Here is a 55,755-nt window from a genome sequence, read left to right on the forward strand (position 1 = left end):
CTGGGCTACATGATCCAGTTCGCATCGAGCCAGATGGAAAACGGCGCTGGTGTTTTGCCGCGCTGGTCCAGATCTCGGTGCTCGGCGTCTTCTTCTACTACCTCATCGAATTGATAGAAAACAGGTTTCTTGGCTGGGCAACTCACTAATCCGAACCAATAAGGGGAAAAACATGAGATCGAGTTGGAGATTCAGCGCGCTCTTCGGAGTGCTGGCATTATTCGGCGCCGCCGCGCATGCCGCCGATGACGTGACCGTGCAACTGGACTGGGTCGTGCGCGGCAATCACGCGCCCTTCTTCGTTGCCAAGGAAAAGGGCTATTTCAACGACCAGGGCATCAACGTCACGGCGATCCGCAAGGGCACCGGATCGACCGACGCCCTGCGGCTGGTGGCCAACGGCAACGCGGACTTCGGCTTTGCCGATCTGCCGACCTTGATGGTCGGGCGATCCCAGGGCGTGGCGAACTCGGCGCTGCTGGCGGTAAACCAGAAGACCCCGCTGGCGATCATTTCGCTGAAGAAGCACTTCGACCTGAAAAACGCGGCGCAGCTGAAAGACGCCAACATCGGCGTGCATCCCAGCGGCTCGACCTACATCTTCCTGAAGGCCGCGCTGGCCAAGAACGGCCTGTCGCTGGCGAACATCAAACAATCGACCGTTTCTCCGCCCTACGAAAACCTGCTGTTGCTGAACCGCGTGAACGTGGTTCCGGGCTACATCGACGCCGAGGTTCCCGAGCTTGAGCACAAGGCCGGGGGACCGGGTTCCCTGTCGATCCTCCACGGCGAGGACCTGGGCATCCAGAGCTACGGCTCGGGCGTCTTCACATCGGACAAGAACATTGCCCAGCGCGCGGACCTCGTCCAGCGGTTCGTGGCGGCCTATTCCAAGGCCTTCGCCGACGTGGTCCAGAACCCGGAAGCGGCCGCGGACACCCTGATCAAGAGCAACCCGGAGTACAAGGGCAAGAAGGAAATGCTGGTGGCGCAATTGCGCGCCGACCTGGATTTCACCTTCTTCAGCGACCAGACCAAGACGCACGGCATCGGCTGGATCGACCCGGCCCTGTGGCGCTCTTCGGCGGCGATCTTCAAGGAGCAAGGCGCGCTGGCGGGTTCCTTCGACGATACCCAGGGATTCGACACGCGCTTCCTGGAAAAAGCGCAACCTCTGAAGCGGTGAGACGACATCATGGCCGGAAGAACACATAAGACCGCCTCGGGCGATCTCCAACTGCCCGCCAACAACGGCGTCTTCTACGACGGCGGCTGGCATGCCCCCTTAAGCGACCGCTGGACCGACGTGGTGGCGCCGGGAACGGGCGAACGGCTGATGCGCGTGGCGGACGCAGGCGCGGAGGACGTGGCGCGCGCCGCCAGCGCCGCGCGCGCCGGCGCCCGGGCATGGCGCCGGACGGCGCCGCTGGCGCGGGCCGCGACGCTGCGCAAGATGGCCCAGCGCCTGCGGGAAAACGCAAGGGAACTGGCGCTTCTGGATGCGCTGGACTGCGGCAACCCGGTGTCCGAGATGGGCTCCGACGTCATGGTCGCCGCCGCGCTGCTGGAGTTCTTCGCCGGCCTCGTGACGGAACTCAAGGGCGACACCATACCCATGGGGCACGCCGCGCTCGATTACACCGAACGAGAGCCGGTGGGCGTGGTGGCGCGCATCGTCGCCTACAACCATCCGCTGCTGTTCGCCATGGGCAAGCTGGCCGCCCCGCTGGCGGCGGGCAACGCGGTAATCATCAAGCCGCCGGTACAGGCGCCGCTCTCGGCTCTGCGCTGCGCGGAGCTGATCGGAGATCTGTTGCCGCCCGGTGTCTTTTCGCTCGTCCCGGGCGGCGCCGACGCGGGGGCCGCGCTTGCCGCGAGCCCGGATGTCGACATGGTCGGGCTGGTGGGCAGCATCCCCACCGGCCGCCGCGTCATGCAGGCCGCGGCGGCGCGGCTCAAGCCGGTGGCCCTGGAACTGGGCGGCAAGAATCCGTTCATCGCATGCCCGGATGTCGACGCCGCGCTGGTTGCCAGCGCGATCGTGGACGGCATGAACTTCACCTGGTGCGGGCAATCCTGCGGATCCACCAGCCGCGCCTTCGTCCATCGCTCCATCTACGACACGGTCTGCGCCAAGGTGGCCCAGGCCTGCGCCGCGTTCGTGCCCGGAGACCCCACCGATCCCGCCACCACCATGGGCGCGATGATCAGCCGCGAACACCGCGACCGGGTCAAGCAGGCCATCGATGCCGGCGTGGCGGAAGGCGCCCGCCTGATCGCCGGCGGCCGGATTCCCCAGGCCGGCGTTCCCGCCGGGGGCTTCTACCTGGAGCCCACCGTCTTTGCGGACGTATCCCCCACGTCGACCCTGGCCACCGAGGAGTTCTTCGGTCCGGTGCTGGCGATCATCCCCTGGGACGACGAAGAAGAGATGCTCTCGGCGGTGCATGCCCTGGACGTCGGCCTGACCGCCGCGATCTGGACGGCGGACCTCGCGCGCGCCCACCGCCTGGCCCGTGAAATCGATGCCGGGTTCGTCTGGGTCAACGAAGTCGGCAAGCATTTTCTCGGCGCTCCCTATGGCGGGGTCAAGCAATCCGGCATCGGCCGCGACGAGTGCATCGGCGAGATGATCTCCTTCACCCGAGAAAAAAATGTCCACATCAACTTCAGGCCGGTGAGCGCAACATGAAGCGGGAATACGACTACATCATCGTCGGCGCCGGCTCCGCCGGCTGCGTCCTGGCCAATCGCCTGAGCAAGGATTCCGCGGTCTCGGTGCTGGTCATCGAAGCGGGCCCCTGGGACCGCGATCCGCTCATCCACATCCCGTTGGGATGGGGCAAGATTCTCCAGCAACGCCTGCACGACTGGGGCTACGATGCCGAACCCGCCCCGCACGCCGACGGGCGGGCCATCGAATGCGCGCGCGGCAAGGTCGTCGGCGGCAGCTCGTCGACGAACGCCATGGCGTTCGTGCGCGGTCATCCCGCGGACTACGCGCGCTGGGCGCAGCACTACGGCCTGCCGGAGTGGAGCTTCGACGAGGTCTTGCCCTATTTCCGCCGCCTGGAAGATTGGGAAGGCGGGCACACCGGCGACCGGGGCGAGGGCGGCCCCCTGCGGGTGCAGCGCTGCCGCTACCAGGATCCCCTGCTCGACGCGTTTTCCACGGCCGCCCGCCAGGCCGGCCATCCCTGGCTCGACGATTACAACGCCTCGCCGGCGGGCGGCTTTTCGCGCCTGCAGATGTCGATCCGGCGCGGGCGGCGGTGCAGCGCCGCCACGGCCTATCTACGCCCGGCGCTCCGACGCCCCAACCTGACGGTGCTGACGCAGGCGCACGTGCTCGGCCTGGACTTCGACGGCGACCGCGCGATCGGCCTGCGCTATGCCAAACAGGGCCGCATCACCGCGGTCAGGGCCCGCCACGAGGTGATTCTGGCGGCCGGGGCCATCAACACGCCGGCCATCCTGATGCATTCGGGCATCGGCCCGAGGCAAACGCTGGACGACGCCGGCCTAGCCCTCAGGCTGGACCGCGCCGGCGTGGGCGAGAACCTGCAGGACCACATCTCCGTCATCGTCACCGCGCGCCGCCGCGAGCCGGGACCTTTCGTGCGCGGCATGCGTCTGGACCGCATCGGCGTCTCCATGGCGCGCGCCTATCTCGGCGGCGAAGGCTTCGCCGGCGACGTGCCGGGCGGCATCGTGGGGTTCGTGCAGCCGGAAGGCCTGGACACTCCCGATCTGCAGTTTCTCCTGACCGCGGCCCCCTTCAACGCCCATCCTTGGCTGAAGCCGCTGCGCAAGCCCTTTGCCGACGGCTTCGCCGTCCGGACCGTGCTGCTGCATCCGCGCAGCCGCGGAAAAATCACGGTTACCGGCAAGGATCCGTTGGCGGCGCCCCGCATCGACCAGAACTTCCTTGCCTGCGACGAAGACCGGGCCAGGGTGCGCGATTCCGTGCGCATCGCGCGCGCCCTGCTGGATCAGCCCGCGCTTGGCGACTACGTCGCCAATGAGCTGGCGCCCGGCGGCGGCGTCACCGACGACGACGCGATCGACGCCTTCGTCCGCAAGACCGCCATCACGGTCCACCATCCCGGCGGCACGTGCCGGATGGGGCGCCACGACGATCCGATGGCCGTGGTCGATGGCCGGATGCGCTGCATCGGCGTTCCCGGCTTGCGCGTCGTCGATGCCTCGGTCATGCCGGACCTGACCTCGGGCAACATCAACGCGCCCGTGCTCATGCTCGCGGAACGGGCATCCGACTGGATACTTGAGGAAGCCCGATGATGCGACTCTCGCTGCAGCGCCATCGCTGCGTCAGCCTGCTGCCACTGGCGCACATGGCCCATCAACGGCTCAACGACTTCTTTTCCGTGGAGTACTGCGACCGCGCAGACGAGCTCCCCGCCGACACGGCGGCCGTGATCATCGGCGGCGATACCCTGTCGTCGCTGCGAACGGGGCTGCCAGCGCGGATCCAGTCGGTGACCGTAGTGGGCAGCGACTCGGTGCCGCCGCAATTCGTGGAGCAGATGAAGGCCAGGCGCGTCCTGGTGACCTGGCCCCAGGTCGCCGGCGCCGAGGACGAGCAAGAGGCCATGGAAATCTGCCACGACGTCATGGCGGCATTCGGATTCGGCCGGATGGGCTCGCGACCGCGCAACGTGGTCAACGACGTGCTGCTTTGCGATTGCTGCTGATTTCTCGACCGTCGTGCGCGGACGAAAAGGATGCTGCTGACGCGCTTGCGGTTCGGTTACTCCAGGCGAAACAACGCCTGGCCATATCCCACCAGTTCACCGTCGCCCACCAAGATCTCCGCCACGGTGCCGGCATCAGCGCTGTAGAGAGCCCGCAGCCCCTCGCCCACCTGCAGAAATCCGACGACATCAGCCTGCGCGACCTGGCTGCCCAGGCTGATTGCTTCGGCGGCCCGATCCAGGAAAGGATGACGACTTCGATAGATCCCCATTCCATCCGATACCAGCGTCCGGCCGCGCGGCGCCAAGGGCGCCTGCGCAGTATCAGAGGAAGCGACCTCGCCCCCCAGCCTCAGGAGCAACCGCTCGCCGCCCGGTTGACGGACCTCGCAGGCGTCGATTCCGCTGGCCCGCAAGCCCAGGATCAAGGTCTCGACCTCTTCGATTTGCATCACGACGCCCCACCTTGTTTCAATTCGCCGGCGGCCAACAGCCGCTCCAGGCAATGGATATCAGTACCACCGGCCTGGAAGGCCTCGTGTGCCAGCAATGCCGAGAACAGCGGAGCATTGGTATGCAGCCCATCCGCGGACAGTTCCGACAGGACCACGCGCATGCGCGCGATGGCCTGCTCACGGCTCGCGCCATGCACTATCAGCTTGGCGATCAGAGAGTCGTAGTGGGCGGGAACCTCATAGCCCGGGTAGAGATGCGAATCCACCCGCACGCCCGGCCCGCCTGGCGCGACCCAGGTCTCGACCCGACCCGGCATCGGCACGAAATTCCAAGGATCCTCGGCATTGATGCGGCACTCGATCGCATGGCCGACTTGCCGTACATCCTTCTGCCCGAAGCCTAGCCCTTGGCCCATTGCCACCCTGATTTGCTGCTCCACGAGATCCACCCCCGTCAGCATCTCGGTCACGGGATGCTCCACCTGGATTCGAGTGTTCATCTCCATGAAATAGAAGGCTTCCTTCTCGTAGAGAAACTCGAACGTCCCGACGCCCTGATAACCGATGTCGATGCAGGCTCTCGCGCACATTTCCCCAAGCTCGACGATACGCGGGCGAGCAATGCCGACCGCCGGCGCCTCCTCGAGCAGTTTCTGGTTGCGCCGCTGGATGGAACAGTCGCGTTCGCCCAACCATACCGCCTGGCCATGCGCATCGGCGAGGACCTGGATTTCGATATGCCTGGGATGCTCCAGGAACTTCTCTAGGTAGATATCTTCTTTGCCAAAGAAGCGTCCAGCCTCTTCGCGAGTCAGCTGAGCGGCCTGCCCGAGTTCGCCGGGCGCCCGCACTACCCGCATGCCTCGGCCGCCGCCGCCCGCAGCCGCCTTGAGGATGAGCGGATAACCAATGGCCTGCGCGATACGCTCCAGCTCGGCCGGATCTTGAGGCAGGGCCTGATCAAAGCCGGGCACGCAGGGAATGCCGGATTTCATCATCGCCGCCTTAGCCGATATCTTGTCGCCCATCAAAGCCATCACCTCGGGAGACGGGCCGATGAAATGCAGCCCGGCCTCCCGTACCGCGGCCGCGAAGCCGGCGTTTTCCGAGAGAAAGCCGTATCCCGGATGGATGGCCTGCGCCCCCGTCAGACGAGCCGCCGTAAGCAGGCGGTCGATGTCCAGATAACTGTCCCTGGAGGTCGCGGGCCCGATGCACAGAGCCTGATCTGCCAGAGCCACATGGCGCAGGCCGGAATCCGCCTCCGAATGAACCGCGACTGTCCGCAAGCCCAACGCCTTGCAGGCCCGCAATATACGCAAGGCGATCTCGCCGCGATTGGCGATCAATACGGAACCGAACATCAGCCGCGCTCCTCAGGCACGATATCCATCAAGAGCGTGGTCGGCTGCACCGCCTGCCCATCCTCGACGTGGATCCCAGCGATCACGCCCGCTGCCGGGGCCTCCACCGGCAATAGCATTTTCATCGCCTCCATCAGGCCCAGGGTCTGGCCCTCCTGCACCACGTCGCCCAGACTGACGAAGGGAGGTTCGCCCGGGGCCGGACGCCGATGAAAGATTCCGCCCATGCCCGCCGGCACCGCGACAGCGGCCCCGGGCACCATCGCCGGCATGGACGCCGGCACAGACGCCGGCGTGGCCGCCGGGAGCGCCGCCCCTGCCGACAGACCGCGGCTCAGGCGCACGCTGGCGCCCTGCGGGCTGACATACTCAAGCTCGTTGACGGACAGGCGTGACATCAGCGCTGCCAGTTCTTGGACATCGTCCAGACGCATCCCGGGACTCCTCAAACAAAACCGCGAACGGCGATGCCTTCGCGCTCGAATCGTTGGCGCAGCGCAAACGCCATGGCCACCGCGGCGGGCGAATCGCCGTGCACGCAGAGCGAGTCGACAGGCGTGGGGATAGCCGCGCCGTCCGGCGTCTCTATGGCCCCCTCGCGCACCATGCGCAAAGCCCGCTCGACAACGGCCTCGATATCGCTCAACACCGCGCCGGCAAGATTGCGCGGCATCAGGCTGCCATCGGCCATATAGGCGCGGTCCGCGAATACTTCGGCCCGCGTCTCCAGGCCGGCTTCGCGGGCGCACCGCTCCTGATACGTGCAGGCTGGTGCCAGATACACCAGCCGGTCATCCACGGCACGCACCGCGCGGCAGATGGCTTGCGCAATCTGCGCGTCGGCGATAGCCATATTGCTGAGCGCGCCATGCGGCTTCACATACCGGATAGGATGGCCGGCATAGGCGGACAGGGCCTGGGCCGCGCCGATCTGGTAGGCCACCAGCCGTTCTATCTCGCCCGTGCTGAAAGGCAGCTTGCGCCGGCCGAATCCCCAGAGGTCCGGAAACCCCGGATGCGCGCCCACGGCCACGCCACGATCGCGCGCCAGGGCGAAAGTGCGGGCCATGATTTCCGGGTCGCCCGCATGGAATCCGCAGGCCACATTAGCCGAACTGACGATGTCCAGCATGGCCGCATCGTCGCCGATCACATAGTCTCCGTAGCCTTCGCCTATGTCCGAATTCAGATCTACCGCTACCATCGCCCCCCTCCTGGTTCTATTTATTTGAGCCATGAACGCCGCGTTCGCGTTCGATATTCCGCCGCAGAGCCTGCAAGCCCTGCTCCTGGACGTCCTGGGCGGCAATCGCCTCCCGATTCGAGACTGGCGCGAAGCGCAATCTGTCGCCCGGCCGCAACTGACCCAGCTTCCAGAGATCGCAGGCGATGACCACCGCCAGCTTGGGATAGCCGCCGCAGGTGTTGGCGTCGGCCAGTTGCACTATTGGCTGTCCTTCGCCGGGCAGCTGGATCACGCCTGGAACGATGCCGTGCGAGAGCAGTTCCGGCATCTGCGTGAAGGTCAAGGCCTCGCCTTCCAGCCGGTAGCCGATACGATTGGCATTGGCAGTGATGGCCCAGGACTGCTCGAAGAAGCGCCGCTGCGAGTCCGCATCCAGGCACTCGAACTCGCTGGCCACCATGACCCTCAGGCGGACGTCCCCTACCGCCAGGCTGCGATAGAACTGCCCGGCCATTTCGGGCGCCACACCAAAGGCTCGCCTGTCGTCCAGGATCTGCGCACGGTGCGGCAGCGTGGCGCCGCGCGCCAGCCCGGCGCCGTTCAGCCCACCGAAGCCGCTTTTCATATCGGTCGCCCGCGCGCCCAGCACCTCGGGCAAAGGCAAGCCGCCTGCCACGCAGAGATAGGCCCGCGCGCCCACATCGGGCGCGGCGATGGTCAAGGTTTGACCGGGTCGAGCCAGCGCCGTCCACCAAGGCGGCACGATGACGCCATCCAGTCTGGCCATACCCAACGCCCCGGTCAGGGCGTAACCGCAGGCGGCATGAAAGCGCAGGCGCAAGGGAAACTGCGCGATCTCGATCGCGGCCTCGCTTCCCTCCCCTTCCACTAGCCAGTTGCCCACGCGCAGGGCAAGGGGATCCATTGCCCCCGCCCGCCCCACGCCCAGGTGCATACGCCCGGCACGCCCCAGATCCTGTACCGAACTGAGACGGCTATCGCTCAAGAGCTCTATCACGTGCGCACCCCGGCTACGGTGAAACGGACGCTGTCCCCGGCGCGCAGCAGGCAAGGCGCTTGCGCCGCCGCATCGAACACCCTCGTGGCGGTATGGCCCAGGATATGCCAGCCGGTCGGCGCGCTGATGGGCATAATGCTGGCCTGTTGGCCTCCAATGATGACCGCGCCCTGCTCCACCCGCGTTCTGGGCACGGCGCGTCTGGGCCGTTGCAAGGCCGGGTCCAGCCCCGACAGATACGCAAAACCCGGCATCCCTCCCACACAGGCCACGCGGTAGGCGGCCTGGCTGTGGTGCTGCACAACGTCATCGATGGCCATGCCCGACTGCGCGGCGATTTCATGGAGATCGCCGCCCGGCGTGCCGTCGTAGTCCACGGCAATCTCGAAAGTCCTGCCAGGCAGCTCCTGTGGCGACAAGGCCTGCCATGTGTCGAGCAGATACCGCTGCAGGCTTTCGGCACAATGCGGCGTGCAAGGCCGGAACACCACCATCAGATTGTTCATGCCGGGCACGATGTCCTCCAGCAGCCTGGCTTCGCGCTCCTGCTCCAGGTGTTGCGCCAAGGCCCAGACGCGGGCCTGGCCCGCTGCGCTATATCCGCCCGCACCCGCATCCAGCAAAAGGGCGCACTCGCCCAGGGCGCTGATCCGTGGCGCCCCGCATTGCTCGCTCGTCATGATGTCTATTCCCTGGCCTTTGCCTCGTCCCGCATAAGCGGCGCATTGCTGGAAACCACGGACACCCAGCCTCGAATGTGCTGACTGATCAATTCGGCCGCGCCGGCCCTTTCGCCGCGCGAGAGCAGATCAACCAATTCGAAATGCTCGTCCACGGAGCGCCGCTGCTGCACACGGCCGACTTCCGATTCCAATCCGTAGATACGCATGTTGTCGCGCAAATACATGATCATTTCGGTCAGGTAGCGGCTGCCGGCCAGGGAGATCAGTTCGTAATGGAAGGTCCTGTCATTGGTGACATAACCCTGCACATCTCCCTGGCGCGCGGCGTCGGCGATGGCCTGGGCCAAGCCGCGCAAGCGCGTCCCGTCGCCGAATCGCTCCAACTGGATACTGGACACCGCCAGCGCCTCCAGGTGCACGCGCATCCGCGCCAGGTCGTTGAGGTCATCGGCGGATACCGGTAAAACACGGAAGCCCCGGTTTTTCATGGGTTCCAGCAGGCCATTGCGCACCAGTTCGAGCAGTGCCTCACGCACCGGCGTGGTGGACACGCCCAGCGCCTTGGCCAACGCGGGCACCGAGAGCACCATACCCGGTCCGGCCTTTCCGGACACGATCTCCAGGCGTATACGCTGCACGACCGTCGTGCGCAGATTCGCATCCGGGCGCTCCGGCAGCGTGCCTCCTACCAAGTGCAGAATTCCATTATCAAGATGCACTATCGCTGTACTCCCCATAGACGTAAACGCAAGCCTGCCAACATTCTAAAGTCAATCAGACGCCCTTCCGCCCAGGTACAACTCTCGCATTCTCTCGTCTTCCAGCAGCCGTGCGGCGTCGCCCGTCAAGGCTACCGTCCCCATGGAAAGCACATAAGCGCGATCGGAAATATGCAGGGCCTCGACCGCATTCTGCTCGACCATCAGAATAGTCACCCCCTCCAGTTCCCGAATGCGCTGGATGGCTTCGAACACCTCGTTCAGCATCTTCGGCGACAGACCAGCCGAAGGCTCATCGAGCAGGAGCAGACGCGGATCGGGCATCAACGCGCGCGCCAAGGCCAGGATCTGACGTTCGCCGCCCGACAGCGAGGCCGCCGGCGCGTGCAGCTTCCTGCCCAGAACGGGATAGCGCTCGCACAGGCCCTCCAGGCGCTGGCGGCAGACCGCCTTGGGCAGGTAATACCCCCCTACGAGCAGGTTGTCCTGCACAGACAGGGCATTGAAGACATTTTCGGTCTGGGGCACATAACCCAGCCCCCGGGACCTGACCTTGTCGCGGACATGCATGCGCGTGACATCCTCCCCGCCTATCCTGATGCTGCCCGTATGCGGGATCAGGAAACCCGCGATGGTCTTGAGTAACGTGGACTTGCCGCAACCATTCGGCCCCAGCAAGGTGACGATCTCGGCTAGGCCGACCTGCAGCGACATGCCGCACAGAATGTCGATTTCGCGGGTGTAGCCCGCCATGACCGACTCGACTTCCACCATTGTTTGATCAGATTTCATGATTCCGCCCTGTTTCCTCGCCCTTCAGGCGCGCTTCTTGCCCAGATAGGCTTCCAGCACATGCTCGTTCTGGGCCAGGGCGTCCGGACGGCAACTGGCCACGATGTGTCCTCGATCGAGGACGATGCAGCGGCTGCACAGCTCACGGATGAAATGCATGTCGTGTTCCACGACGACCAGGGTCATGCCTTGCCGGTTCAAACCCAGCAAGGCCTCGACGATGCCATTGCGCAAATTGGGATGAACGCCCGCCGTGGGTTCATCCAGCATCAAAATCTCCGGATCCGCCATGAGTGCGCAAACAATACTCAGCAGTTTTTTCTGGCCGCCGGAAATCGCCGCCGCGGGCTGATCGCGCACCGGCCCCAGCAGGAATTGCTGTAACAGCCTGTCCGCCTTGAGCCTGGCCGCGTACTCGGTCGCGCGCGCCGCCGGCGTACCAAGCACAGTGGCCCAAAAACCATGATGCGCCGTCTCGGCCGCCATCGCGACCTCGATCACAGACATCATGCGCGGCATGGATGGCAGCTGGAACGTGCGCGCCATGCCTCTGCCCACGATCTGGTACGAATGCAGGCCGCCGATCTCCCTGTCCTTATAGCGGATGCTGCCCGCATCCGGGCGCTCGAACCCCGTGATCGTGTTCAGCAAGGTGCTCTTGCCCGAGCCATTCGGCCCCAACAAACCCACCACCTCGCCGGTCTCGACGGTAAACGCAATATCTGTCAGCACCCGGTTGCCGCCAAAGGCCTTGGCGAGGGATTGGACTTCCAACAAGCCGCTCATGAGGGGATCTTCCTGACTTTTTCGGGGACCAGGCCTTGGCTGCGCCACAGCAGGCAGGCCAGCAGAAGCACGCCTATCAGGCCCAGGCGAAGAGCCGCCGTCATGTCCGAATTGAAACTGAAAACATCCTTGAAAAAGGGCACCGCGGTGTAGACGCCCTGCACCAGCAACACGCCCACGACCACGCCTGCCGTATTGCCCATGCCGCCTATCATCAACATGGTCCATAGGAGGAAGGTCTCGGCGGCAAGCAGATAGTCGGGGCCGACGAAGCTCATGTACTGGGCATAGAGGCTGCCGCCCACGGCCGTGACCGCACCGGCCGCCATCAGGGCGCGCGACTTCAGCGCAGTGAGGTTGTAGCCCACGCAGCCGGCAAGCTTGGGTTCTTCGCGCATCAGGCGTAGCGCGCGGCCCAGGCGACCATCGCCCAGGCGTTGGCAAACCCAGGCACAAGCCGCGAAGAGCAGAATCACCAACAACAGGAAGGACAGGCTGTTATAGGGCCTGGGCAGGCCGCCAAACGGCACCGGCAGCGCGCTGATGCCCTGCGCCCCGCCCGTCAGCCATCCCTCGTTGTTGGCGATGGTGCGCATGATCTCGGCAATCGCCAAGGTGACGATGGCCCAGTAATCGGCCGCCAGCTGGCGGCCCAGCCGAGAGATACACCAGCCCAACACAACGGCCAGGCCGACACCCACGGCCAACCCCAACGGGGCGCCCAAGCCGGCGTGGATCGAAATGCCAGTGGCATAGGCCCCCAGCCCCGCGAAGGCAATATGGCCGAAATTCATCAAACCGGCATAGCCCGCCTGCAGATGCAGGCCCAGCGCCATCATGCCGTAGATGGCCGCTATCGTGAGCGCATGAACCAGAAACTCAAACACGGCGCACCTCCTTGTCAAACAGACCGTAGGGCCTGAACAGCAGGGCGAGCAGCAAGATAAGGAAGGATGTCGCGCCCAGGTAGGGCAAGGGGATGAAGGCCATGTCCTCGCCAACCATCCAGCCGAAATTCACATTGGTGACCACGGTCTCGATTAGCGCGATGAAGGCCGCGCCCAGCACCGCGCCCAGCGGATTGCCCAGGCCGCCCAGAATCGCCGCGGCAAACACCGGCATCAGCAGATCATTGCCCATATTGCTGTAGGCGCCCGATGACATCCCCAGCAGACAGCCGCCCAGCCCAGCCAGCACTCCGCTGGCGAAGGCGACCAGAAGAACCGTGCGCGAGGCATGCAACCCGCTGGCGTCCGCCAGCACAGCGTTGGATGAGAGCGCCCGCATGGATCGTCCCAGACGTGTACGAGTCCAGAAGAGCCAGAACATCAGGATCACACACAGGGTCGTGACGATCTTGTATCCCTGCGCTTGCGACAGGAACACACCGGCAATCGTGAACGACTGCCCCGATGCGGACTGAGGCACGAGGGGAAAAGAGCCCGCCACGCCCAGGATGACGGCGCTGATGATCATGGCGATGGCCAGCGAACCTATCATGGTGATGGCCGGTCCCGCCCGCAAGAGGCGGCTGAAAACCAGCTTGTGCACCAGGGCCGCGAACACCCCCATGCATAGGCTGCTCAGTATCAGGGCCGCCACCGAAGCCAGCCCGGCACGAATGAAGAAGAACATCAGATAAGCGCCCAGCATGGCGTATTGCACATGGGCCACATTGGGAAACTTGACCAGGCCGTACACCAGGCTCAGGCCCAGCGCGATCAGGGAGAACTCCGAGATGCGCAACAAGATTTCTATCAAGAACTGGATCATGAATTCACTCAACAAGACTCACTCATGCTTAGACCTGACCCCGGTGGCGGGGCAGGCTGCCTGCAATGCCACGCAGGCAGCCAACAACCGGGATTAGCGGGCAACGACCTTACCGTCTTCGTACTTCAGCCTGGCATAGGGTGGCTCGACGCGCTGGCCTTTGTCATCGAACCGGATTTCACCGGTGACGCCCGTATAGCCTTGCTTTCCAAGGGCGACCAGGGCCTTGCGGATATCCTCGGGATTGGTACTGGCGGCGCTGTCCATCGCCCGGGCGGCGATACGTATGCCGTCATAGGCGTAGCCCGAGAACGAGGATCGGACCGGACCCTTGTACTTGTTCTGGAAGGCAGCGGCGTAGTCCTGTCCAACCTGGCCCTGGAACGAACCCAGCTCCATCCCGATCTGGCCCTGGGCGATGTCGGGAGGGGTATCACTGATGGCGTTGCTCAACAGAATGGCGTACCAGGGCTTGCTGCGTAACCCCAGGTCGCGCGCCTCGCGGTTGATGATCGCCGCCTCCTGGCCGTAGGCCGTGTAAACATAGCCATCGGGCTTGCGGCGATCCAGCTGTTGCAGCTCGCGCCGGTAGGAAGGCTGCCCCGCCGTGTACAGCACCTCGCCTATCACCTCGCCTCCCAGCCGGGCAAACTCGGTGCGGAATGCATGCGCCGTCCCTTGCCCATGCGCATTGTTGGGTGCAATGATGGCGACCTTGCGCAGGCCCACCGCATAGGAGTCCTTGGCCGCGAATTCGCCGCCCCGATCTTCAAGACCGACCAGATTGAAGGACGATGCCCCCAATTCGCGCACCTTCACACTGGTGCTCGCGATGTTGATATGCACCGTATTCTCGCCCACGACGTATTGGGCCATGGGCAGCGTAATCCCCGAGGAATACTCACCCAGCACGACCGGCACCTTGTCGACCGAGATCAGTTTGCGGGCTGCGCCCAGCCCGGTCGTGGGATTTCCCGCCGAATCCTCAATGATGGCCTCGAAGCGCTGGCCCTTGATGCCGCCGGCCTTGTTGATGTCTTCCACGGCCAGTTCCACTGCTCGCCGCACATCCTCACCTATGGTTGCGCTGGGTCCGCTCAAAGGCAGGATCACGCCGACGCGGACCTGGGCCATTGCCGTGGTCAACATGCCAACGGCCAGGAGGCAGCCCCCTGCCAGGGATGCTCGAATACGAGTTTTCATGCCAAATGCTCCTTCTAGTACATCCAGAAATGTAGTTACGGAAACCATCAGGCTTGATCGCCCCCTGGTCACAAAGCCCTGCCTGCTACTCAAACGTCGTCGACCGGCACCGTGTAGTTCAAGCCCAACCGGCCGCCGTCTGCATAGATCGTCTGCCCGGTGATATACGAGGCATCCGAACTCGCCAGGAACACGGCGATGCCGGCCACTTCTTCCGGTTCGCCCGTGCGACGCAGCGGCGTGCGCGACATCACGCTGCGCCGCGTGGCCTCGTCGCGCATGATCACTTCCCTGGCCAGATCGGTCAGGATGGTGCCCGGCCCGATGGCCGCCACGCGTATGCCGTGTTCGGCGAGCGACAACGCCATCACGTTGGTCAATTGCGTAGACCCGGCCTTGGACACCGCATAAGGGGTCATGGTGGGAATCGCCAGCCGCGCGTTGACCGAAGACATATTGATGATCACGCCCTTGGTGCCGGCCGCGACCATCGCCCGCGCGGCCGCCTGGCCGCACAGGAACTGCGACTTCAGATTGGTTTCCAGGACGTGGTCGAACACCGACTCCTCCAGTTCCAGGAAGCTGGCCGGCGAATTCACGATGCCGGCGTTGGAAACCATAATGTCCAGGCCGCCCAAGGTATTCACGCCCTTGTCGACCAGCTCCCGGACCTGCGCCGACTTTCTCACGTCGGTCACCTGCCAGGGCATTCCCAGGCGTCCCGCCTCGGTGGCGAGCAGGTCGGCATTGATATCCGACAGCAGCACCGCCGCGCCTTCGGCGACATAGCGTTGTGCAATGGCCAGACCTATGCCCTGCGCAGCGCCGGTCACAATGGCTTTCTTACCTTTCAAACGCATCTTTCTCTCCTCTGGAAAAAACTATTCGTCCAACAACTGGCGGTAGGCGGCATGCAGGCGCTCTGCGCCCTCAGCCAACTCCTGCCGACGAGGGCTGGCAAATGACAGACGGAACTCCGGCGTCGGCCCGGGTTCGGCATAGAAGGCCTTGCCCGGCACGAACAGCACCCGGCTCTCGATCGCACGCTCAAGCAACTGCGCGGAATCCACCCCCTCGCAACGAGCCCAGAGGAACATGCCGCCCTCCGGACGCTCCAGGCTGATCCGCCCGCCAAAACTGGCATGCAGGGCATCGGCCAGCGCATTGCATTTGTGGCGATAAGAGTCGATCACCTTGGGGAAATGCCGCGCCATATCGCCCGAGCTCAGATAGGCGGCGGCCACCGCCTGCGTCAGCGACGAGCAACACAGATCACTGGTCTGCTTGGCGATCACGCAGCGCTTGATGATGTCCTGGTGGGCGATCATCCAGCCCACGCGCAGGCCACCGGCGATGACTTTCGACAAGCTGGAGAAATGCACCACCCAGTCACGCGCCCCCGGGATATCGGCCGCCAAAGACAACATCGAAGGCAAGGCCTGGCCGCCGAAACGCAGTTCGCTATAGGGGTCGTCCTCCAGGATGAGGAAGCGGTACTCCACGGCGAGCTGCAGCAGCTCGCGCCGCCGCTGCACCGGCAGGGTGCGCCCCGACGGATTGCTGAACGTCGGCACGGTGTAAAGCGCCTTGATAGGCTGGCGGCCGTGGTGCTCTGCCAGCCAGGCACGCAAACGCACCGTATCGATGCCGTCCTCATCCGTGTCTACGCCCACGATGCGCGCCTGATGCATCCGCAGCGCCTGGAGGGTTGCCGGATAGGCGGGCTGCTCCACCAGACAGATATCGCCGGCCTGCATCAGCACCCGCAGCACCAGGTCAAACCCTTGTTGCGAGCCCGTGGTCACGAGCAGGCTGGCCGGATCGACCTCGGCGGCGCGCTCGGCCATCAGCGCAAGCAAGACCTCACGCAAGGCCGGCAGCCCTTCAGTGGCCGTGTATTGCAGGCAGCGCCGTGGGTCTTCATAGGCTTTTTCGAAGGCCCGCTGCACGCCCTCCACGTCGAATAGCTCGCCATCCGGATAACCGGCGGCAAATGAAATCATGCCGGGCAAGCCGACGTATTTGTGCAGTTCGCGGATGGGAGATCCGGCAGGTGCAAGATAGGCGGGCACAAAGTCATGCATGGCGGTACGTCTCGTTTCTGGATGGTTCAGTTCATTATGAAGAGCGCATGGGCTGGGCAGAAGCGACAACTTCGCATGAAGTGATGCCGTTTCCGAATCCCAGCCTAAGGCTGGAATGCCTGGGCCACGACGGCCGCCTGATCGGCGGCATGCCGGCCATGAAAACTCCCCGCGGGCGAGGCGCTGGCCGGCCGACCGCAGTAGACAAAGGCCGGCGTCGGGTTGCCGCAACGCGCGGCCAGCCGCTCCAGGCGCCGGTCATACCAAAGCCACGCCCCCATGTTTTCCGGTTCTTCCTGGACCCAGAACAGCTGGGCACCGGGATGCGCCTGCAGGAGATCGGCCAGCGCCTCCTCCGGGTAGGGGTAGAGCTGCTCCAACCTGGCGATGAGCACATCGTCCTCGCCCTGGGCGGCGCGATAGTCCTCCAATTCGTAGGCGATCTTTCCCGAACACAGCAGAATGCGGCGCGCGCCATGCGCCGGCCCGGACACCAGCAAGGGGGAAAACCCCTGTCCCGGCAGGAAATCATCCAGAGGCGATACCGCCGCTGGCAGGCGCAGCAGGGTCTTGGGCGAGATCACGATCAGGGGTTTTCGGTTCGTCGCCAACGCCTGGAACCTGAGCGCGTGGAAATAATTGGCCGGTGTGGATGGATTGATCAGGCGGACATTGCCATCGGCGCAGAGCTGCAGATAGCGCTCGATGCGAGCCGACGAGTGCTCCGGCCCCTGGCCCTCCAGGCCATGCGGCAGCAACATGGTCAGCCCCGAGCGTTGCGACCACTTTTCTTCGCCGCTGCTGATGAACTGATCGATCACGATCTGGGCGCCGTTGGCAAAGTCGCCGAACTGCGCCTCCCAGATATTCAGGCCCTGCCGTCCGGAAAGGCTGTAGCCATACTCAAATCCCAAGGCCGCGTACTCGGACAGAGGGCTATTGATCACCTCGAAGACCGCCCCCTCCTTGGCCAACGCCTGTAAGGACACATACCGGCGGCCGTCCTCCACATCCACCAGATGGAAGTGCCGGTGCGAGAATGCGCCGCGCACGACGTCCTGTCCCGCCAGGCGCACGGGCAGCCCCACTTCGAGCAAAGAGCCAAACGCCAGCGCCTCGGCCGTGGCCCAGGCGATACCAGGCTCGATCAGCGCACGCGCCTGGATCTGCCTCAGCAGACGCTCGCCAATACTGAAGCCCGCCGGGATGTCCGCCAACTGCCGCAGACACTCCAGCAAGGCCTCGCATGGCACCCCCGTGTCAATTGGCGCATCCGCCGGCACCACCTGCTGCGCCTGTGGGGCCAGTTGTGCGGCCGCGCCTGCATACGCCTGCTCCAGGCGGTGGCGATATTCCGCGATGAATCCAGCCTCCCACTCCTCGTCCAGCTGGCAGGCCTGCAGCAGCCGCGCTCGCAAACGGTCGCGCAAAGGCTGGCGAGCGTCGACGTGTCGATACAACTGCGGCTGGCTGAAGCGTGGCTCGTCGAACTCGTTATGGCCGTTGCGGCGATAGGCCACAAGGTCGATGACCGCGTCCTGCCCATGCGCCTGGCGATAGCCCACCGCCATATCGGCCGCCTGCAAGGCCGCATCCATGTCCTCGCCGTTGACATGCAGGATCAGGCTCTGCACCGCCTTCCAGGCATCGGTGCAATAGCGCGAGGCCCGGCCTTCGTGCGGTTCGGTGGTAAATCCAATCTGGTTGTTGACCACCACGTGGATCACGCCGCCGGTGGTATAGCCCTGCACTCCCGAGAGCTGAAGGGTTTCCGCCACGACGCCCTGCCCGATCACGGCGGCATCGGTATGCAGAATGATGGTCAGCACCCGGGCGCGATCGCGCTCGGCGCGATGATCCTGTACCCAACGCGCCAGGCCCAGCGTCACCGGGTCCACCGCCTCCAGATGGGAGGGATTGGGCAGCAGGCTTACGCGCAGCCGCTTGCCCTCATACTCCAGTTCCCCGACATGCCCCAGGTGATATGGCACGTCGGCCGCCAACGCCTGTTGCGTCTCAAAGGGATGCCCTCCCTTGAACTCGGCGAAGATCCGGGCCATGGATTTTCCCAGCACATTGGCCATCAGGTTCAAACGCCCGCGGTGCATGGTGCCGATCACGACCTCACCCACCCCCGCCCGCGCGGCCTGGGCCAGCAGCCTGTCCAGCACCACGGGAACCGCCTCGGCGCCTTCCTGCCCGAACTTTTTCTTGCCCGGGAATTTCTTCATCAGGAAGCGCTCGAATTCATCGGATTCCACCACGCGCTGATAGGCGCTGCGCAGAGCCTCCGCAGCGGGCGCGGATCGCGGACCTTCGCAGCGCTCATACACCCATTTGAGCAAGGAGAAATCGCACAAATGCGCAGTCTCGACCGCCAGCCCGCCCTGATAGGCCGAGCGTAGCGCGGCAAGGTCGCCGCCCAAGCCTGCCACATCGGCCACGTACTCGGCCAGCAAGACCGGATCCTGGGGCCGCGCCAGCTCCAGCGGATCCAGCCCAGCCTGCAAATGTCCAAAGCGGCGTATCAGCTCCGCCTGCAACAGGCCTTGGCCGCCCGCATCCTCGGCCTGGCAGACGTCGTCCAGAAAACGAAATACGTAGCGCCAGGCCGGATCCACCGACAGGGCGTCGTCGCGATACTGCTCATGCATGGCCTCCAGAAAAGTCGCTGAAGCCATGCTCAAAGGAGAAGAAAACCGCTCGTGCGGATCCGACATAGTCCGTTTACCTTCCTGTAGCGTCGCGCCTGGAATCAGCGCCTGTCATCAAGTTGCACGCAGTCTATTCAGACAAAAAAGCGCGCACCAATGAAATGTCCGCATGACCTGATGCGTAAACGGAAAATGGCCGGCAACAAGGCCGTGCGTCATGCGCGCACGGCATCACCTAATGAGGGAATTTCACGCTCGGGCCGAGAACCGCCCCCCTATACTTTTTGGGCCGATCCGGCAAGAACGCCTACGCTGCAGGAAAAGTCAGAATATGAACAAGACGGTTTTTCTTTCTCTCGCCAATCCCGTTCTGAAGAATCTGGATTTCTTTCTCAAAGAGGCCGTTTGCTGGGTCGCGGAAAGCTGCACGGTCGATGGCCGGCTCAACCAGCAGCGCCTGGACGAGTATCAGGCCACCAGCTACGAAATCGCCTGGATAGCGGCAGACCTGCTTGCCGCCCAGACCCTGGTGCAGGCCTATCCCGCGCAATCACCGCTGGACCAGTCTCTGTCAATGACCTTCATCGGGCAAACGCTGCTCAACTCGCACGCCCGGCTGGAACAGGTATTGCTCGAGCTCAACCTGGATACGGCCGCCATCGCCAGCCTGAAAGCCAGTGACAGCTTCCAGCATGCCTTACGCATGGCCGCGACCAGCAGCCACAATGCCGAGGTCGGACGTGAGCTGGCGCAAAACCGCAGCGACATCGGCCAGCCCCGGCTCTCCGATGACGTCGCGATGGCGCGTGACGCCTTCCATCGTTTCGCCCAGCAGGAAGTCCTTCCCGCCGCCGAATCCATCCACCGCCAAGACCTGGACATCCCGCCCGGCATACTCGACGGCATGCGAGAAATGGGCGCCTTCGGCCTGTCCATTCCGGAAAACTATGGCGGCACCGCACCGACCTCGGGAGACAATCTTCCCTTGATGCTGGCCGTGACGGAGACCCTGTCGGCTGCCTCGCTGGCGGCTGCCGGCAGCCTGCTCACGCGCCCGGAGATCCTGTCGCGAGCGCTGATGGCCGGAGGCACCGAAGCGCAGAAGCAGCATTGGCTGCCGCGGATCGCCAGCGGCGAACTGTTGTGCGCCATCGCCATCACCGAGCCCAACGCCGGGTCGGACGTCGCCAGCCTTTCCTTGAAAGCAAGCAAGGTCGAAGGCGGCTGGCGGCTGGATGGCGCCAAGACCTGGTGTACCTTCGCCGGGCATGCCGATGTGCTAATGGTCGTCGCGCGCACCGGTCCCCAGGCGGGGCATCGCGGCCTCAGCCTTTTCCTGGTCAGCAAACCGCCCTACGCCGGTCACCGGTTCCGTCATGAGCAAGCAGAGGGCGGACGACTCGAAGGCCAGGCCATCCCGACCATAGGCTATCGGGGCATGCACTCCTTCGACCTGCACTTCGACGACTTCTTCGTGCCCGACGAGAATCTCATCGGAGAAGCGCAAGGCCAGGGCCAGGGCTTTTATCTGACCATGGCCGGCATGACCGGCGGTCGCATGCAGACAGCAGCCCGCGCCTGCGGCGTCATGCAAGCCGCCATCGCCGCCGCGATCAACTACGCCCAGGACCGCAGTATTTTCGGCTCTCCCCTCATCGATATGCAGCTCACCCAGGTCAGGATCGCCAAAATGGCGGCGCAATACCTGGCCTGCCGCCAGTTGGCCTACGCAGTGGCCCAGCGCCTCGATAGCGGAGAAGGCCTGGCCATGGAGGCAAGCCTGGCCAAGTTGCTGGCCTGCCGTTCGGCCGAACTGGTCACCCGGGATGCCCTGCAACTGCATGGCGGCATGGGCTATGCGGAAGAAACATCGATCAGCCGCTACTTCGTCGATGCCCGCGTTCTCTCCATTTTCGAAGGATCGGAAGAGGCCCTGGCGCTGCGCGTGATCTCGCGCTCGCTCTATGAAACCGCGCTTACCGCCTAAGGCCGCGACATGCTCCTGCCCAATGCCCTGACCGGCCTGAAAGTCATCGAATTGTCGGCCTTCGTCGCCGCGCCCCTTGGTGGCCTGACGCTGGCGCAACTCGGCGCCGATGTCATCCGTATCGACCCGCCGCAAGGCGGTCTGGACTATCGCCGCTGGCCTGTCGCGGCCGATGGCACCAGCCTGTTCTGGCACGGCCTGAATAAATCCAAGAGGTCGGTCGCTATCGACACCGCGACGCAGGAAGGCCGCGAGCTCGCGCAGGCGTTGATCCTGGCGCCCGAGGAGAACGGCAACATCCTGTTGACGAACTTCCCTGCGCGCGGCTTTCTCGACTACGCGGTGCTGGCAGCGCGGTGTCCGCGTCTCATCCAGCTTACCGTCACCGGCGACAGACAGGGGCGCTCCGCCGTCGATTACACCGTCAATCCCAGGCTCGGGTTTCCCGGGCTGACCGGCCCGGAAGGCGATGACCAGCCCTGCAACCATGTCCTGCCCGCCTGGGACCTGATCACGGGCCATTTGGCCGTGATCGGCATCCTAGCGGCCGAACGCAGCCGGCGCGCCAGCGGCCAGGGGCAGTCCGTCTCGCTGGCACTGGAAGACGCCGCCCTGGCCATGACCTCGCACTTGGGTCTGCTGACCGAAGCGCAACTGGGCATGCGGCGCGATAAATACGGCAACTATCTCTATGGCGCCTTCGGGCGCGACTTTCTCACTGCCGACGGCGAACGCATCATGATCGTCGGCCTGACGCTCAAACAATGGCGCGCGCTGTGCAAGTCCACCGGATTGCAGGCCGCCCTGGATGCGCTGGCTACCGAACTGGGCCTGGACTTCGGACGGGAAGGCGACCGCTTCCTGGGCCGGCACGGTATCGCTGACCTGGTGGCAGCCTGGTGTCGTCGTCACAGCCTGGCGCAGATCATCGCCAGCTTCGAACGCGACGGCGTGTGCTGGAGCCGCTATCAAAGCCTGCAACAAGGTCTGCAGGACACCGGCCCCCTGAGCCTGATGGCCAACCCACTACTGACCATGATCCATCAGCCTAGCATCGGCAACCACTTGGCCGCCGGCCTGGCGCTGCAGTTCTCGGCAACCGGGCACGAAGCACCTCGTCCCGCACCTGCACTTGGCGTGCACACCGCCGAGGTACTGTCGGAAATGTTGGGCATGAACGACGCGCAGATCGGCGCGCTGGCGCAACGCCACATCGTTATGTGCGCCGCCTAGCGCACAGCTTCAGCAGACCACCATCGGATCGCCGACCTTGGGTCGGTGGTCGGTCGGAGCTTCGGCCCCGGCAAACAGGCGCGATTGATGGCACAACCAGTCACGAAACAACTTCATGGTGGAGTTGTCGCGCCGGTCCTGCGGCCAGACCAGATGATAGGCGTGTTCAGAAGGCGTATCGCTGTCGATGGCCGGAACCAGGGCGCCGCTGTCGATCTCGGCCGCAAACAGAAAGCGCGGTACCAGGGCAATACCCAGACCGACCTCGGCCGCCGCCACCAGGGCATCGAACTGGTCGAACATCAGCCCTTCTTCCTGCTCGTAGGCCACCCCATTGCGCTCGAACCAGCGCTGCCATGAGCCGACTCGGGAACTCAGCACCAGGAGCGGTGCCTTGAGCAAATCCTCCGGCCGCTCGAAACGGTAGCGCGACAACAGCTTGGCGCCAGCCACGGGCACCACGGACTCGCCCATCAGGCGTACCGACTCGGTCCCTGTCCAGGTGAGGGGTCCGTAATGGATCGCGCAATCGAAAGGCTCGCTTTCAAAGTCAAACGGCACGGCGCGCGCCGAGAAATTCAGGGAAACATCCGGATGCTGCGCCAGGAACATATGAATCTTGGGAATGAGCCAGCGCGAGCCGAAACTGGGCAGCATCGCAAGGCGCAGCGACAGCGCGTGCGGATTCGCCTGCACCGACAAGGAAGCCTCGCTGATGTGGCGCAACGCATCGCTGATGCTGCGAGCGTAGCTCACGCCCGCGCGCGTCAGGATGACCCGCTGCCGTCCCCGGACGAACAACTCCGTTCCCAGACGCTCCTCAAGCGAGCGGATCTGGCGGCTGATGGCGCTTTGCGTGTAATTGAGTTCCTGGGCGGCCTGCGTGAAATTGCCGGTCCTGGCCGCAGCTTCGAACGCCAAAAGCATGGCAGTTGGCGGCAGAAGTCGACGGGGGATGCCCATGGTGCTCTCCTCTTGGACTGTGAATCTTTGCGATCCATCAGTAGCGCGTCACGCATTATTTGCGAAGAAGTATACGGACTATCGTTCCCCCGGTCCAGACTCGACCAAACCGGGAAACCCTTAGGCCGTCCCTTCCCCACTTCCCTCTCCGGCCCGGGCAAAAGGGGCAGGCCCGCAGGCAAGCGCTACCGCCAAGAGCCCTGACCAATAGCCCGCCATCAGCTGTAGGCGCATGCACTGGGTCGTATGCCAGCACGAGATGGGGAGGAGCTAAGTGGAGACACCCTCTGGAGGGAATTCCGGAGCGAGCGGGAGCGCGCCCCCCCTTGGGAAATCGCATCGAAATTTGACGCCGTGCTCGCACAGTTCACCAAACGTACCGATATCCAAGCGAAAAAGCGGACGGCACATCCAGACGCTGGCCGCCTGAATATTGATAGTCGGCGTAGATCCTGTGGGCATTCGACCAGGAAGCAGTAACTCCCAACCCGAGTTCCGCCCGCCCGCCAGACAAGTCCGTTCGAGTGGAGATACCGTTGGTTTGCACGCTGCTCGTGCCAGCCAACTCCTGAACCCAGCCCACTTTGACATATGGCTGGATGAAGCCGTCGCCTTGCAACTCGAACCGCTTCCCGAACAACGCGCCGGTCCGCACTTGCACCGAAGTCCCGCCCTCGGCCGAGACCATCAGACCATTGCTCGCGGTGTACCGATCACTGCCCGTTCGTACCACGGCTACCTGGCCCTGCGGCTCAACAAACCACCGCTGCCCGAATTCAACTCGCTGACCGACTTCCAGCGAGAGACCGGCGGCAGCGGTTCTTGTTTTGGCGCTGACCTCTCGGCCATCGGTGGTGGTGACGTTAAAGCGATTGGCGAATCGATTGACCTTGAGTACCGAGTCCAGGTACCAACCGCTGTCAGCCAGATAGGTGGCGTAGGCGCCTGCATGATAGCTATTGCTGCGCCCATCCCCTTCGTCGGCAAAGCGGCGATCGCCATAGCTCAATCCGGCAAACCCGCCGACGTGCCAGAAACCGTCCCGACCCTCGAAACGTGTATCGGCCCCGCCCTGCATTCCGCGCACTTTTTGATCAAACGGCCGGGCGCCACCGTTGTCCAGCTTCTGCCGTTCGCCGAAAGTGCGCAGCCAAACGTTTTCGCCGGCGTTTCCATGCCGCAGTTCACCCATGCGCCGCATGAGGGAGCCCGTTTCCGCATACCAAAGCGCCTGCATAGTACTGGCCGAAGACGTGTTGATGGCAGCGTTGGCAGTGGTCGACAGTTGATTCTTTCCCCCATTTGGCGATGGCATGAGGCTCCAATCGGTAGCGCGCCCGCCGATGTTGTCGTCGGTCATCAATGCATACCGATAGGTGCCAAGGTCAGCAACCTGGTCCCGGTTTGCAAGGCTGAATGTGCCCGAGCCACCTTCCGACTCGATGATGCGCAAGGCCCCGGATTCTTTCGAAGGCTCGTAGCCGCTGTTGGCCACCAATACCTCATGTTGGCCCTCGACGGTTCCGCTTACGCGCAGCAGATCTCCTTGACCAGCGCCCAGGTTGGTTCTGAAGGCAAATAAACCATGGCCGGTGAGATCGCCGCTCAGATGCACCACCTTGAAACTGTCGTCCGGAGTAATGAACGAAACCGTTCCTGCCGTATCCAGACTTCCCAAGTCGGAGTTGTCACGCACATACCAAGTGCTAGTCCGGTCAATGGATAACCTGTCCACCGAATGGCCTCCGTGCCCCTTAAGGGCCCCTACCAATACGGAATTTTCGCCTAAGGCGATGGTGGCAGATCCGCTTTCCACGATCACGTCACCCATCAGTTGGCTGCGTTGGGCCTGCAGGGCGACCATGCCCACCATTACGGGGTCATCTCTGGACGCGCTGGGATCCGTCAGGATTTCAACCGGCGTCAAATCCTTTAGGGCTTCAACTCGAAGCAAGATCCCTTCGCCACCACGCCCGATAACGGTGGCGTCCGAAAGCTCGATATCTTGACTGCCACCGCTAACTCTGATGGCTGCGGCATTTTCAGTTTCAACCCGGCTTCCTCCGCGAAGGCTAAAGCTGCCATGACTATCCTCATCCGTGCTGAAAAGCCAAACGCCATTGGCGCCTGCGCCATACGTATGAATCGCAACACCATCCAGCTGCGGAGCAATGTCGGTACCAACGAACCCGTGGGAACCTTCGCCCCTGGTCGTCACCGCGGTGTTGGCGGCCAATACCGAACCGCCCTCCCCCCAGATGCCATACGCGTTCTTTCCTTCCGTGTAGATGGCGCTGCCATCCAGGACCAGATTGCCTCCGAACAAGGCTGCCGCGCCAGCGCCGTAATCGCCGGACGTGTATATACCCACGTTCCTCGCGGCAATGGAGACGGTGTCATATAAGCCGTTCATGGCGACGCCCATGCTGGCGTAACCCTGGGTGCCGATAGAGCCGCCTTCTATCGCAAGGTCCCCCCCGAAGTTGAAAACGCCGTTCGCGTTTTCTCCTGTAGTTCGAATGTCCGAATCGATCAAGGAGACTTTGGAGGGCCCCGTCATGGACACGCCTGCTTTCAGCGATAGATCATCCTCCGGGGCATTGATTGAGATCCGCACTCGCTCAAGAGATACATCGGAACTTCCATTAATAACAAAGCCCAAGGCGCCGGAAGATATCTCGGTGTCTCGAAAACTGACCACGGAGCGCGAGCCGCCGTCATCGATGACCACGGCGGACTTGTCGGCGCGAATGCTGCCCCCTGTGAAGGAGAGCCGACTGTTTCCTGTGGCGACCAACCCAACGCCCTGCCCGGCAAATAAATCCGTGCCGCTGGCAGATAGATCGACCTGATGAAGAACCAGTGCGTTGGCATACTGCCCACGTGTCGAGATACCGACATTTTTCAAGTCCACCGTGCCACCAGATGCCTGAAGGCCGGACGCACCCTCGCCCGTAGTCTCAATGAAGGAGTCGCCAACAAAAATCTTGCTGTTGCCGCCGAAGCCCGACGCGTATATGCCGTGGCTATAGTCACCGTGGGTCGTTATAGAGCTATTGTGAATATTGGCCTTGCCACGGCCGTCCACCCATACCCCGTATGCGCCGCGGCCCGCAGTCGATACCAGACTTCCACCCGTCGCGATGGAGCCGCCGTTAAGCACATGCAGGCCGGACGTGCCGTCATTCGCGGTCCGGATCGTAGCGCTGTCGATAACAACATCGATACCGTCGGCTATGACGGTGTCGGTGGTGGTCGATTTCTTGCGGGGAGGAATGTCCGTCTCGGCGCCGTGAGACGGATAGGCGGGCAGAAGCGAAGAAACAAGCGCGAGGTAGATCGCATTCTGACGTAATGTCATTGCGTCCTTTCAGAATCTATAGGCCAGCTGCTTCCACCAGTGGAATACAGAAGGCACATCAACAAAGGGGGGTACGCACCGCATAAGCGCCGTTTTGAGAGAAAACAGCGGATAGCTCCCCAGAGAGAACCACCCGCCGTTGGCGCGCAACTGATCGAATTCAGTCTGCGATGCTAGGAATTACCGCGGCCAGCCGGTGCACATGTGAACGTGCGCACGCTTAGTGCTCCGCAGACAGATCGCAAGTGTGCGGTTCTTGTCCGCGCGATCCGAGTGAGGCCGCGGACAAGATTCTGCTCACGACCTAGGCATCCAGCCGTGAGATTTTTCTTGAAATCTTCCGTCCCTTTTAATTAACCGAGGCGCGACGTATTATTTTGTAGTAGTTATCGACGCAATTGAAATGATCGAATTCATTTGTAGCTTTCAGTAAAAGCTCATCGACAGTGCCACAGCCGCTTTAGGCGACAAGAGGTTCAGTGCGCATCGACCCACGCCCTCCTGCCAATAATGGAGTCTCCAAGTTCGTCGTCCTCATCCGCTGCCTGGAAGCGCGGATCGACATAGCCACCTCTGGCCGAGACGCAAGCAAGTAGCATCATCAGCCGTGCCCGCAGCCTCGGAGAGTGGGCCGGCGTCGTTTCGGCACCGGCGCAAGTTCAGGCGCAAGCTCGCCGCCCAAACACCGAAAGCACCCCATTGATTTAATTATTGTTTATGGCGCGGCAGGAGGGGCTCGAACCCCCGACCTCAGGCTTAGAAGGCCCGTGCTCTATCCAGCTGAGCTACTGCCGCGCGGTGTGGCGATGGCCCGGAAGCGATCCGGGCGCCGCATTTTACCTTGTTGCGGCCGGCTTGGGCGGCCGGCCCGCATAGGGGTCGGCGACAGGGGGCCGCGCCCTACTCTTCGCCGAGGTCGGCGTGCGTGGATACCCACAGCACGATCGCATCTTCCCGGCTCAGGCTGATCACCCGGTGGCCCATGCGGCTGTCGATGTAGAAGCTTTCCCCGGCCTTCAGGCGGGCGGGTTCGTAGAACTCGGTATAGAGCTCGACCTCGCCTTCCAGCACGTAGACGATCCTCTCCGCGATGCCGGCTCCAATCGTGAAACTCCTCGAAGGAGCGGGCCTTCACGCGGGTATGGAACGGCATCATGCGTTTGTGCGACAGCGCGGTGCACAGCAGGCGGTGGTCGTAGTACGGGGTTTCGTACTGGCGCCCTTCTCCCTGGCGGCTTAGGCTGCGGCGTCCGGTGCCCATGTGGGCGTCGGACGCCGTGAACAGTTCGGCCACGTCCAGCTCCAGGCCCGCGGCGATCTTGATCAGGTTGTCATAGGTGGGCGACAGCAGGCCGTTTTCGATCTTGGACAACGTGGACGCGGACACGCCGGTGGCCGCCGCCGCCTGCTTCAGGGTCCAGGTCCGCGCCTGGCGCAGGGCTCGCAGCCGTTGTGCCAATACGCTCTGTTTGTTGCCTTCCATCTGTACACCCTGTCATGCCCGCGACCGCCGCTCCCGCCACCAGTCGCGCGCCTGGTAAGACCAATAAGTTAGTTGAACCGCCGCCGTGCCGAAGCCGCCGCCGTTCCAGGCAAGCCCGAAGGGTGCGAATAGCTTGTAGCGCTGGGTATCGCCGGTGATCCCCTCGGCGACGACCCGGCCCCCGATCGAGGTGGTATTCATGCCGTGCCCGCCGAACGCGGTGCAATACCAGACGTCGGGCGCCAGTTGCCCGATCTGGGGCATCAAGTGGCGCGCGTAGGCCATGCGCCCCGACCATGCCGCTTCGACCTTCACCCCCCGCAACTGGGGATAGACGGACAGCAGTTCACGGCGCAGGGACTCGGCCAGGTCGGGCGGGTCATCGACACGGGTGGTGATTCTACTGCCCCAGCCGATGCGTCCGCCATCGAGCACCCGGTAATAGTTGCCGGCGCGGCGGTCGTCGCCGATGGCGGCGGTGCTGCGGATGGCCGACAGCACTCGGTCGCCCAGGGGTTCGGTGAGCATGATGTAGGTGGCGATCGGCAGCATGGCCCGCCGCAGCGCCGGCACCACCCCATCCGTGTAGCCGCCGGTGGCCAGCACCACGCTGCGGGCGTCGACCTGGCCCTGCGCGGTCTTCAGGCGCTTGACCGCTCCGTTCAGTTCGGCCTGCGCGACGGCGGAATCCTCATGGATGCGCACGCCCAGCCGCGCGCACTCGCGGGCCAGCGCGCGGGCGTAGTTCAGGGGATGGAAATGGAAGGAGGTCGGATCGTCGACGCCCTGGAAGTAGACGTCGGACAGCAGCCGCTCGCGGACCTCGTTGCGGCTCAGGAAGCGCACGTCGCGGCCGAAGTCGCGCCGCTGGTCGTCGCACCACTGGCGCAGCGCGTCGGTCGCTTCGTAGCGCACCACCCGCAGGCGGCCGTCGACCTTGCGCGCCTCCTCGATCCGCAGGTCGCGGATATTGGCGCGGATGATCTCCACGCCTTCCATGGACAGCCGGTAGAGTTGCCGGTAGTGGTCCTCGTCCACGTGCCGCCGGATCGCGTCCGCGCCGGCGGAGAAGGCCGGCGACACCGAGCCGCCATTGCGGCCCGAGGCGCCCCAGGCGATGCGCCGCCCTTCCAGCAAGGTCACGCCGCGGCCGCGCCGGGCCAGTTCCAGCGCGGTCGACAGGCCGGCCAGCCCGCCCCCCACCACGCAGACGTCGGCGCTGTCCGCGCCCGCCAGCGGCGGGTAGTAGGTATCGGCGTCGGCCAGCGTGCGCCGGTAGTAGGTATCGATGTACTCGGATGCCATGGTGCCCCGTGTCAGTGCAGGCCCGCGCCCTGCAGGCCGCCGGTCAGCCGCTTCTCCAGCCAGTTGGCCAGGCGCAGCAGCGGATAGCAGTAGATGAAGTAGATGGCGGCGATCATGCCGTAGATGAACAGCGATTTGGCCGGGAAGGTGATGATGAACACCTCGCCCTGCCGCGTCAGTTCCGTGATGCCCACCACCGACAGGATGGCAGTGCTCTTGATCAGCATGACGTAGACGCCGCTCATGGGTTGCACGATCAGGCGCATGGCCTGCGGCAGGATGACCAGCCGCAGGATCTGGAAGGGTTTGAGGCCCAGCGTCATCGCGCCTTCGGTCTGGCCGCGCGGCACGGCCTGGATCGCGCCCATGACGATTTCCGCCACGTAGCAAGAGGTATAGACCGACAGCGACACGAAGGCCGCCGTGCCGGAATCCCAGTGCAGCAGCTCGATGCCGGAACTGGGCAGCACGAAGTAGAAGATATAGAGCTGCACCAGGAACGGCGTGCCGCGCAGGATGTGGATGTACAGCCCCAGCAGCTGGTGCACGCCGCGGATGCGGTAGCTGCGGATCACGCCGATGACGAAGCCCAGCAGGGACCCCGCGATGATGGCCACGAAAGAGATCTTCAGGGTTTCCCAGAACCCCTTCAGCAGGAAGGGCAGCACGACGCCCGCAGTGGAAAGATAGGAATCCAGCATGCTCACCTCGCGTTCCAGGCGGGACCGGCCAGCCAGAGGCTCACGCCCCGGGACAGCAGCAGCATGACGCCGTAGATCAGCAGATAGCCCGCGGCGATGGTCAGGAAGCTCTCGTTGGGCACGATGCGGTCGCTGTTCATCTGCACGCCCGCGGCAACCAGTTCGAACACCGTGATCAGCGACAGCAGGGACGTGTCCTTGATCAGCACGGCGGTCTGGCCCAGCAGGGGCGGCAAGGTATTGGCGAAGGCCTGCGGCAGCACCACGTAGCGCAGCCGCTGGTGGTAGTTCATGCCGCAGGCTTTCGCGCCTTCGATCTGGCCGCGGGGCACGGACTCGATCCCCACGCGGATGATCTCGCTCATGTAGGCGGCGTGATGCAGGGTCATGGCGATGATGCCCAGCAGCATCTCGCTCCAGCCCTTGGCCCCCGGCACCAGCATGGGAACCGCGTAATAGACCAGGTAGATCTGCACCAGCAGCGGCGTGGACCGGATGAACTGCACGTAGGCCGCCACGGGACGCCACACGGCGCCCCGCGACGACATATGGGCCAGCGCGATCGGAATGCCCGCCAGCACCGACAGCACCAGGCTCGCGCCCGCCGCGATCAGCGTATTGCCCAGCCCGGTGGCGAACTGGCCCGTGTACTGGCTGACGATGCGCCAGTTATAGAAATCGATCAGCCAGTCCATGGGCTCAGTGGTCTTTCTTCCAGTCGGTGGAGTACCAGTACCTCACCTGTTCGGGCAGCGTGCCGTCGGCGGTCTTCAGGGTCTGCCAGTTGTCGAGCCAGAACTTCAGGCGGATGGCGTTGGGACCGACGGCGAAGGCCAGGGGCTCGCGCACCATGATGCCGTCGAGCACCCGCAGGTTGCCGAAGTCGACCAGGAACTGGTTGGCGGTGGACATGGACATGATGCCGGCGTCCAGGCGGCCGCTGGACAAGGCCTGCCCCACCGGCGCGCTGCCTCCCGAGAACTCTTTCATGGTGGCCTTGGGCAGCATCTTCTTGCCCACTTCGGCGTAGGTGCTGGCGCCCAGGACGCCCACGGTGACACCGTCCTTGTCGAGTTCGCCATAGGCCTTGTAGGGAGAATCCTTCGGCACCACGGCCACGGTCTCGGCGTAGAACATCGGGGTCGAGAACAGCACCTGCGCCGCGCGCTGCGGCGTCGGCGTCATGTCGGCGGCCACCATGTCGGCCTTGCCGGACAGCAGCGCCGGGATCAGGCCCTTCCACTCGTAGTCCTGCAGCACCAGCTTCACGCCCAGGTCGTCGGCCATGCGCTTGGCCACTTCCACGGCCAGCCCGGTGCGCTTGCCGGTCTTGTCCATGAAGCTCATCAGCGGTCCGGAGGTCTGCACCGCGACCCGGAGCTCCCCGCGCTTGAGGATGTCCGCCAGTTCGTCGGCCTGCGCCGGTGCGGCGACCGTGGCGGCCGCCAGGGCGAAGCCGGCCACGCCCAGCCATTGTTTGATTTTCAGCATCGCTAACCCCTTGTGGTGAATGGACCCATGTCATTCCGGGCAAAGCACATCGCGCCGGCAGCGCCCGGATCAGCCGGACCGGCCTGGTTACCCTCGGGCGCCGCGCCCTGCGCGGACGGCCCGCTTCGTTGCTTCTTTGCTGCTGGGACTACAGAATCTTTTCCAGGAAGGCGCGGGTGCGCGCTTCCTTGGGGTGGCAGAAAACGTCGTCGGGCGTGCCCATCTCGACGATCCGGCCGGCATCCATGAACAGCGCGCGGTCGGCCACGTCGCGCGCGAAGCCCATTTCGTGGGTCACCACCGCCATGGTCATGCCGTCTCGCGCCAGGGCGCGCATCAGTTCCAGGATGCCGCCCACGGTCTCGGGATCGAGCGCCGAGGTCGCCTCGTCGAACAGCATCAGTTTGGGATCCATGGCCAACGCGCGGGCGATCGCCACGCGCTGCTGCTGGCCGCCGGACAATTGGCTGGGATAGCGCTCGCCGTAGTCGGCCATGCCGACTCGGCCCAGCAGGTCGCGGGCGTAGCGCTCGGCCTCCGCCCGGCCGCGCCCCCGCACCACCCGCTGGGGTAGCGCGACGTTGTCCAGCGCGGTACGGTGTTGGAACAGGTTGAAGTGCTGGAACACCATGCCGACCTCGGTGCGCCAGCGATTGACGTCGGTGGCTGGGTCGGTGAGCGACACGCCGTCCACGCGGATGGCGCCGCTGTCGATGGTCTCCAGCCCGTTGAGTGTGCGCAGCAGGGTGCTCTTGCCGGAACCCGACGGCCCGACCACCACCATGACCTCGCCGCGGCCGAGCTGGCAATCGATGCCGTCCAGCGCCCGATGCGGGGCCTGCCCATCGCGCTGATAGGTCTTGGTGACTGCCTGGACAACCAACAACGGTTCCGCCACGGTTTCACCCTGGGATAGTGAGGACGCCGGACGCTCACGCGTGCCTGGCGCCGGGCTGCCTCCGCGCATACGGCCACGCGCCGGAGGGGCGACCAAAAAGGTTTCGCATTTCAGGCTGGAGTTTCGTATAGTAAATTTTTTTCCAGGATCGCCACTTAGGCATAACCCTTAAGCGAAGGAACCGGCATGGATACCCCCCAAGACATCTTGCGAGCGCTCGGGCTGAACCCCGACTCGCTGACCGGCGGAACGCTGAGCGCGCGCAGTCCGATCGATGGAGCCGAACTGGCCCGGGTCCACGAGCACACAGTCGCGCAGGCCCATTCGGCCATCACGCGCGCTCGCCAGGCCAGCCTGGCATGGCGCGACGTGCCCGCGCCCCGGCGCGGCGAACTGGTGCGCCTGTTCGGCGACATCCTGCGCCAGCACAAGCGCGAGCTGGGCCGCCTGGTCAGCCTGGAAGCCGGAAAAATCATCGCCGAAGGCGAAGGCGAAGTGCAGGAAATGATCGACATCTGCGACTTCGCGGTGGGTCTATCGCGCCAGTTGTACGGCCTGACCATCGCCTCCGAGCGCCCCGGCCACCGCATGATGGAAACCTGGCATCCGCTGGGGGTGGTGGGCGTGATCAGCGCCTTCAACTTCCCCGTCGCCGTGTGGTCGTGGAACACCGCGCTGGCCCTGGTCTGCGGCAACGCCGTGGTGTGGAAGCCTTCCGAGAAAACGCCGTTGACCGCCCTGGCCTGCCAGGCCCTCTTCGCCCAGGCCGCGCAACGCTTCGGCGACGCGCCCGCCGGCCTGTCCGAAGTACTGATCGGCGGCCGCGACATCGGCGAAGCGCTGGTGGATTCGCACGCGGTGGCGCTGGTTTCCGCCACGGGATCGACCCGCATGGGCCGCCAGGTGGGCCCGCGCGTGGCCCAGCGTTTCGGCCGCGTGCTGCTGGAACTGGGCGGCAACAACGCCATCATCGTCGGCCCCACGGCCGACCTGGACATGGCCGCCCGCGGCATCGTGTTCGGCGCCATCGGCACCGCCGGCCAACGCTGCACCACCACCCGCCGCCTGATCGTGCACGAGAGCGTGGCCGACGAGCTGCTGCAGCGCCTGCACAAAGCCTATGCCAGCGCGCCCATCGGCAATCCCCTGGACGGCACCACGCTGGTCGGCCCGCTGATCGACCGCGCCTCGTTCGACGCCATGCAGGCCGCGCTCAAGGCGGCGCGCGAACAAGGCGGCAAGGTGACCGGCGGCGAGCGCGTGCTGGAGGACGAATACCCCGACGCCTGGTACGCGCGCCCCGCCATCGCCGAGATGCCTGGCCAGACGGACGTGGTCTGCCACGAAACCTTCGCGCCCATCCTCTACGTGATGCGCTACACCGATTTCAGCCAGGCGCTGGCCCTGCATAACGGCGTGCCGCAAGGCCTGTCCTCGGCCATCTTCACCAACGATCTGCGCGAAGCCGAAACTTTCCTCTCGGCGGCGGGCTCGGACTGCGGCATCGCCAACGTGAACATCGGCACCTCGGGCGCCGAGATCGGCGGCGCGTTCGGCGGCGAAAAGGAAACCGGCGGCGGCCGGGAATCGGGTTCGGACGCATGGCGCAACTACATGCGCCGCGCCACCAACACGATCAACTATTCGCGCCAGCTGCCGCTGGCCCAGGGCATCAAGTTCGGCGAATAATCGGCCCGCAAGCCCCTGACGCGAAGCCCCCGCGCATCGGCATCGATGCGCGGGGGCTTACGCTTTCTACATACGATTAGCCTGCCTTACAAACTGTTGCCGGGGTCGATGCTACATTTCCTCGTCACAAAACCAGGTTATGTCCCAATGCTTACACGCCGTCTTGCACGCCCCGTCCCGCCCCTGCGCGCCCTGGCCGCCGTCCTCGCCATGGGTGTCGCGGGCGCCGCCTCCGCGGGCGTGTCATACCGGCTGGACCGCCCCTCGGCCGCCCCCGGCGAGACCGTCACCATCGAAGCGGTGTACTTCAACGAAGACACCGCCCGCGTCACCTGGGAAGCCCCGCCCGAACTGGTGCTGCAATGGCGCGGCCAGGACGGCCAGATCGTGCGCAGCCTCGCCAAGCTGCGCGGCGGAGCGGCCAGCTTCAGCGTGCCGGTCAACAATTTCGCGCGCATGGCATGGACGGCCGTGGTGCCGTCCACGGCGCGCGGCCTGCAGGCCGTGTCTATCGAAGGCCAGCCCGCGATGATGGCGCTGGACGCCACCGGACGCGACAGCGGCACGCTGGCCAGCACGCCCGCGCAGGGTCCGGTGGTGGATGCGCGCAGCGGCGAACCCGTGCCCGTGGCCGCCGTCACGGCGGTCGGGGCGTCGCCGGAAGGCGGCCCGTCGCCCGACGCCAGCGCCGTGCCCACGGTGCAGCAGCAGACCGCGTTCGACCGGTTCCGCAGCTCCATCTCCGAATACAAGCCGGTGTATTTCGACATCGGCACCCGGGGGCAGACCACCGCCCGCTTCCAGATCAGCGCCAAGTACCGCCTCTTCAGCCCGGCCGGCGGGCGGCCGGCGACCTGGGACGAGAACTTCTACCTGGCCTATACCCAGACCTCGCTGTGGGACCTGCAGGGCGATTCCATGCCCTTCATCGACACCACCTTCAACCCCAGCGCTTTCTGGCTGTCCGACAATATCTGGTCCTCCGACAGCCGGAACTGGCGCTTCGGCATGAACACCGGGGTGGAACACAACTCGAACGGCAAGGACGGCGACGATTCCCGTTCGCTCAACGACGGCTACATCGAGCCGCGCCTGCACTACCGCTTCGACGGCGGCAGCACGCTGACCTTCGCGCCCCGGGTCAAGGCCTACTTCGGCGTGGCCGACGAGAACCGCGACTACTCCGACTATGCCGGCCACGTGGACTGGCAGTTGCGCTGGGCGCAGGACAACGGCGCCGTGGTCTCGGCCCTGTACCGCCAGGGCGACCAGAAGCGGCGCACCACGCAGCTGGACTTCGCGTGGCCGCTGCAGCGCACCTGGCTGAACATGAACGGCTACCTGCACCTGCAGTACTTCAACGGCTACGGCGAAACGCTGCTGGGCTACAACCAGCGCAACGAATCGCAGTTCCGTATCGGCCTGTCGCTGGTGCCCTGATCCGGCGGGGCCGGCGCGGCCGGCCCGGTCTACTCCTCGACGGCCAGCTCTTCCCAGGCCAGTTCGCGGGTGCGCTCCAGCGCCACCGTCACCTGCGCGGCGGCTTCGCGCGCGGCCTGGACCAGGTCCGTGCCGTTCAACAGCCTGGCCGTGATGCTGGCCATGAAAACGTCGCCCGTGCCGTGCACCGACGGGGGAATGGCGATTTCCGGATGCGTGACGACGGTCGCCTCGTCCCGCGTCACCACCGCCAGCTGCAGCGTGCCCGCCGCGGCCTCCATGGGCGCGGCGCTGGTCACCACGATCCAGTCGGGCCCCAGCGCGATCAGCTCGCGCGCCGCCGCCACCACGTCGTCGAGGCAGGACAGCGTCCGGCCAACCAGCAGTTCCAGCTCGAAATGGTTGGGCGTCATGCCGTCGGCCAGCGGCACCAGCAGCTCGCGGTATTGCGCCACCAACCCTTCATCCACGTACAGGCCGTCGTTGCGGTCGCCCATGACGGGATCGATGTGCACCCGCAGCTCGGGCCGGGCGGCGCGCAGCGCGGGCAGCCAGCCCGCCAGCAGGCCGGCCTGCCCGGGCTGGCCCAGGTAACCGCAAACCACCGCGCGCGCCACCCGGGTGACGCCGCGCTCGTCCAGCCCTTGCAGCAGCCCCTGGAACCAGTCCAGCGGCGTCGCGCCGCCGTGCAAGGTCGGATAGTGCGGCGTATTGCTCAGGATCACGGTGGGCACCGCGATGGCGCGCAAACCCGCCTTGCGGAACACGGGCATGGCGGCGTTGTTGCCGACATAGCCGTAGACGACCTGGGACTGGATGGAAACGACGTCTACCTGCGCGGTGACGGCGGGCAACGCTGCACCCGATACGGGGGCAGCGGAAATGGCGGTCATAAGGCTTGCTCCAGGGAGTCCGCGCGTTCGCGTGCTGCGCGCGCTACGCCATGCGGGTAATGAAATAGATCTTCTTGACGAATTGGTCCACTTCCCAACGGCCGGTATAGCCTTCCGGCATGACGAAGGCTTCGCCCACGGTCAGCTCATGCACGGTGCCGTCCGGATCCACCAGGCGGGCCGAACCCTCGACGATGTAGCCGAATTCGATATAGCCGGTGGTGTTGGATTGGAAGACGCCGGCCGTGCTTTCCCACACGCCGCCCTCGGCCTTGCCGCCGTTGCCCTCGAAAGCGGTCACCGTGCGGAACGCCGCGTCGCCGGAAATCGGGCGGCGGGGCTTGCCGGGCACCGGATTCTTCATGGGGCCGGCATCGATGCGGACCAGCCGCGATTGGTCGTTTTTCATGGTAGTTCCTGTATCTGCGGTATCTGTATGGGACATTATGCGGCAGGCCGGGCCCGGCTCAATGCGCCGCCACCACCAGCACCTCGGCCATGGCGCGGCTGACGGTGCGCATGCGGTGGGGAAGTTCGGAATCGAAATAGACCGAATCGCCGGTTTCCAGGCGGAACTGCCGCTCGCCCACATGGACTTCGATGGCGCCCTTGAGCACCAGCAGGAATTCCTCGCCAGGGTGCGGGAACACGGCGGTGGCGTCGGGGAATTCGCGCGGCGGATGCACCACGAACGGCTCCATCGCCTTGACCTTGCGGCGCCCGGCCAACGATTCGTAGTGGTATTCGCTGCCCAGGCCGCGGCGCTGCAGCGCCTCGCGGTCCGCGACCCGCACCACGCTGACGACCTCTTCCTGCGCCGCGTCGTCGGACCCGACCAGCTGGGACACGCCCAGGCCATAGGCTTCGGCCAGCCTCAACACGGTGGAAATGGACGGTTCGCTCAAGCCACGCTCCAGCTTGGAGAGGTAGCTCTTGGTCAATCCGGTGCGCTGCGCCAGCTGTTCCAGGGACAGGGTTTGCTGGCGTCGCAGGGCGCGCAAGCGGTGCGGCAGGTCGATCATGGACTAGGGAATGGCGGAATACGACCGCTAAGAATGCCCTAAACCGGCCCGGCCGTCGAGCCGACCGGCGCCCGCCGCCTCCATGGCCGGCGGGCGCCGGGCGCCGAGCCGCGCAAGCCCTAGGCCAGCACGTCCGGATGCGCCCGCAGCGCGCGCCGCGCATAGTAGGAGAATCCCACCTGCGAACGCTTCGGCGTCAGGATCCAATCGTGGGCCTCGCGGCCCAGCGCCGGCGGGATCGGCTGGATCTTGCCCGCCGCCATGGCCAGCAGCTGCATGCGCGCCGCCCGCTCGAACTGCAGCGCCAGCACGCAGGCTTCCTCCACCGAGCCGGCCGCGACCAGCATGCCGTGGTGCGACAGCAGGATGGCGCGCTTGGCGCCCAGCGCCGCCGAAATGATCTCGCCCTCCTCGTTGCCCACCGGCACGCCGGGCCAATCCTTCAGGAAGGCCACGTCGTCGTACAGCGGGCAGTTGTCCATGTGCGAGATTTCCAGCGGCACCTCCAGCATCGACAGCGATGCGGCGTGCAGCGGATGCGTGTGGATGATGCAGTTCACGTCCGGACGCGCGCGATAGATCCAGGAGTGGAAGCGGTTGGCGGGATTGGGCATGCCCCCGCCTTCCTGCACCCGCAGGTCCTCGTCCACCAGCAACAGATTGCCGGCCGTGATCTCGTCGAAGCCCAGGCCCAGGCGCTGCGTGTAATAGCGGTCCGGCTCCGGCGCCCGCGCCGTGATCTGCCCGGCCAGGCCCGAATCATGCCCGCCGTCGAACAGAATGCGGCAGGTCAGCGCCAGGCGCTCGCGCAGACTCCATTCGGGGACATCGAACTGGCGCTGCATCTCGGCCTTCGCCCGCGCGATCAGTTCGTCTTTTCCCAAGTGCATCGTGTCGGCCATTATTTCTCCATCGGATTTGAATGCGTCATGCCGTTGCGATCAACGGCGTAAAGCCGGGCAAGGCGCGCATGCGCGCCAGCCAGGCGTCGATATGGGCGAAGCCGGACAGGTCGTAGCCGCCTTCCGCCGCCATGCTCGTGTACGGGTACAGCGCAATGTCCGCGATGGTGGGCGCCGTCCCGACCAGATAGTCGCGGCCCGCCAGGTGCGCGTCCATCCAGGCGGCCGCCTTCATGCCGATCTCGCGCCATGCCTGCATCGCCGGATCGTCCACCCGCGCCGTCTGGCGCAAGTGGATCAGCAGCCGGGGCTGCGCGAACGCATGCATGTGCTGGGTCTGCTCGAAGCTCAGCCAGCTGCTGACCTGCGCCTGCGCCAGGCGGTCGGCCGGCAGCCAGGGCGTGCCCTGCCCCAGGTACCAGAGGATCGCCTGCGACTCCGCCAGCCACTCCCCTTCCGCAGTCAGCAGCGCAGGCACCTGCCGCCACGGGTTGATGCGCCCGAAGGCGTCGGTCTCCAGATCGCCCTGGACGATATCGAAGGTGCGGCGCGCGATGGGCAGGCCCATGTAGCCGCAAGCCAGGCGGATCTTCCAGGCATTGCCCGAACGCAGCGTGTCGGCCAGTTCCAGCGGCTTGCCGGCCAGGGGGTGGGGTGCAGGGCTCATCGTCAGTCCATCTTGATGTTGGCGCGTTTCACGATCTCGGCCCACTTGGCCTTCTCGCCGGAAATGAAACGCTGGTATTCATCGGGCGTGCCGGTGTACAGCTGCGTGCCCTGGGCGGCCAGGCGATCCTTCAGCTCGGGCGACGACAGCGTCTTCTGCAAGGCGGCGTTCAACTGCTCCAGCACCGCGGGCGGCGTGCCCGCCGGCGCGAAGAACGCGTTCCAGGAACTGATCTGCAAGGCCGGATCGCCCACCTCGCTCGCCGCCGGCACTTCAGGCGCCGAAGGCAGGCGCTTGTCGGCCGCCACCGCCAGCGCGCGCAGCTTGCCCGAGGCGGCATGCGGCATGATCACGGGGCTGGCGTCCATCACCACGTCCACCTGCCCGCCGATCGCGGCGTTCACCGCCTCGCTGCCGCTCTTGAACGGCACGTGCATGATGTCCACGCCCGCGGTCAGCTTCAACAATTCCAGGCCCAGGTGCGGCGAACTTGCGTTGCCCGCCGAGCCGAAATTCAGCTTCGCCGGATGGGCGCGGGCGTAGGCCACGAATTCGCCGAACGTGGCCGCCGGCACGCCGGCCCGCACGGCAAGCAGATACGGCGAACCCGACACCATGCCGACCGGCGCGAACTTGTCCGCGTCGTAGCCAAGCTTCGCGTAGATCAGCGGATTCACCACCTGCGTGCCCACCGTGCCCATGAAGATCGTATAGCCGTCCGCCGGCGCCGTAGAGGCCAGCTGCGCCGCGATCACGCCGCCCGCGCCCGGCCGGTTCTCGACCACGATGCTCTGCCCGAGCGCATCGCCCATGCCCTTGCCCACCTGGCGCGCGACGATGTCGGTAATCCCGCCCGCGCCGAAAGGCACCACCAGCCGGATCGGCCGCTCGGGAAACGCAGCGTGCGCGCCGCTGCCCGCCATTATCCCCGCCAACGCCAGTGCGCCCGCCATGCTCCAGAACTTCATCTTGATCCCCCTTTGTGCCGCAAATCCATTTTTGCGATGACACAAAGTGTCCTATAGAGCATTGATTTTCCGCAAGGAAAACACGCCTGGGGAAAACCCTGAGGAGCAGGGATGAGGTTCGCGGGTTGGGCGCAATTGCATGGCCTGTTTCCGGGGCGTACACTGCTTTTGCATGGAGATGGCATTCCTCCACTAACCGCCAGCGTATCGGCTGATGATGCCTACAGATCCCGACTGAACTCCTTACTCTGCGGGAGTCTTCCATGGACGGATATCAGCTCACCTTCTTCACCCAGCAAGAGCGCCGGCATGACCACCAGCAACTGTGCCAATGGCTGCTCACCCTGGCGAAATCAATGCAGATCCGCGGCGCCACGCTGATCAGCGCCCAAGAGGGCCTGGGCAGCCATCATCGCCTCCATTCGGCGCATTTTTTCGATCTGGCCGACCAACCCGTGGAAGTGACCATGATCGTCTCGGCGGAGGAATGCGATGCGCTGATGGAGCGCCTGCGAAACGAACCGGACCTGCACCTCTTCTATGCCAAAAGCCACGTGGAATTCGGCACGATAGGCGATCCCGCCTCCAACTAGGCGCGGCGCGCCGTCAGGCCGATCCGTTCACCGAGGCGCGGCATTGATTTGCGTGGCGTCCGCCGCGGCGGACGCGGCTCGCGCCTGCCCCTGCGCACCGAATATTTCGGCGTAGAGGTCAGCGCCATAGCTGGTCTGCTCCGGCTCCCCCGGCACCATTTTGAACGTGCGCGTTCCATCGGCCAGCCGCTGAGCGCGAAGAAACAGGTCGCGCGGATCTCCGCGCGCGTAAAGATGGTGCGCAAGGGAATACTGGTGCGTCACGAACGCAATTTTCACGTTTCCCTCCAGCAGCGCGTCGGCGATCATGCGCGCGACCTCGGAGCCCTCGCGTTCGTTCGTCGAGGCGAACGACTCGTTGAACAGCACCATCGCCTCCGGCGAGATATCGTCCACGATGGCGCGCATTCTTTTCAATTCCTCGTCGAACTTTCCGCTCTCCATCGTGGTGTCTTCCTCACGCTTGTAATGCGTGTACAGCCCCTCGCAAAGATTGGCGGTAAAGGACGCCGCGCCCACGAACATCCCGCATTGCATCATCAGCTGAGCCAGGCCGATGCTGCGCAGGAACGACGACTTCCCCCCCTGGTTGGCGCCGGTCACGACAATCATGCGGTTCTCGCCGGCATCCAGGGTGTTGGACACCACTTTCTTTCCCATTTTCAGCGCCAGGCAAACGTCGTACAGCTCACTGAAGCCGTGCGCGCGAGACGCCGGCCCGAGGACCTTGGGAAAGCAGACCGGCTCACCCAGCGCGGACAGCCGGTCGCGCAGATCGATGCAGCACACGTAGAACGCCAGCTCGGCGCGCAGCAGCGTAAAGAAGCAGGCGATGTGCTCGGCCGACTGCGCCAGCGCGTTGGCCACCAGGTTCAAGCCTCTGTCGGCCAGCTCCGACAGCGCCCTTGCGCCGTTTTCGTCGCGCGGAGGCAGCGTGTACTGGTACATCTCTGGCTTCTTGCCGAACAGCCGCGCCAGCCAATGGCGCTGGTCGCGCAGAGGTGTGCGCAGCACATAGTCCGCCCCGCGGTTGCCTTGACCCAGATGCGCGCTCATCGGGATGCCGCCACGGAACTTCAGCGTCGCCAGGTGCCCCTGTATCTCCGCGATATAGTCCTCATCCAGTTCGTTGCCCAGCATCGTGAACAGCCGCTTCCATCCCTCCGACGAGAACTCGGATTCCACCCGTCTGGCCGTCTCGCGCAGTTGCCTGAGCATCGGGATGAGGATCTCGATCACCTCCATCGATCCATGCAGGATGGCCAGCGGGTAGTGCAGGCCTATGCCCCAGTAGCTCTTCTTCTTCGATTCCAGAGCGTCCATGGAAAGCTGATACAGCTGCCTGACGACGTCGGCATGGGCCAGCGCGTCGCGCAGCACCGCCTGCCGGTGCTCGACCGTCTCCTTGTTGGCGCGCACGGCCCCCAGCAGCGCCGCGCGCGCGACGGTTGTCAGGAATTCGTCCTCGCCCGCCATGGCCTGCACCAGGGTAGGCAGCTCCAGGTCATCCATCAAATCGCGGCCGTTGAGCGGCGGCGCCGCGTTCATATCGAAATCCCGGTCCGGGTACATGAGAAAGACTTTCATGATTGCAGCCGCTCCCTTATCCTGTCGGCGGTAAGGCCGTACTTTTCCGCCAGGGACATGGCGTATGAACGCCCGCTGGCAGGCGCCCTGACGACCTTGAAGGTGCGCGTGCCGGTCTGCAGCGGATCCACGGCGCTGACCATGCTCACGACCCGGCCGCTGTATGACGCGAGCTCGTCGACGAACGTGACCCATACGCCGATCACGTCCAGGCGGTCGGCCTCCTTCATGATCTTCTCGCTGAGAAAGAGCGCGTCCGCAAGCGACGTGGACGTGAATATCTCGTTCATGACCAGCACGCTGCGCGAGCTCGCCTTCCGCAGGATCCGGTGGATCCTCACCAGGTCGTCCTTGAGTTTTCCGCGCAGGTTTTCGATGTTTTCCTGGCGCTCGAAATGCGTGAAGATCCGATCGCTCAGGAGCAGCCGCGCGCCGGCCCCGGGAACCGGGCACCCCAATGCCGCCAGGTGGAACAGCTGGCCGAACATTCTCGCGAATGTCGTCTTGCCGCCTTGGTTGGGGCCCGAGACGACGATCATTCTCTGGCCGTCGTCCAGCTCGAAGTCGTTGCACACGACTCGCCGCCCCGCCAGCATGAGTTTCTGGCCCAGCGCGATGTCGAAGCTCCCACGCGCGTAGACACGCTTGTCGGACTCGCTCACCTCCGGAAAACAGAATGGACGTTCGATGCGGGCGAACTTCTCGACGTGCTCCAGGTAGGCCAGGTAGAACTGGATCTCCCGATCGAACATCGCCACGGTCGCATCCAGATAGCGCCGATGGGTCGCGTACAGCTCGTCCATGCGCTGGAAGGCGCCCGGGTTCAGCAGCGCAACGAATTCCAGCACCTTGGCCTCGATGTGGTTCATGTCGGCGAATTCGCGGAACTCGACGCGGTGGTCCCGCGCCTCGCCCTGGCGGAACTTCTCGAAGCTGGCCTCAATCACCCGGCTGTAGTCGTCCTCCTGCGCGTAGCGGAGCACGCGCAGCGTCCCGCCGTCCACGACGACGCTGTAGTCGATCGAATCGAGTTCCGCCAGCGCCCTCGTTACCCCGGCATCCATCGCGCCGAAAGGCGCGGATGCCACGTAGCCGTCGAGGAACCTGCCGAATGCGCCCAGCGCGCGCGACCGAATGGCGCAAGCGCGAACCGACCGCGACAACGCCGATACCGCCGCGCAGTAGGTCCGCACGGCTTCCAGGTGCCAGCGCTTCTGTTGCAGCGGATAATGCAGTTTGTCCGCCTGGCCGAGCTGCTTGCGCATGGCGCGCATGCCCTCGGCGAACGTTCTCAGCGCCGCCAGAAGATTGCCGTCCGCCAGATCCCGAAATACCTCATGCCGGTACGCAACGGCGTCCGGTGACTGGAGCGGCTCGCGGAACAAGCCGCCGAGTCCGTACTCGGCGCGGCTCGCCAGAATCGCCTCGACCGCCTGGTCGAGATTGAGATCGACGAAATAATCGGGCTGAGGCGGCGCCGCTTCCATCAACGCAACGCTGGGCTGCGTATCGAGGAACAACACGCTCAGCTCCGGGACGGTCCCGGGCAAGGGGCCGGCCGGCACGGCATCCTTCGGATCTTTGCCGTCCAGGCCGGAAATAGTGATTGGGTTCGCCATCCCTTCCCTCCGCAAGGTCGATTAGCGGCGGCAAAGGGCGCAAAAAAAGCCTACGCGCCTCGACTGCCGAGATTCACGTAGGCATCATCAGCCCGGAGCGCCGGGCGGTTAGCGGAGGAATGCCATCTCCGCGTCCAGTGTATCGGCGGAATCCCGCCATGGCTACCCCCCGCACCGGCCGCGCGTGCTTGCGCCGGCCTATTGCGGCCTGCTAAAATTTCCACGTTCGTCGGAGATGGCATTCCTCCGCTAACCGCCGCAAGTTTCTTACCGCGGCTGATGATGCCTACAGATCCCTGGTTCCCGCCGGGGCTGTAGGCATTTTTTGCGTCCTATGGCTGCGCGGATCAGGGGATTTTTCCCTCGGACCCTGAACTCCATGCCGCGCAACACACGCCTAGAACAACTGGACCTCCTGCCCTACATGGGCAAATGGCTGGCCCTATCCTTCCTCGTCGCATGCTTGGCCGGCGCGGCGTCCGCGCTTTTCCTCCATGCGCTCGATTGGGCCACCTCCACCCGCGAAGCGAACCGGGCCCTGATCTGGCTGCTGCCCGTGGCCGGCTTCGCCGTCGGCTGGTGCTATCTGCGCATGGGCCGGCCTGTCGAGGCGGGCAACAACCTGATCATCGACGAAATCCACGATCCGAAGAAAGTCATACCGCTGCGCATGGTTCCCATGGTGCTCGGCGGCACTGTGATCTCGCACCTGTTCGGCGCCTCCGTCGGGCGTGAAGGAACCGCGGTGCAGATGGGCGGCGCGCTGGCCGATCAGCTGACCCACATCCTGAGAATGCGGCCGGAAGACCGCCGGATCGTCCTCATGGCCGGGATCGCCGCCGGTTTCTCCTCGGTGTTTGGCACGCCGCTGGCCGGCGCCCTCTTCGGACTGGAAGTCCTGGCCATCGGCCGCATGCGCTATGACGCCCTTTTCCCATGTGCCGTCGCGGCCATCGCCGCGGACCGGATCGGCGTGTCGCTGGGCATCCACCACACCCACTACTCCGTGCTGGAAGTCGCGCCGCTGGGCCTGGTGAGCGTGTTGAGCGTGGTCGTCGCCGGCATTCTCTTCGGCTTGATAGGCATGGTCTTCGCCAACAGCGCGCACGCGCTGGGCGCATTCATGAAACGACGCGTCCCGTATGCGCCGCTGCGGCCGTTCATCGGCGGAGCCGCCGTCGCCACGGCCGTCTGGGCCCTGGATGGCTATCGCTACATCGGCCTGGGCATTCCCTCGATCGAGCAGGCCTTCCAGCAGCCGGTGGCGCCTTGGGATTTCGCGGGCAAGCTTCTGTTCACGGTAGGTTCGCTGGGAACGGGATTCAAAGGCGGCGAAGTGACCCCGCTCTTCTACATCGGCGCGACGTTCGGCAACGCGCTCGCCCCCCTTCTGCATCTGCCATTTTCGATGCTTGCGGGCCTGGGATTCGTTGCCGTGTTCGCGGGCGCCGCCAACACGCCCATCGCCACCATCGTCATGGCGATCGAACTGTTCGGCCCGGAGATCGCGCCATTTGCCGCCATCGCCTGCATCGCGGCCTACCTGTTCTCAGGCCATAGCGGGATCTATCACGCGCAGCGCGTCGGCCATGCCAAGCATCGCGTCGTGCCGGAAGGCATGCGGATCTCGGAACTGGGAGCCTATCGCAAGCAGCTGCGCCAAGAATCGATGTCAGCCAATTCCGGCAAACGAATCTAGGACCCCATACAGAATGACCACCGACATGACCGCATTGCGCCTGTACTTCCCGATTTCGGCCCGCGCCCAGGCGACGCGCTTCTGGCATCGCCTGAGCGCGCCCGCCCTGGCCCACCACCTGATCAACGCGGCCCGGCGATCCGGCATCCAGCAAGCCGTGCTGCACTCCATCCAATCGGGCTACCTGAAGGGAGAGCGGCTCACCCACCACCACCCGGAAGTCACGAGCATGAGACATCCCCAATGCGTCGAGCTGATCGACAGCGAATCGGCCCTGCGCAAGTTTCTCCACGACCACGCGGCCGAACTGCATAAAGTCCGCGCGGTGCTGCTCAAGTGCGAGATTCCGCTGGTCCCCCATGGCCAGCCCGGTTGAGGGGCGCGGTGATGGCTGCCACGCTCATCGCAATTTCGACGGGAGCGGCCTTGGGCGCCCTGCTGCGGTGGTGGCTGGGAAACGCCTTCAACGCGCTGCTCCCATCCATTCCCCCCGGCACCCTTATCGCCAACCTGCTGGGCGGCTACATCATCGGCCTGGCGATCAGTTATTTCGGCGGCCACCCTGGGCTCTCGCCCCAGTGGCGGCTGTTCATCGTCACGGGCTTCTGTGGCGGCTTGACGACCTTTTCGACATTTTCCGGCGAGTTGGCCTCCTTGCTGCAGCAGGAGCGCTACGGCTGGTTGGCGGCCTCCATCGCTATGCACGTAGGCGGTTCCCTCGCCATGACTCTGCTTGGCATCGCCACGATTTCCGCGATGCGATCCCCCCATTGACCCCGTACCTGGAGCATGCGCCATGAAAGGATATCAACTGACTTTCTATACCCAGCAGGATCGGCGGCACGGCAACGAACCCCTGGCCGAATGGTTGCTCAAACTGGCCAGGCAACATGGCGCCTTGGGCGGAACGCTGTTCAGCGCCGGCGAGAGCTTCGGCCACGATGGCCGCTTCCATTCCGCGCATTTCTTCGAGCTGGCGGACCAACCTGTCGGTGTCGTGGCCGCCGTGGACGAAGCGACCTGCACCAGGGTGCTCGACGCCATCCGCAGCGAGAACATCGACGTTTTCTTCGTCAAGACGCCGGTCGAATACGGGCGCACCGGATCAACCGGCTGATCCGCAAGCCCCCCAAGGTTCCAGCCGACCGCGCCAGGTCATTTCCCATATGGAGCTCGCAAGCCATGACACACATCATCCTCACGCGCCACGGCCATGTCGATTGGATCGCCCCCGAGAGGTTCCGCGGCCGAGCGGAGCTGCCTTTGTCCGGGCTGGGGAAAAAGCAGGCCGCAGCTCTCGGGGGCCGAATGGCCCGAACGGCCAAGCCGTCGGCGATATATGCAAGTCCACTGTCGCGTTGCATGGACACCGCGCAAGCCATTTCCCGAACGACAGGGGCGGCTGTCCATACGCTTCCCGATCTGGTCGATACCGATTATGGTCAGTGGCAGGGCCGTACCCATCAAGAAGTCAAAGAGCGCTGGCCCCAAGCGTTCAAAAACTGGTTTGAACACCCCGACCTGACAGCCATCCCCGACGGCGAGACCTTGCCGGCCGTTCTGGCCCGGGCGACGTCGGTCCTGCGCAAGATGCTCTCCGAGCACCCAAACGATCAAGTCGTCCTTGTTGGTCACGACAGCATCAATCGCGTGATGCTGCTCCATGCATTGGGCTTGCCGCTCTCCCATTACTGGCGCGTGAGGCAGGATCCGTGTTGTGTCAACGAAGTCCAGATCGCTTCAGACGGCTGCACGATACTCCGAATCAATGAAACCTATCATCTGGTTGATGTCGAGTCGCAAGGCCATCCGCTTCAACTGAAGCCAAGAACGATTGGCCGGCAGCAACGGCCATTCCTCTGAACACGCGGGGTCGTGGATCGCCGGAGGCGCCTATGATTCCTTCCACTCGGTTGAGCCGCAAGACGCCGCCGCAGCCCACCAAGGCGATGCGCTTCGTGTTGCTCATTGGTCTGTTGAGCTGCTTCGCGGATATGACGCACGAAGGGTCGCGCAGTATCCTGGGCCCGTTTCTCGGGAGCATGCAGGCGAGTGCGTTCGCGATCGGGACGATTACCGGCTTCGGCGAATTCGCCGGATATGGCATTCGATACTTCTCGGGAAGATTTGCCGATTCCACAGGCAAGTTCTGGCCGACGGCCATCTTCGGCTACGTACTTCAGATGGCTTCCGTGCCTGCCCTCGCACTGGTTGACAACTGGCAGGAGGCCGCCGTCCTTATTGTTCTGGAACGCGTGGGTCGCGCAATTCGGAACCCGCCGCGAGACGTCATGCTTTCACACGCGGCGCAGCACATTGGCGGGTATGGCTGGACGTTCGGCGTTCATGAAGCCTGCGACCAGCTCGGCGCGATGCTGGGACCCCTCGCGATGGCGGGCGTGCTCGCAATCCACGCTGACTACAAACACGCATTTGCGGTGTTGGCGATACCTGCCACGTTCAACCTGGTTTTCCTGGCGCTGGCGCGCCACCGATACCCTCGGCCTGAAGAGCTCGAAGATGCCATCCCTCTCGCATCCCGCGCGGGCTCGTACTCCCGCAGGTTCTGGCTCTACATGGTCGGTGCCTGCCTGATTGCGCTAGGCTTCGCCGACTACCCGCTGCTCGCCTTCCACTTCACGCGCGGCGGAACCGTTCCCTCGTCTTGGATTCCCATCTTCTACGCGATCGCAATGGCGACAAGTGGCGCGTCCTCGCTCTTGTTCGGCCGGTTGTTCGACCGCTACGGCTTCATTGTGCTTATCGCCTTGACGGCGTTTGGCTCGCTCTTCGCTCCCCTGGTCTTTCTAGGGAACTTTGAAACAGCGATGGTCGGCGCGGCAATCTGGGGCATGGGGATGGGCGTGCACGAGTCCATCATTCCCGCTGCCGTCAGTCCGATGGTTCCCGACAACCAGCGCGCGACCGCCTTCGGCATTTTCACCGGAGCCTACGGAATCTCCTGGTTTCTTGGAAGCACGCTCATCGGCCTGCTCTACGAGCGGTCTTTAGCCCTGGCGATCACGTTTTGCGTGGTATCTCAGCTACTTGCCTTGCCCTTATTCGTGCTATTGACTCAGGGGAAACGGACACAGTGAAGCGGGTACGCGAGAACTTGCTTTTCTGTACACTCGCGTAGCCTGGGGCTTCAGACTGAAGCGGCTCGCTAACGTGGATCGAGGACGAATCGGGTATGGCCGACGCAAGCATGCTTTTGGATGACAACGCGGTGTACAGGACCTTGCTGGAGTCGACCAAGGCGATTCCCTGGAAGATCGATTGGGCCACGATGAAGTTCACCTATATCGGCCCCCAGATCGAGGCCTTGCTGGGCTGGAGCCCCGAAAGCTGGGTGAGCGTGGAGGACTGGGCCATGCGCATGCATCCCGAGGACCGCGAATACGTGGTGAATTTCTGCGTCACCCAATCCCGGGCCGGCGTAGACCATGAGGCGGACTACCGGGCGCTGACCAAGGACAACGGCTATGTATGGATCCGCGACGTCGTGCACGTGGTGCGCAACGACAAGGGCGAAGCCGAGGCGCTGATCGGCTTCATGTTCGACATCACCGAACGCAAGAAATCCGAGGAAAAGCTACTGAGCCTTCAAAAAGAGCTGGAAGTGCTGTCTTTCAAGGATGGCTTGACGAATATCGCCAACCGGCGCCGCTTCGACAGCAGTTTCGACTTGGAATGGGAGCGCGCAAGCAAGGAAGGCCTGCCCTTGTCCATCCTGTTGTTCGACGTCGATTTTTTCAAGCAGTACAACGATCTGTATGGCCACAGCCAGGGCGACCAATGCCTGGTGGACATCGCCCAGACGCTGAGCCTGGCGCTCGATGGGCATCGCGATCTGGTTGCGCGCTACGGCGGGGAAGAGTTCGTCGTGCTGCTGCCGGAAGCCGATGCCGAGGTGGCCCGGAAAGTCGCCGAACGCTGTCAGCGATTGCTTGAGAAGAAGTCCATCGTGCATGCACTGTCGCCGCATGGCAGGCGAGTTACCGCCAGCATAGGAGCGGGCACGGTGGTGCCGGCCGGGCAGGCGAAGCCCGCCGAGTTCATCAAGGCCGTGGATCGGCAGCTCTATGCGGCCAAGGACAACGGGCGCAACCGCATCGAGCACGTGCAGTTTGAAGCCTGAGACCGCCGCCGTTACTGCGCGCCCCCGGTGACGCCGGATACGTATTTCGCCAAGGCCTGAACGTCGGCATCGCTCAGGGCATCGAAGGCCGGCATGACCCCGATGCCGTTGCGCACGGCCTGGGTCACCCGATTGGCGTCCGGCTTCAGTTCATCCAGGTTTGGGCCGATCGTGCCCGCCGCGCCGGCGTCGGCCAAGGTGTGGCATACGGCACAGGCCGGCGTCGTGGCTTTCAGGAATAGCGCGCGGCCAGCCTCCGCGTCGCCCGGTTCCGCTGCCCAGGCCAGGCCGCCGGCCAGGAAGAGCGGCCCCGCGGCCGCGGCGGACAATAGCCGCCGCCCGGTCGGGCGGCGGCGCGCAACCAGCCATAACCACGGACTTCGCATCGGCACCGCCCTCACTAGGACACGTTGACCGTCAACGCGTGATCGCGCCAACTGCTGTTGACATAGCCATCCACGTTTTCGACGCGCATTTCCACCTGCACGCGGCCTTCCGTGTCTTCGACCCGGCTCATCAACATGTGCTGGCCCGCGGACAATTCGACCGGCAGCGCGAACTGGCGCCAGGCGTACTTGCCCAGGTCCGGCCCGATGAGCGCCGCCTGCTTCCAGGTCTTGCCGCCGTCGATGGACACGTCCACCCGCTTGACCGCATGCATGCCGCCGAAAGCCACACCGCGCACCACGGCGCGTCCGGCTTTGACGGCCCGGCCATCCGACCCCGGCGTGGTGATCCACGACTTGGGCTCCATGCCCCAGACCGAAGGATTGTCGGGGCCAGGCTTGGAGCCCATGGGCGCCATGCGATAGCTGGTCTGCTGGATCTTCGCGGGGCTTTGTTCGGCGGTGAAGGCCAGCCGCTTGATGTACTTGACGTTGTTCACGCCGGTGTAGCCCGGCACGATCAGCCGCAGCGGGCCGCCATGGGCGAGCGACAAGGGCTCGTTGTTCATTTCCCAGGCCAGCAGGGCGTCCTGCATGGCCTCGCGCGGCACCGAGCGTTCCACCGCCAGGGTCTTGGGGTCCAGGCCTTCGGGCAGCGTTTCCCCGCCCGTGCCCGTCATGTAGCCGGGCGCGCCCTCCACGCCGCCCAGGTATTCGACCAGGGTGCGCACGGGAATGCCCGTCCACATGACGCAGCCCGCCGCGCCGACCTCCCAGGGCGTGCCGCTGGGCTTGTGCGGAAAGAACTTGCGGCCATTGCCCGAGCATTGCAACACCGTGGCCAGCGTCTCCACGCCCAGCGTCTTGAGCTCGCCCACGGTCAGGGTGCGCGGCTGTTTGACACCCAGTATTTCCACCGTCCAGGCGTCGCGGTCGTCCAGGATGGACGGGTTGGGCGGCGGCAGGTTGTTGCGGACGTAGAGCTGGCGCGAGGGCGTGATGACGCCGTCGCCAAAGGCGCTGCGCCGGGTTTCGATGGTGTTGGGGGTGTGAACGATGACGCTGTCGGCGTCTTTCCAGGCCGCGTACGGCGGCAAGGGCTTGGCGGCCGCGGCGGCCGGTTTGGCCGGGGCGTCGCTGGCGCGCGCGATCCCCGAGGCGCCCAGGCCAGCCGCAGCCAGGGCGCCAGCGCTGCCTGCCAACAGGCGGCGCCGCGCGGGATTGTGGGGGGTTGTCTCCATGGCATGCCTCTCTTTGGTGGCCGCACGTTTGCGCAGCGAACGCGGCGCTGTGCTTATCTTGGCCCGCCTGGAAGCGGGCTTCTGCATCATCGGCAATGCGCCTCTTTATGTCAACAGGTTCTAAAGAACGATGGATTCAGGGTCTTTTCGGATATAAAAAATCGGGATATCGCTCTACCCTGCCCTGTTCGACCGATGCGCCCTAACGGTTCCAGGCCGCCCCCATCCGCCGGTGCCGGCAAAGGGAAATGCGCCAGGCTCAAAAGGTGTAGAGATATCGCAGCGTCAACTGCGTGCCTTCGGCACGGTTTCGGGCCCCGCTCTCCACGTAGAGGTTCGCAAAGAACGTTTGCCGGCCATTGCGGTACATGGCGCCCGGCCCCAGGCCGGTGACTCGTTCCCGTGATCCGGACTGGCGACGGCCGTCGATGCGATCGTCCGTGGTCTGGGCCAGGTAATAGCCGGCAAGCCCGACCCGCCAGGCGTCGTCCAGGGCATAGGAGAGCGAGTAATTGGCATGAAACGCCTGGCCGGGTTGGACGTCGTCGGCCCCGAGCGCGCTGGACGGGCGGCTGTTGCGGCTGGACCAGGCGTAGTGCACGCGGCCGCTGAATTCCAGGCGATTGCTGAGTTCCCAGGTAAAGGCGTAGTGCGGGTTGAACACCCAGGCATTGCTGCCCACGTTGATCGACGCGTCGTCGTCGTAGTCTCCCGTCGGCAGGCTGAAGACGAAATTCAATCGCTGCCAGAACGGGCGGCCGAGCAACTGCACGGGCTCCCACTGCAGCAGCAGCGGGCTGACGATCATATCGCCCTGCCGCGTTCTCGTGCCCCGCGGGCCGTTGTCGATATCGAGATCCAGCCGAACCAGCGGCAGCAGCACTTCGGCGCCGTAGTACGCGCCCAGTATCCTGGTGTTGCCGATATAGGCGAAATGCGGAAGCACGCTGACGCTGTTGATCCGCTGACGGCCGCTCACCGCGTGCCTCCCGGCATCCTTGATCTCATTGGCGTGGTTGACCTGGAGCGGCAGCTCGAACAGTTTTCCCGGTCCGGCGACGCCATCCATGAAACTAGTGTTTCCCAGGCCTAGCGGCGGCAACGCCACCGCGTCGGCAACCGCCTCGTTGTTGAGGGTCAGCGCGGCCAGGAGAACGGCCGCGAAAGCAAGCGAGGAATCTCTACGCATACCGCAAAAGCTTCAATCGAGGTTCGGCGCTCGCGATGCAAATGGCCAGCCGCGAGCGCGTCCAATGCGGCGGCGACGCCGCGAGTCCGAGCGGCAAGTTAGAGGATAGGCCGGGCGCTGGGTAGTCTCGCCAATACGTTTCAGCGTTCCACCCGAGGAACAATTCGCTGGCCGGGTGCCCGGCGCCGACGTTCCGCGCAGTGTTGCGGTGTCGCATGAGGACGCTTGGCGCGCTTGACCTTCCCACGATGGAAAGCCCCAGGCTTTGGTTCATGCCGGGCAACGCCCCGCGCCTTTGCATCGATAGCCTGGAACACGATATGCCCAAGATCACCCTGCTTCCCCACGCCGACCTGGCGCCCGAAGGCGCCGTGCTGGAGGTTGCGGCCGGCACCTCCATCAGCGAGGCCCTGCTGCAAAACGGCATCGAAATCGAGCATGCCTGCGACATGAGCTGCGCGTGCACGACCTGCCACTGCATCGTGCGCCAGGGCTACGAATCGCTCAATGAGGTCGCCGAGAGCGAGGACGACCTGCTCGACCGCGCCTGGGGCCTGGAAGCCCAATCGCGCCTGGGCTGCCAGGCCATCGTGGCGGACGAAGACCTCACCGTCGAAATTCCCCGGTACACGGTCAACCACGCCAAGGAGAACCACTAAGGGCGGGCCTGCGGCCGCCCTCCGCCAGACGGCGCGGCCGAAGCCTGGAAACCGCTTGACCTTCCCACCGTAGCAAGGATCAGACTGAAAACAGTCCCACACGAAAGGAGTGTTCCATGCAGTTCCATCTCGATGGCATGACCTGCGGCGGCTGCGCGCGCAAAGTGACCAAGGCGGTGCAGGCTGTCGATCCCGACGCCATTGTGGTCACCGATCCGCCCACCCGGCTGGTGCTGGTGCAGACCTCGGCGTCGCGAGACCAGATCGCCGCGGCCCTGAGCGAAGCCGGCTACCCGCCGCGGGCGCAGTGACGTCGCAACGCGGCCGATTCCGATGCGGAAACGGCCGCGCCTCCCGGCCTCAGGCCCGCTTCATGGCGCGCGACGCCGTCGCGGCCAGCACTGCGACCGCCAGGGCCAGCGGCACGAAGGACACCCACAGCACCGTGTTCCAGTCGTAGGCGGCCAACAGCCCGCCGGAGGCAAACGAGCCCACCGCCATCGTGCCGAAGACGACGAAGTCGTTGAGCGACTGCACCCGGGTCTTCTCTTCCGGACGATGGCATTCCAGCACCAGCGCGGAAGCGCCCACGAAGCCGAAGTTCCAGCCGATGCCGAGCAGGATCAGCGTGAGCCAGAAGTTGGCGACGTCGATGCCCGTGAGGCCGACCGCGGCCGACAGCCCGGTCAGCAGCAGGCCGGCCGCCACGATGCGGCCCGCGCCGAACCGCACGATCAGCCGGCCGGTAAAGAAGCTGGGCGCGTACATGGCGATGACGTGCCACTGCAGGCCGAGATTGGCGTTCTCCTGGGAATGGCCGCAAAGATGCATGGCCAGGGGAGCCGCCGTCATGAGGAAGTTCATCAGCATGTAGGAGACCGCCCCGCAGATGACGGCGGTGACGAACAGGGGCTGGCGCGCGATGACCGCCAGCGGGCGCCCTTTCGCCACCTCGGCCGCCGTCGGCGCCGGCAGGCGCACCCCCAGCAGGACGTACGCCGACAGCGCCGCGACCACCGCCTGCACGAGGAAGGTGGCGGCGAACATATGCGGCTGCCACAGGTACATGGTGTGCGTCACCAGCTGCGGCCCCACCACGCCCGCCACGACGCCCCCGCCCATCACGAAGGACAGGGCGCGCGGCCGCAACGCGGGCGAGACCCCGTCGGCCGCCGCGAACCGGAACGACAGCACCACGGCCGCATACGCGCCGCCGAAGAAGGTGGCAAGGCAGAAGAGCCAGAACGAACTCGACACGATGGCCGCTGCCGCCAGCAACCCCACCAGCACCCCGCAGGCCGTGCCGGCCAGGAACGCGGCCCGCCTGCCATGGCGGCGGGCGATGGCGCCGACGGGCATGATGCAGGCGGCCATGCCCACCACGAAAATGGAGATGGGCAGCGTAGCCAGCGCCTTGTCCGGTGCCAGCATGTCTCCGACGATCGCGCCGGTGGCGTAGACCACCACCGAGTTCGCGCCGGCCAGCGCCTGGGCGATGGTCAGCCTGGCGATGTTGCCGCGCTGTTCGCGTGGGGAGAGTTCTTGGGGAGGACTGCTGGGTGCTGCGGCTGCGGCGGAGGACAAGGCATACCTCGGTAATAAGTAAATAAATCCTGGTTATAAGCCGATACGATACCGCGTCGGACCGCAGCTGGTGAAACGCCGCCCGCTTCCAGGACGGCAGGCGGGCCGCCCGCTGACGGGCGGCCGCGGCTCAACGCCTTGCAGGACGGGCTGTCCGACGAGGCCGCGGCATCGGCGAACAGCCTGCGCCTCAGCCGGGCCTGGGTGGATTGGCGCTCTGCCAGATCCGCAGGAAATGGGCGGACAGGGGATCGTGGCGCTGGGCCAGCCCGACGAGCTCCAGCGTAAAAGGAATGTCCAGGTCGACGGCCGGCCTGAACGCCACCTGGGCGGCCCATTGCCTCTGGAACGACAAAGGCGCGATGGCGTAGCCCAGGCCGGCGGCGACCATCCCCGCCATCGTCAGGCTGTCGGTCACGGACACCTTGCATTGCGCGGGGCGGGCACCCGCGGCCGCGCAAGCCTGGACCATCTTGTCGTAATGGACGGGCGACCGCTCCCGGGGAAACACCAGCAGCGGCTTTCCCGCCAGGTCCCGCAGCCACAACGGCTTTTTCCGGCGTGCCTGCGGCCAATCCGCGGGCAGCGCCAGCGCCATGCGGTCGTCGAAGATCGGCACCCC

At 64.8% G+C, this 55,755-nt stretch carries 53 protein-coding genes, 1 tRNA gene, 1 pseudogene and 3 riboswitches (1 of these 58 only partly in view); of the genes and pseudogenes, 18 read left to right on the plus strand and 37 right to left on the minus strand.

The genetic code is table 11. The features are described 5' to 3' along the window. Positions 1 to 172: 172 nt before the first annotated feature. From ADE01S_RS12695 to ADE01S_RS12710, 4 genes are read left to right on the plus strand one after another with little or no spacing between them, the layout of a single operon-like run. Positions 173 to 1,186 carry an ABC transporter substrate-binding protein gene (locus ADE01S_RS12695; protein WP_062682060.1) on the plus strand — a complete coding sequence of 338 codons (1,014 nt, stop codon included), beginning with the start codon at positions 173 to 175 and terminating at the stop codon, positions 1,184 to 1,186. A gap of 9 nt (positions 1,187 to 1,195) precedes the next feature. Further along, on the plus strand, positions 1,196 to 2,692 hold the full coding sequence (locus ADE01S_RS12700; RefSeq protein WP_062682061.1) for an aldehyde dehydrogenase family protein: 1,497 nt from the start codon (positions 1,196 to 1,198) through the stop codon (positions 2,690 to 2,692). Then, entirely contained in the window at positions 2,689 to 4,302 is a 1,614-nt protein-coding gene (locus ADE01S_RS12705; RefSeq protein WP_062682062.1) for a GMC family oxidoreductase, read from the plus strand. Before ADE01S_RS12700 ends, ADE01S_RS12705 begins: the two co-directional genes overlap by 4 nt. Next, entirely contained in the window at positions 4,299 to 4,715 is a 417-nt protein-coding gene (locus ADE01S_RS12710) for a hypothetical protein (protein ID WP_062682063.1), read from the plus strand. The genes ADE01S_RS12705 and ADE01S_RS12710 overlap by 4 nt, the downstream gene beginning before the upstream one ends. A gap of 56 nt (positions 4,716 to 4,771) precedes the next feature. Here the strand turns inward: ADE01S_RS12710 and ADE01S_RS12715 are convergent, their stop codons facing one another. The 15 genes from ADE01S_RS12715 to ADE01S_RS12785 form a co-directional block, all read right to left on the minus strand. Next, positions 4,772 to 5,170 carry a biotin/lipoyl attachment domain-containing protein gene (locus tag ADE01S_RS12715; RefSeq protein ID WP_131828730.1) on the minus strand — a complete coding sequence of 133 codons (399 nt, stop codon included), beginning with the start codon at positions 5,168 to 5,170 and terminating at the stop codon, positions 4,772 to 4,774. Further along, positions 5,167 to 6,534: an acetyl-CoA carboxylase biotin carboxylase subunit gene (gene accC / locus ADE01S_RS12720; RefSeq protein WP_062682065.1), complete on the minus strand. Its 1,368-nt coding sequence runs from the start codon at positions 6,532 to 6,534 to the stop codon at positions 5,167 to 5,169. The genes ADE01S_RS12715 and accC overlap by 4 nt, the downstream gene beginning before the upstream one ends. Further along, positions 6,534 to 6,968, minus strand: a complete 435-nt coding sequence (locus ADE01S_RS12725) for an acetyl-CoA carboxylase biotin carboxyl carrier protein (protein ID WP_062682066.1) — start codon at positions 6,966 to 6,968, stop codon at positions 6,534 to 6,536. Before ADE01S_RS12725 ends, accC begins: the two co-directional genes overlap by 1 nt. 11 nt (positions 6,969 to 6,979) lie before the next feature. After that, on the minus strand, positions 6,980 to 7,771 hold the full coding sequence (locus tag ADE01S_RS12730) for a LamB/YcsF family protein (protein WP_306303201.1): 792 nt from the start codon (positions 7,769 to 7,771) through the stop codon (positions 6,980 to 6,982). After that, positions 7,755 to 8,738, minus strand: a complete 984-nt coding sequence (locus ADE01S_RS12735) for a 5-oxoprolinase subunit C family protein (protein WP_075873323.1) — start codon at positions 8,736 to 8,738, stop codon at positions 7,755 to 7,757. The genes ADE01S_RS12730 and ADE01S_RS12735 overlap by 17 nt, the downstream gene beginning before the upstream one ends. Then, on the minus strand, positions 8,735 to 9,418 hold the full coding sequence (gene pxpB, locus ADE01S_RS12740) for a 5-oxoprolinase subunit PxpB (protein ID WP_062682069.1): 684 nt from the start codon (positions 9,416 to 9,418) through the stop codon (positions 8,735 to 8,737). Before pxpB ends, ADE01S_RS12735 begins: the two co-directional genes overlap by 4 nt. 5 nt (positions 9,419 to 9,423) lie before the next feature. Then, the gene (locus tag ADE01S_RS12745; protein ID WP_165695627.1) at positions 9,424 to 10,140 is read right to left on the minus strand and encodes a GntR family transcriptional regulator; all 717 of its coding nucleotides are present in this window, start codon (positions 10,138 to 10,140) and stop codon (positions 9,424 to 9,426) included. A gap of 51 nt (positions 10,141 to 10,191) precedes the next feature. After that, positions 10,192 to 10,914 (minus strand): ABC transporter ATP-binding protein, encoded by a 723-nt coding sequence (locus ADE01S_RS12750; protein WP_062682071.1) that lies wholly within the window; start codon positions 10,912 to 10,914, stop codon positions 10,192 to 10,194. Positions 10,915 to 10,956: 42 nt separating this feature from the next. Next, a complete protein-coding gene (locus ADE01S_RS12755; RefSeq protein ID WP_062682072.1) occupies positions 10,957 to 11,718 on the minus strand; it encodes an ABC transporter ATP-binding protein in 762 nt (253 codons plus the stop codon). Beyond that, positions 11,715 to 12,605, minus strand: a complete 891-nt coding sequence (locus tag ADE01S_RS12760) for a branched-chain amino acid ABC transporter permease (RefSeq protein WP_062682073.1) — start codon at positions 12,603 to 12,605, stop codon at positions 11,715 to 11,717. The genes ADE01S_RS12755 and ADE01S_RS12760 overlap by 4 nt, the downstream gene beginning before the upstream one ends. Next, positions 12,598 to 13,491, minus strand: coding sequence for a branched-chain amino acid ABC transporter permease (locus ADE01S_RS12765; protein WP_062682074.1), 894 nt, complete (start codon positions 13,489 to 13,491; stop codon positions 12,598 to 12,600). Before ADE01S_RS12765 ends, ADE01S_RS12760 begins: the two co-directional genes overlap by 8 nt. 93 nt (positions 13,492 to 13,584) lie before the next feature. Then, positions 13,585 to 14,694, minus strand: coding sequence for an ABC transporter substrate-binding protein (locus ADE01S_RS12770; RefSeq protein ID WP_062682075.1), 1,110 nt, complete (start codon positions 14,692 to 14,694; stop codon positions 13,585 to 13,587). An 89-nt stretch (positions 14,695 to 14,783) separates the two neighbouring features. After that, entirely contained in the window at positions 14,784 to 15,554 is a 771-nt protein-coding gene (locus ADE01S_RS12775; RefSeq protein WP_062682076.1) for an SDR family NAD(P)-dependent oxidoreductase, read from the minus strand. Between the two features lie 21 nt (positions 15,555 to 15,575). Further along, on the minus strand, positions 15,576 to 16,778 hold the full coding sequence (locus ADE01S_RS12780; RefSeq protein ID WP_062682077.1) for an aminotransferase-like domain-containing protein: 1,203 nt from the start codon (positions 16,776 to 16,778) through the stop codon (positions 15,576 to 15,578). Positions 16,779 to 16,882: 104 nt separating this feature from the next. Next, on the minus strand, positions 16,883 to 19,498 hold the full coding sequence (locus ADE01S_RS12785) for a 2-oxoglutarate dehydrogenase E1 component (protein WP_075873321.1): 2,616 nt from the start codon (positions 19,496 to 19,498) through the stop codon (positions 16,883 to 16,885). Positions 19,499 to 19,763: 265 nt separating this feature from the next. Here ADE01S_RS12785 and ADE01S_RS12790 point away from each other — a divergent pair, with 265 nt between their 5' ends. Continuing rightward, a complete protein-coding gene (locus ADE01S_RS12790; RefSeq protein ID WP_062682079.1) occupies positions 19,764 to 21,419 on the plus strand; it encodes an acyl-CoA dehydrogenase family protein in 1,656 nt (551 codons plus the stop codon). Between the two features lie 9 nt (positions 21,420 to 21,428). Beyond that, the gene (locus ADE01S_RS12795) at positions 21,429 to 22,652 is read left to right on the plus strand and encodes a CoA transferase (protein ID WP_062682080.1); all 1,224 of its coding nucleotides are present in this window, start codon (positions 21,429 to 21,431) and stop codon (positions 22,650 to 22,652) included. Between the two features lie 9 nt (positions 22,653 to 22,661). On the opposite strand, the gene ADE01S_RS12800 is transcribed toward ADE01S_RS12795, so the two are convergent. The 9 genes and pseudogenes from ADE01S_RS12800 to ADE01S_RS12840 all read right to left on the minus strand — a co-directional run bounded on the left by ADE01S_RS12800 (position 22,662) and on the right by ADE01S_RS12840 (position 32,854). Next, a complete protein-coding gene (locus ADE01S_RS12800; protein ID WP_082775777.1) occupies positions 22,662 to 23,615 on the minus strand; it encodes a LysR substrate-binding domain-containing protein in 954 nt (317 codons plus the stop codon). A 367-nt stretch (positions 23,616 to 23,982) separates the two neighbouring features. Then, a complete protein-coding gene (locus ADE01S_RS12805) occupies positions 23,983 to 26,976 on the minus strand; it encodes an autotransporter outer membrane beta-barrel domain-containing protein (RefSeq protein ID WP_062682081.1) in 2,994 nt (997 codons plus the stop codon). Positions 26,977 to 27,694: 718 nt separating this feature from the next. Beyond that, positions 27,695 to 27,771 (minus strand) — tRNA-Arg (locus tag ADE01S_RS12810). A gap of 105 nt (positions 27,772 to 27,876) precedes the next feature. Next, positions 27,877 to 28,459, minus strand: a pseudogene (locus tag ADE01S_RS12815) (helix-turn-helix domain-containing protein). A gap of 12 nt (positions 28,460 to 28,471) precedes the next feature. Further along, positions 28,472 to 29,764, minus strand: coding sequence for an NAD(P)/FAD-dependent oxidoreductase (locus tag ADE01S_RS12820; protein ID WP_062682082.1), 1,293 nt, complete (start codon positions 29,762 to 29,764; stop codon positions 28,472 to 28,474). Positions 29,765 to 29,775: 11 nt separating this feature from the next. Then, the gene (locus ADE01S_RS12825) at positions 29,776 to 30,465 is read right to left on the minus strand and encodes an amino acid ABC transporter permease (protein ID WP_062682083.1); all 690 of its coding nucleotides are present in this window, start codon (positions 30,463 to 30,465) and stop codon (positions 29,776 to 29,778) included. 2 nt (positions 30,466 to 30,467) lie between these two features. Next, positions 30,468 to 31,160 carry an amino acid ABC transporter permease gene (locus ADE01S_RS12830; protein ID WP_062682084.1) on the minus strand — a complete coding sequence of 231 codons (693 nt, stop codon included), beginning with the start codon at positions 31,158 to 31,160 and terminating at the stop codon, positions 30,468 to 30,470. Between the two features lie 4 nt (positions 31,161 to 31,164). Further along, complete coding sequence (locus ADE01S_RS12835; protein ID WP_062682085.1) at positions 31,165 to 31,956, minus strand: ABC transporter substrate-binding protein; 792 nt, start codon at positions 31,954 to 31,956, stop codon at positions 31,165 to 31,167. Positions 31,957 to 32,104: 148 nt separating this feature from the next. Beyond that, positions 32,105 to 32,854, minus strand: coding sequence for an amino acid ABC transporter ATP-binding protein (locus ADE01S_RS12840; protein WP_062682086.1), 750 nt, complete (start codon positions 32,852 to 32,854; stop codon positions 32,105 to 32,107). A gap of 186 nt (positions 32,855 to 33,040) precedes the next feature. Between ADE01S_RS12840 and amaB the strand changes: the two genes are divergently transcribed. Together amaB and ADE01S_RS12850 are read left to right on the plus strand one after the other, a co-directional pair. Beyond that, positions 33,041 to 34,543, plus strand: coding sequence for an L-piperidine-6-carboxylate dehydrogenase (gene amaB, locus ADE01S_RS12845; protein ID WP_062682087.1), 1,503 nt, complete (start codon positions 33,041 to 33,043; stop codon positions 34,541 to 34,543). Between the two features lie 147 nt (positions 34,544 to 34,690). Further along, on the plus strand, positions 34,691 to 35,983 hold the full coding sequence (locus tag ADE01S_RS12850; protein WP_062682088.1) for a phospholipase A: 1,293 nt from the start codon (positions 34,691 to 34,693) through the stop codon (positions 35,981 to 35,983). Positions 35,984 to 36,012: 29 nt separating this feature from the next. Here the strand turns inward: ADE01S_RS12850 and pdxK are convergent, their stop codons facing one another. The 6 genes from pdxK to ADE01S_RS12880 all read right to left on the minus strand — a co-directional run bounded on the left by pdxK (position 36,013) and on the right by ADE01S_RS12880 (position 40,435). Next, the gene (gene pdxK / locus ADE01S_RS12855) at positions 36,013 to 36,876 is read right to left on the minus strand and encodes a pyridoxine/pyridoxal/pyridoxamine kinase (protein WP_062682089.1); all 864 of its coding nucleotides are present in this window, start codon (positions 36,874 to 36,876) and stop codon (positions 36,013 to 36,015) included. A 43-nt stretch (positions 36,877 to 36,919) separates the two neighbouring features. Next, positions 36,920 to 37,285 (minus strand): cupin domain-containing protein, encoded by a 366-nt coding sequence (locus ADE01S_RS12860; RefSeq protein WP_062682090.1) that lies wholly within the window; start codon positions 37,283 to 37,285, stop codon positions 36,920 to 36,922. A 58-nt stretch (positions 37,286 to 37,343) separates the two neighbouring features. After that, a complete protein-coding gene (locus ADE01S_RS12865; RefSeq protein ID WP_062682091.1) occupies positions 37,344 to 37,898 on the minus strand; it encodes a helix-turn-helix domain-containing protein in 555 nt (184 codons plus the stop codon). A gap of 119 nt (positions 37,899 to 38,017) precedes the next feature. Then, positions 38,018 to 38,800 carry an aldolase gene (locus tag ADE01S_RS12870; RefSeq protein WP_062682092.1) on the minus strand — a complete coding sequence of 261 codons (783 nt, stop codon included), beginning with the start codon at positions 38,798 to 38,800 and terminating at the stop codon, positions 38,018 to 38,020. Between the two features lie 25 nt (positions 38,801 to 38,825). Then, positions 38,826 to 39,467, minus strand: a complete 642-nt coding sequence (locus ADE01S_RS12875) for a glutathione S-transferase family protein (protein WP_062682093.1) — start codon at positions 39,465 to 39,467, stop codon at positions 38,826 to 38,828. Positions 39,468 to 39,469: 2 nt separating this feature from the next. After that, the gene (locus ADE01S_RS12880) at positions 39,470 to 40,435 is read right to left on the minus strand and encodes a Bug family tripartite tricarboxylate transporter substrate binding protein (protein WP_062682094.1); all 966 of its coding nucleotides are present in this window, start codon (positions 40,433 to 40,435) and stop codon (positions 39,470 to 39,472) included. 165 nt (positions 40,436 to 40,600) lie between these two features. Next, positions 40,601 to 40,666, plus strand: a riboswitch (Fluoride riboswitch). A 32-nt stretch (positions 40,667 to 40,698) separates the two neighbouring features. Here ADE01S_RS12880 and ADE01S_RS12885 point away from each other — a divergent pair. Further along, positions 40,699 to 41,028 (plus strand): DUF190 domain-containing protein, encoded by a 330-nt coding sequence (locus tag ADE01S_RS12885; protein ID WP_062682095.1) that lies wholly within the window; start codon positions 40,699 to 40,701, stop codon positions 41,026 to 41,028. 27 nt (positions 41,029 to 41,055) lie between these two features. Here ADE01S_RS12885 and ADE01S_RS12890 read toward each other — a convergent pair whose 3' ends face one another. Together ADE01S_RS12890 and ADE01S_RS12895 are read right to left on the minus strand one after the other, a co-directional pair. Further along, entirely contained in the window at positions 41,056 to 42,600 is a 1,545-nt protein-coding gene (locus tag ADE01S_RS12890) for a MutS-related protein (RefSeq protein WP_075873319.1), read from the minus strand. Positions 42,601 to 42,611: 11 nt separating this feature from the next. Further along, positions 42,612 to 44,234 carry a MutS-related protein gene (locus ADE01S_RS12895; RefSeq protein ID WP_082775779.1) on the minus strand — a complete coding sequence of 541 codons (1,623 nt, stop codon included), beginning with the start codon at positions 44,232 to 44,234 and terminating at the stop codon, positions 42,612 to 42,614. Between the two features lie 71 nt (positions 44,235 to 44,305). After that, a riboswitch (Fluoride riboswitch) is annotated at positions 44,306 to 44,373 on the minus strand. Positions 44,374 to 44,456: 83 nt separating this feature from the next. Then, a riboswitch (Fluoride riboswitch) is annotated at positions 44,457 to 44,530 on the plus strand. Between the two features lie 83 nt (positions 44,531 to 44,613). Between ADE01S_RS12895 and ADE01S_RS12900 the strand changes: the two genes are divergently transcribed. The 7 genes from ADE01S_RS12900 to ADE01S_RS12930 all read left to right on the plus strand — a co-directional run bounded on the left by ADE01S_RS12900 (position 44,614) and on the right by ADE01S_RS12930 (position 50,074). Then, entirely contained in the window at positions 44,614 to 45,933 is a 1,320-nt protein-coding gene (locus ADE01S_RS12900) for a voltage-gated chloride channel family protein (protein ID WP_062682096.1), read from the plus strand. 13 nt (positions 45,934 to 45,946) lie between these two features. Then, the gene (locus tag ADE01S_RS12905; protein ID WP_062682097.1) at positions 45,947 to 46,309 is read left to right on the plus strand and encodes a DUF190 domain-containing protein; all 363 of its coding nucleotides are present in this window, start codon (positions 45,947 to 45,949) and stop codon (positions 46,307 to 46,309) included. Between the two features lie 11 nt (positions 46,310 to 46,320). Then, positions 46,321 to 46,707 carry a fluoride efflux transporter CrcB gene (crcB, locus tag ADE01S_RS12910; protein ID WP_062682098.1) on the plus strand — a complete coding sequence of 129 codons (387 nt, stop codon included), beginning with the start codon at positions 46,321 to 46,323 and terminating at the stop codon, positions 46,705 to 46,707. Positions 46,708 to 46,729: 22 nt separating this feature from the next. Beyond that, positions 46,730 to 47,050, plus strand: coding sequence for a DUF190 domain-containing protein (locus tag ADE01S_RS12915; RefSeq protein ID WP_062682099.1), 321 nt, complete (start codon positions 46,730 to 46,732; stop codon positions 47,048 to 47,050). Positions 47,051 to 47,115: 65 nt separating this feature from the next. Further along, on the plus strand, positions 47,116 to 47,796 hold the full coding sequence (locus ADE01S_RS12920; RefSeq protein WP_062682100.1) for a histidine phosphatase family protein: 681 nt from the start codon (positions 47,116 to 47,118) through the stop codon (positions 47,794 to 47,796). Positions 47,797 to 47,828: 32 nt separating this feature from the next. Then, entirely contained in the window at positions 47,829 to 49,031 is a 1,203-nt protein-coding gene (locus ADE01S_RS12925; RefSeq protein ID WP_075873318.1) for an MFS transporter, read from the plus strand. A 95-nt stretch (positions 49,032 to 49,126) separates the two neighbouring features. Next, positions 49,127 to 50,074, plus strand: a complete 948-nt coding sequence (locus ADE01S_RS12930) for a sensor domain-containing diguanylate cyclase (RefSeq protein ID WP_062682101.1) — start codon at positions 49,127 to 49,129, stop codon at positions 50,072 to 50,074. An 11-nt stretch (positions 50,075 to 50,085) separates the two neighbouring features. Here the strand turns inward: ADE01S_RS12930 and sorU are convergent, their stop codons facing one another. The 3 genes from sorU to ADE01S_RS12945 all read right to left on the minus strand — a co-directional run bounded on the left by sorU (position 50,086) and on the right by ADE01S_RS12945 (position 52,890). Next, entirely contained in the window at positions 50,086 to 50,460 is a 375-nt protein-coding gene (sorU, locus tag ADE01S_RS12935; RefSeq protein ID WP_062682102.1) for a SorU family sulfite dehydrogenase c-type cytochrome subunit, read from the minus strand. 14 nt (positions 50,461 to 50,474) lie between these two features. Next, positions 50,475 to 51,701: a SorT family sulfite dehydrogenase catalytic subunit gene (gene sorT / locus ADE01S_RS12940; RefSeq protein WP_062682103.1), complete on the minus strand. Its 1,227-nt coding sequence runs from the start codon at positions 51,699 to 51,701 to the stop codon at positions 50,475 to 50,477. A gap of 259 nt (positions 51,702 to 51,960) precedes the next feature. Continuing rightward, entirely contained in the window at positions 51,961 to 52,890 is a 930-nt protein-coding gene (locus ADE01S_RS12945; RefSeq protein ID WP_062682104.1) for a SphA family protein, read from the minus strand. A gap of 320 nt (positions 52,891 to 53,210) precedes the next feature. Here ADE01S_RS12945 and fdx point away from each other — a divergent pair, with 320 nt between their 5' ends. Together fdx and ADE01S_RS12955 are read left to right on the plus strand one after the other, a co-directional pair. Further along, positions 53,211 to 53,549 carry an ISC system 2Fe-2S type ferredoxin gene (fdx, locus tag ADE01S_RS12950; protein WP_062682191.1) on the plus strand — a complete coding sequence of 113 codons (339 nt, stop codon included), beginning with the start codon at positions 53,211 to 53,213 and terminating at the stop codon, positions 53,547 to 53,549. A 116-nt stretch (positions 53,550 to 53,665) separates the two neighbouring features. Further along, the gene (locus ADE01S_RS12955) at positions 53,666 to 53,860 is read left to right on the plus strand and encodes a heavy-metal-associated domain-containing protein (protein WP_062682105.1); all 195 of its coding nucleotides are present in this window, start codon (positions 53,666 to 53,668) and stop codon (positions 53,858 to 53,860) included. A gap of 49 nt (positions 53,861 to 53,909) precedes the next feature. Here ADE01S_RS12955 and ADE01S_RS12960 read toward each other — a convergent pair whose 3' ends face one another. Together ADE01S_RS12960 and ADE01S_RS12965 are read right to left on the minus strand one after the other, a co-directional pair. Continuing rightward, the gene (locus ADE01S_RS12960; protein ID WP_062682106.1) at positions 53,910 to 55,133 is read right to left on the minus strand and encodes an MFS transporter; all 1,224 of its coding nucleotides are present in this window, start codon (positions 55,131 to 55,133) and stop codon (positions 53,910 to 53,912) included. Positions 55,134 to 55,323: 190 nt separating this feature from the next. Then, positions 55,324 to 55,755 carry the 3' portion of a LysR family transcriptional regulator gene (locus ADE01S_RS12965; protein WP_062682107.1) on the minus strand. 474 nt of this gene lie beyond the right edge of the window, so 432 of the gene's 906 nt are visible here — the last part of the coding sequence; the start codon falls outside the window, past its right edge; it ends in the stop codon at positions 55,324 to 55,326.

The organism is Achromobacter denitrificans NBRC 15125 (assembly GCF_001571365.1).
Lineage (GTDB): Bacteria > Pseudomonadota > Gammaproteobacteria > Burkholderiales > Burkholderiaceae_B > Achromobacter > Achromobacter denitrificans.

Bases quoted from the DNA above. Each gene is read 5' to 3' on its own strand.
- ADE01S_RS12695 (WP_062682060.1), top strand. From the start codon at position 173: ATGAGATCGAGTTGGAGATTCAGCGCGCTCTTCGGAGTGCTGGCATTA.
- ADE01S_RS12700 (WP_062682061.1), top strand. From the start codon at position 1,196: ATGGCCGGAAGAACACATAAGACCGCCTCGGGCGATCTCCAACTGCCC.
- ADE01S_RS12705 (WP_062682062.1), top strand. From the start codon at position 2,689: ATGAAGCGGGAATACGACTACATCATCGTCGGCGCCGGCTCCGCCGGC.
- ADE01S_RS12710 (WP_062682063.1), top strand. From the start codon at position 4,299: ATGATGCGACTCTCGCTGCAGCGCCATCGCTGCGTCAGCCTGCTGCCA.
- accC (WP_062682065.1), bottom strand. From the start codon at position 6,534: ATGTTCGGTTCCGTATTGATCGCCAATCGCGGCGAGATCGCCTTGCGT.
- ADE01S_RS12725 (WP_062682066.1), bottom strand. From the start codon at position 6,968: ATGCGTCTGGACGATGTCCAAGAACTGGCAGCGCTGATGTCACGCCTG.
- ADE01S_RS12730 (WP_306303201.1), bottom strand. From the start codon at position 7,771: ATGGCTCAAATAAATAGAACCAGGAGGGGGGCGATGGTAGCGGTAGAT.
- pxpB (WP_062682069.1), bottom strand. From the start codon at position 9,418: ATGACGAGCGAGCAATGCGGGGCGCCACGGATCAGCGCCCTGGGCGAG.
- ADE01S_RS12750 (WP_062682071.1), bottom strand. From the start codon at position 10,914: ATGGTGGAAGTCGAGTCGGTCATGGCGGGCTACACCCGCGAAATCGAC.
- ADE01S_RS12755 (WP_062682072.1), bottom strand. From the start codon at position 11,718: ATGAGCGGCTTGTTGGAAGTCCAATCCCTCGCCAAGGCCTTTGGCGGC.
- ADE01S_RS12765 (WP_062682074.1), bottom strand. From the start codon at position 13,491: ATGATCCAGTTCTTGATAGAAATCTTGTTGCGCATCTCGGAGTTCTCC.
- ADE01S_RS12770 (WP_062682075.1), bottom strand. From the start codon at position 14,694: ATGAAAACTCGTATTCGAGCATCCCTGGCAGGGGGCTGCCTCCTGGCC.
- ADE01S_RS12775 (WP_062682076.1), bottom strand. From the start codon at position 15,554: ATGCGTTTGAAAGGTAAGAAAGCCATTGTGACCGGCGCTGCGCAGGGC.
- ADE01S_RS12780 (WP_062682077.1), bottom strand. From the start codon at position 16,778: ATGCATGACTTTGTGCCCGCCTATCTTGCACCTGCCGGATCTCCCATC.
- ADE01S_RS12785 (WP_075873321.1), bottom strand. From the start codon at position 19,498: ATGTCGGATCCGCACGAGCGGTTTTCTTCTCCTTTGAGCATGGCTTCA.
- ADE01S_RS12790 (WP_062682079.1), top strand. From the start codon at position 19,764: ATGAACAAGACGGTTTTTCTTTCTCTCGCCAATCCCGTTCTGAAGAAT.
- ADE01S_RS12795 (WP_062682080.1), top strand. From the start codon at position 21,429: ATGCTCCTGCCCAATGCCCTGACCGGCCTGAAAGTCATCGAATTGTCG.
- ADE01S_RS12800 (WP_082775777.1), bottom strand. From the start codon at position 23,615: ATGGGCATCCCCCGTCGACTTCTGCCGCCAACTGCCATGCTTTTGGCG.
- ADE01S_RS12805 (WP_062682081.1), bottom strand. From the start codon at position 26,976: ATGACATTACGTCAGAATGCGATCTACCTCGCGCTTGTTTCTTCGCTT.
- ADE01S_RS12820 (WP_062682082.1), bottom strand. From the start codon at position 29,764: ATGGCATCCGAGTACATCGATACCTACTACCGGCGCACGCTGGCCGAC.
- ADE01S_RS12825 (WP_062682083.1), bottom strand. From the start codon at position 30,465: ATGCTGGATTCCTATCTTTCCACTGCGGGCGTCGTGCTGCCCTTCCTG.
- ADE01S_RS12830 (WP_062682084.1), bottom strand. From the start codon at position 31,160: ATGGACTGGCTGATCGATTTCTATAACTGGCGCATCGTCAGCCAGTAC.
- ADE01S_RS12835 (WP_062682085.1), bottom strand. From the start codon at position 31,956: ATGCTGAAAATCAAACAATGGCTGGGCGTGGCCGGCTTCGCCCTGGCG.
- amaB (WP_062682087.1), top strand. From the start codon at position 33,041: ATGGATACCCCCCAAGACATCTTGCGAGCGCTCGGGCTGAACCCCGAC.
- ADE01S_RS12850 (WP_062682088.1), top strand. From the start codon at position 34,691: ATGCTTACACGCCGTCTTGCACGCCCCGTCCCGCCCCTGCGCGCCCTG.
- pdxK (WP_062682089.1), bottom strand. From the start codon at position 36,876: ATGACCGCCATTTCCGCTGCCCCCGTATCGGGTGCAGCGTTGCCCGCC.
- ADE01S_RS12860 (WP_062682090.1), bottom strand. From the start codon at position 37,285: ATGAAAAACGACCAATCGCGGCTGGTCCGCATCGATGCCGGCCCCATG.
- ADE01S_RS12865 (WP_062682091.1), bottom strand. From the start codon at position 37,898: ATGATCGACCTGCCGCACCGCTTGCGCGCCCTGCGACGCCAGCAAACC.
- ADE01S_RS12870 (WP_062682092.1), bottom strand. From the start codon at position 38,800: ATGGCCGACACGATGCACTTGGGAAAAGACGAACTGATCGCGCGGGCG.
- ADE01S_RS12875 (WP_062682093.1), bottom strand. From the start codon at position 39,467: ATGAGCCCTGCACCCCACCCCCTGGCCGGCAAGCCGCTGGAACTGGCC.
- ADE01S_RS12880 (WP_062682094.1), bottom strand. From the start codon at position 40,435: ATGAAGTTCTGGAGCATGGCGGGCGCACTGGCGTTGGCGGGGATAATG.
- ADE01S_RS12885 (WP_062682095.1), top strand. From the start codon at position 40,699: ATGGACGGATATCAGCTCACCTTCTTCACCCAGCAAGAGCGCCGGCAT.
- ADE01S_RS12890 (WP_075873319.1), bottom strand. From the start codon at position 42,600: ATGTACCCGGACCGGGATTTCGATATGAACGCGGCGCCGCCGCTCAAC.
- ADE01S_RS12895 (WP_082775779.1), bottom strand. From the start codon at position 44,234: ATGGCGAACCCAATCACTATTTCCGGCCTGGACGGCAAAGATCCGAAG.
- ADE01S_RS12900 (WP_062682096.1), top strand. From the start codon at position 44,614: ATGCCGCGCAACACACGCCTAGAACAACTGGACCTCCTGCCCTACATG.
- ADE01S_RS12905 (WP_062682097.1), top strand. From the start codon at position 45,947: ATGACCACCGACATGACCGCATTGCGCCTGTACTTCCCGATTTCGGCC.
- crcB (WP_062682098.1), top strand. From the start codon at position 46,321: ATGGCTGCCACGCTCATCGCAATTTCGACGGGAGCGGCCTTGGGCGCC.
- ADE01S_RS12915 (WP_062682099.1), top strand. From the start codon at position 46,730: ATGAAAGGATATCAACTGACTTTCTATACCCAGCAGGATCGGCGGCAC.
- ADE01S_RS12920 (WP_062682100.1), top strand. From the start codon at position 47,116: ATGACACACATCATCCTCACGCGCCACGGCCATGTCGATTGGATCGCC.
- ADE01S_RS12925 (WP_075873318.1), top strand. From the start codon at position 47,829: ATGATTCCTTCCACTCGGTTGAGCCGCAAGACGCCGCCGCAGCCCACC.
- ADE01S_RS12930 (WP_062682101.1), top strand. From the start codon at position 49,127: ATGGCCGACGCAAGCATGCTTTTGGATGACAACGCGGTGTACAGGACC.
- sorU (WP_062682102.1), bottom strand. From the start codon at position 50,460: ATGCGAAGTCCGTGGTTATGGCTGGTTGCGCGCCGCCGCCCGACCGGG.
- sorT (WP_062682103.1), bottom strand. From the start codon at position 51,701: ATGGAGACAACCCCCCACAATCCCGCGCGGCGCCGCCTGTTGGCAGGC.
- ADE01S_RS12945 (WP_062682104.1), bottom strand. From the start codon at position 52,890: ATGCGTAGAGATTCCTCGCTTGCTTTCGCGGCCGTTCTCCTGGCCGCG.
- fdx (WP_062682191.1), top strand. From the start codon at position 53,211: ATGCCCAAGATCACCCTGCTTCCCCACGCCGACCTGGCGCCCGAAGGC.
- ADE01S_RS12955 (WP_062682105.1), top strand. From the start codon at position 53,666: ATGCAGTTCCATCTCGATGGCATGACCTGCGGCGGCTGCGCGCGCAAA.